The sequence below is a fragment of the Providencia sp. wls1914 genome, assembly GCF_009706645.1.
Taxonomy (GTDB): Bacteria; Pseudomonadota; Gammaproteobacteria; order Enterobacterales; family Enterobacteriaceae; genus Providencia; species Providencia zhijiangensis.
Genome location: NZ_WLUN01000015.1, coordinates 230,685 through 288,355, shown reverse-complemented (window position 1 = coordinate 288,355; position 57,671 = coordinate 230,685). Strand labels below are relative to the sequence as shown.

Here is a 57,671-nt window from a genome sequence, read left to right as displayed (position 1 = left end):
GTTTTAAGCCTAATGTAAAGGAAAACTCGATGTATTATATTCCTATTAAACCAGATCCAGAACGCTCAGCTCGCTATGCGGCTATAGTCAAAGAAATGGATGCTTCTGATGAAACAGCTAAATTCCCCGATATCGATAAAATAGTTCCCCTCCCACCTGCTGAACTCCCGGAATGGGATGGCACTTTTGAGTATAAAAAACAGGCAGAGGGGCAATAACCAAAATGAATCTTTCCTTTTTATCTCATATGCCATCTGTGGCTTGTGGCACCGTTAAATACAGTGCAGTGCTATGTAGTTTGTTGATACTCAGTGCTTGCAACCCTGCGGATAAAAAGGATGAGTTACTAGCTCAAAAAACAGAACCCGACTTAACGTTCACCTGTGTGTATGAAAAAGATACATTACCTCCCGTTGATCCTGAAGCCGACATTTGGTTTAAACAAGCCCGTGAACTTGAAAAGGTGAATAAATCTCAACGAGATTATAAGCAAATTGGTGAGCTCTACCGCAAAGCCGCCGAGCGGAATCACCCTAAAGCCATGCTTAACTTAAGCAATTTAATCAGTTATGGCAAGGTCCCCCCCATTGAAGGTAAAGGTCCAGCTCAAGAGGTGTGGGACATTATCCAAAAAATGGCAAAGTTGAACATCAGCTACGGTTATTACCAAATGGGACACTACCTCGATACGGGCTATGGAGTCGTCGCTGATCGTACTAAAGCTTTAGCCTATTTTCGCCAAGCAGCGGATTTAGGCAGTCCTGAGGCACAAAGTGTGATTGGTGACATTCTGATATCAATGCGATTATCCGATAAGGACAATCCGGCTTATCGCCCTGAAATTGGTAAAAAAATGCTCGAATGTGCGGCTAATCAAGGAAACGGAGAAGCTGCATATAATCTTGCTTTTTACTTACGAGTTGTTGATCAAAATTTTAATAGTGCTTTAAAGTATTATCAACTATCAACGAAAAATGGGTATCGACATGCAGCAGCAACTTTAACTGGTGCTTTTGATCCAAAGACAGCATTAGAACGTGTTTATTATCTCAATGTAAAGCCTGATAAAGAACGTTCATTACGTTATTATGCAATAGTCAAAGAAATGGATGCCTCTGATGAAACAGCCAAATTCCCCGATATTGATAAAATCGTTCCTCTTCCCCCTGCCGAACTCCCTGAATGGGATGGCACGTTTGAATATAAAAAACAGGCAGAGGGGCAATAATCAAGATGAATCGTTCCTTTTTATTTCATCATCAATCAGTTGTTCGTCGCATATTTAAATGCGGTGCATTGATTTGTAGCATGTTGGTGCTGAGCGCTTGCAACCCGATGGATAAAAAGGAAGCGCCACCGATTCAAAAAAACGAACCCGATTTAACGTTCACCTGTGTGTATGAAAAAGACACATTACCTCCCGTTGCTCCTGAAGCCGACATTTGGTTTAAACAAGCCCGTGAACTTGAAAAGGTGAATAAATCTCAACGAGATTATAAGCAAATTGGTGAGCTCTACCGCAAAGCCGCCGAGCGGAATCACCCTAAAGCCATGCTTAACTTAAGCAATTTAATCAGTTATGGCAAGGTCCTCCCCATTGAAGGTAAAGGCCCAGCCCAGGAGGTATGGGATATTATTCAAAAAATGGCTAAATTGAATATCAGTTACGGTTATTACCAAATGGGGCACTATCTTGATACAGGCTATGGTGTCATTGCAGACCGTACAAAAGCCTTAGCGTATTTTCGCCAAGCAGCAGATTTAGGTAATCCAGAAGCCCAATATGTCATTGGCGATATATTTGTTTCCCAGCGCTTATCGGACAGAGATAACCCAGCCTATCGACCCGAAATAGGAAAAAAGATGTTGGACTGTGCAGCTAAACAAGGTAGTGGAGAGGCTGCATATAGGCTAGCGGGTTATTTATTGAACGTAGAAGAAAATATAAGTGCTATGTTACAATATTATCAAATATCAGTTAGAAACGGTTATAGACCTGCAGCCTCAACATTAGAAAAAGCTTTCAAGCCTAATGTAAAAGAAAGTTCACCTTATTACCTACCAGTGAAGGCAGATCTTGAACGTTCTGCACGTTATTATGCAATTGTCAAAGAAATGGATGCTTCTGACGAAACAGCCAAATTCCCCGATATCGATAAAATCGTTCCACTTCCTCCTGCCGAACTCCCTGAATGGGATGGTACGTTTGAATATTCAAAACAACCGGATAATCAATAAAAGGATTTTATCATGCGCGCACTTGTTCGTTTAGGTGACAAAACCACTCATGGCGGTGAAGTGATTACTGCATCTGGCTCTGTTATGTATGGTAAACCCATCGCTTTAGTGGGCGACAAAGTGGATTGCCCAAAAAAAGGACATGGTGTTAATGCCATTTTACCCGGTTCAACGCGCATTTTAATATCCGGTCGTCAGGCGGCACTGAATGGTTTTCAAACTGAATGTGGCTGTACGCTTATTGCTAGTTTGTCATCGTCGGGCGAACAATCATGATGAGTTGGAAAACACCTTCATTAGATCACCCTCTAGCGCCTAAAGTACCCCGTTGGATGCTTTGGTTTTTGATTATGCTGATTGTAGGTGCTCTTGGATTTGGGCTGAGCCTCTATTTATCCACAAATGAAATGCTATCGCCAACTACCAGCAACACTACGCTGATGATTGTATTCGTTATTTGCCCCGCGCTGTTGGTGGGTTTTATTCGATTTTTTATCTACTCAATCGCTGCTTATCGCCATCAACTTTTTACCAATATGTTAGATGATGCTCGCAGAGAATGGCGTTATTGGGCAGGCAAGCACCTTGGGGTGTTAACGCATACTCGATTAACGCAAATCGATGAAGAGCAACAAAACGGTATTTCTTTATCTTCATTGCCACCCAATAAAGATAATGTATTGACGCTAAGCTCATTGAAATCGCTTTCGTCATGGGAAAAACAAGAAATAGTGGTGCGAAAATTACTTGCGCCCATTGCCGAGTATTACCATCAACATTCTCTCTCCCAGCCTATTACCCTATATTGGCAAACTGAAGATAATGAATCTAACTGGCAGGAACTGATTGAGCGGGAAGCTGCGCGTTTGTCATTGACGCTGGAATCCGTTGAGATATTACCCTCCGAGTCGTTCAGTCAATGGTTATTAGCATTGTATGAAAATGCCTTTGAACCCAAGCTATACGCCATTTTGGCGTTTCAGTTAGATTCGACGGCGAGTGAAGAAGCCGCGAGCCTATTGCTTGCACCTCAAGGATTTTACGAACGTTTAAGAGCACCTATCAAAGCAAAGCTCCTGCGTCCGATATCTACAGATAAAGAATCTTTCGCAAATGCACTGAAAACACAGTGTGAATTTCAGTATTCAGGGGAGCAATTGGATAGGGTTTGGCACAGTGGCGTGAAAGAAAATGATAAAGGAAAGTGCATCGAGAGCTATGCACGACAGAAAGTACCTAATTTATCAGAGCATCTTTATGATATTGATGCCCTTTTAGGGAAAGGCGCTATAGCTCGCCATGTTGTGGCGCTGTCATTGGCGTGTGAATATTCGCACCACAGTCTGATAGCTCAGCAACATGAAACGCAACTTTTATTGCAGCAAATTCAGGCTTAAAGTCTAAATAAGCGAGTCGTTATTCTGATTGAAAAGACTCTCTCGAGTCATTGACTTGCAATTGACTCGAGAGAGTGAGGGGGAGCTACTTCTGCTTTTGCTGCTCTAAGAACTTAACCCCTAAATCTGGGAAATCTGTAAAGGCACCATCAACATCAGCTTGGTTATAAATAATGTCATATAACTGCTGACCATCTTTCGCGTACTTAGGCAGTTTGTCCACACGGATAGTAAATGGATGCACCGCCATATGGTTCGCGTGAGCTTCCTTCACCATACCGTTCACTTTGATATTGGTTGGCGTAGAATCTTCGCTAATGAGCATATGATAGTCAGGACCAATACCATCTGCGTAGGTTGCAATCTCTTTCATCGCACCCGGCTTCATCATCCAATCATAGTTATAGTTCACCCATGTTCCATCTGGCTTCTGCTCTTGTGTTTCTTCCCAATCGGTATAAGCGATTAATTGGATCAGTTTTAAATCCATTCCCATTTCTGGCATCAGTTTCGTTTTGATGCGTTTTAGATCAATTGGGTCGAAAGATTGCAGATAAACGTTAGAATCTTTGTTGGTATAGCCATACTCTTTCAGGACTTCTAAGGTTTTCTTGGTGATATCCTTGCCTTCTTGTTGATGGAACCAAGGGGCTTTAATTTCAGGGTAGATACCGATATTTTTACCCGTAGATTTGTTCAAACCTTGAATAAATTCAATCTCTTCTTGGAAGGTGTGAACACGGAAATCAGATTTACCCATTGGGAAACGGTTTGGATAGCTTTGGACTTTTTTGCCGTCAACAATGTCGAAACCTTCCGTGAATTTCAGGGATTTAATTTCTGGCAGGGTAAAGTCGATGGCATAGTAGCGACCATCTTTACGTGCGCGATTTGGAAACTTATCTGCTACATCAGTGACGCGATCCAGATAGTGGTCATGAAGAACAACCAGTTCATTATCTTTGGTCATCACTAAATCTTGTTCTAGGAAATCCGCGCCTTGCGCATAAGCCATCGCTTTCGCTGGAAGGGTATGTTCAGGTAAATAACCACTTGCACCACGATGCGCAATTACCACTTTACCTGCCGTTTCGGCAGCAGCAGAGACTGACATCACTAAGACCATACTTGCGACTAATGTTTTTAATTGAAAATTCATCAGTAAATCTCCTTGGTACTCATTGTTTGTAAGAAAAAAATTTGTAAGTAAAAAGCTTGTAGGTAAACAGTTTTATAGGTAGATAAATTTATAGATAAATACTTTTACAGATATAAAATGGTGCCGATAACAAATTTTGGGTAAAAAAATGGGTTATATCCTTTTCTTGATATAACCCATCAATCTAGCTAATCAACTCAACATAAGCGGTCGCTTATTGGTTTTTAGCGAGTTCGCGTTTATGTTTACTTTCGCTCAGCATAACGATGAACAGTAAAACAACGGCCAGTGCAGAACCACCGATCATCACAGCAAAACCGCCGTTCCAACCGAAGTAGTCAACGGTATAACCGACGATAGCACTTGCGGCAACAGAACCACCAAGATAACCGAATAAACCGGTGAAGCCTGCGGCGGTACCCGCTGCTTTCTTAGGTGCAAGCTCAAGAGCGTGCAGACCGATCAGCATGACAGGGCCATAGATTAAGAAACCGATAATCAACATACATGCCATATCAACGCCTGGGTTACCCGCTGGGTTCATCCAGAAGACGATAGTTGCAATGGTCACTAAGGTCATGAAGAACACGCCTGTCGCGCCACGGTTACCACGGAAGACTTTATCCGACATCCAACCGCACAGCAGCGTTCCTGGAATACCCGCATATTCATACAGGAAGTAAGCCCATGAAGATTTATCCATTGTGAAGTGTTTAACTTCGCGCAGGTAAGTTGGTGACCAGTCCAGAACACCGTAACGTAGTAAGTATACGAACACGTTAGCGATAGCAATCATCCACAGAAGTTTGTTAGGGAATACATACTTCATGAAGATAGCTTTAGCGGTTAATTCTTCTTCATCAGAGGCTTTATAGTCTGTTGGATAGTCGTTTTTGTACTCTTCAATTGGTGGCAGACCACAAGATTGCGGGGTATCACGCATTAATGCGAAGGCAATCATTGCCACTAAAATAGCCGCGAATGCTGGCATATATAGCGCAGCTTTCCAGTCGTTAAACCATGCCATACCTAACAGGAACAGTAATGGAGGCAGACCACCGCCGACGTTATGCGCACAGTTCCAAACGGAGACGATACCGCCACGTTCTTTTTGTGACCACCAGTGAACCATGGTACGTCCGCAAGGAGGCCAACCCATACCTTGGAACCAACCACATAGGAACAGCAGCACGAACATAATCATGATGCTAGACGTTGCCCATGGCACGAAGCCCATGAATATCATGACAAGTGAAGCGAGGATCAAACCTGCCGGTAAGAAGTACCGAGGGTTAGCACGGTCGGAAAATGAGCCCATGATAAATTTGGAGAAACCATAGGCGATTGAAATCCCAGATAATGCGAAACCAAGGTCACCTTTAGAGAAACCTTGTTCAACAAGATAAGGCATTGCAAGGGCGAAGTTCTTTCTAACTAAGTAGTATGCTGCGTAACCGAAGAAAATCCCCAGGAAAATCTGCCAACGTAATTTACGATAGACGGGATCTACCTTATCCGCTGGCAGCCTCTCGATATGAGCGGCGGGTTTAAACATGCGTAACATAAAGCCTCCGATGGCATGTCAGTAGTTATATGCTCTTCATTTCACATATGTTGTGAAGTTGTTGAGCGTTTATTATGGGAGAAGTAACAAAAACGAAAACAATCGAGTTTCTTTAAGCGCTTTTATTTTCTAATTGCGCTAAATCTTAATCGTTAAAAAACATTTTATCTGTAATCTAACGCACAATTATTGATTTTGTTTATCTGGCTGCATAGTTAATGCGATTTGTGAATGGAATGGAACTAAAATTGTGAATTATTTTGTGAGGGTTATCACGCTTCCGCGCTTTGATGTACCTAATTTGTACTTTTGACTTTCGTTTTTGTTCCTTATCAAACATTGAGCGCTTTTTTGAGCTTATATTAACTATAGACTATAAAAATAGAAACTATACTTATCGAATAGTGAAGATTGATTAACGTGAGGAATGCGACATGAATGGCTCATCTGTGACTGAAACGGATGTCATCATTATCGGTGGTGGCGCAACAGGTGCAGGTGTCGCTCGTGACTGCGCTCGCCGTGGATTAAAAGCAGTTTTGCTAGAACGGCATGATATTGCGACAGGTGCAACAGGGCGTAACCATGGCTTGCTACACAGTGGTGCTCGTTATGCTGTGACAGATAGTGAATCGGCAAGAGAGTGTATAGAAGAAAACAAAATTCTTAAGCGTATTGCCCATCATTGTGTTGAAAAAACCGATGGACTCTTTATTACCCTACCTGAAGATAGCCTCGAATATCAGCAGCAATTTATCACCGCTTGCCAATCCGCTGGCATTGATGCTCAAGCGATTGATCCCGCAGAAGCTATTCGCTTAGAACCTTCAGTTAACCCGCGTTTAATTGGTGCGGTTCGCGTGCCTGATGGTACTGTTGATCCATTCCGCTTAACCGCTGCCAATATGCTCGATGCGCGCGAACATGGCGCTAAAGTGCTGACTTACCATGAAGTGATTGGCTTGATCCGCCAAGGGGATAAAGTCCGCGGCGTGACGGTTTATGACCATCAAGCTAAACGCCAATATGATATTCATGCGCAAATCGTGGTGAATGCTGGCGGAATTTGGGGACAGAAAATTGCCGAATACGCCGATCTGAAAATCAAAATGTTCCCAGCGAAAGGGGCATTACTTATTTTAGGTCACCGTCTTAACAATATGGTGATCAACCGTTGCCGTAAACCGGCAGATGCGGACATTCTGGTTCCGGGGGATACCATTTCTTTGATTGGTACTACGTCAACGCATATCGAATATGACCAAATCGATAATATGTATGTGACACCAGAAGAAGTGGATATTTTGATCCGCGAAGGTTCTATGTTGTCACCAGCATTAGCGACAACGCGCATCTTACGCGCGTATGCAGGTGTTCGCCCATTAGTGGCGAGTGATGATGACCCTTCTGGTCGTAACGTAAGCCGCGGTATCGTGTTACTCGACCACGCAAAACGCGATGGTTTAGATGGTTTCATTACCATTACGGGCGGTAAATTAATGACTTATCGCTTAATGGCAGAATGGGCGACCAATAAAGTTTGTGAAAAATTGGGTGTTACGACCCCATGTACAACTGCTGAAGAACCACTACCCGGATCTCAACACAGCGCAGAAGAAGCGTTGCGTAATGTGGTCTCTATCCCGGCACCTATTCGCGGTTCGGCGGTTTATCGTCATGGTGATAGGGCGTCTGCGATCCTCAGCGCTAATCGTTTAGATAAAAGCTTAGTGTGTGAGTGTGAAGCGGTGACGGCGGGTGAGGTTCGTTATGCAGTGGAATCTTTAACCGTCAATAACTTGCTTGATTTACGCCGTCGTACCCGTGTGGGTATGGGGACGTGCCAAGGTGAACTTTGTGCTTGCCGCGCGGCGGGATTACTCAATCGTTTTAACGTCACTACACCACATGAAACCGAGCAGCAACTGGGGCACTTCTTAAATGAGCGTTGGAAAGGGGTGAGACCGATTGCTTGGGGGGATGCTTTGCGTGAAAGCGAGTTTACCAGTTGGGTGTATCACGGATTATGTGGCATGAATGAAAGTACATTGAGCCAGCCTGCTCAGAAGGAGGCAGAGAATGAAATATGATGCAGTAGTGATGGGCGGAGGCCTTGCCGGTCTTATCTGTGGAATTCGTCTGACTCAATCAGGACTTTCTTGTGCCATCGTGAGTGCAGGGCAGAACGCACTGCATTTCTCGTCGGGCTCATTGGATTTATTAACGCATCTTCCTGATGGCACTCAAGTTGAGCAACCGCTGTCCATGTTGGAAGCGCTAAAACAACAAGCACCGAGTCATCCGTACAGTTTGATTGGGGCAGAAAAAGTCGCTGAGCTGGCTAAATTGGCACAGACTACACTACAGCAAGCAGGGCTACATCTAAAAGGTTCTTGCGAAGAAAACCATTACCGTATTACGCCGTTAGGTCATAAGCGAATGACATGGCTTAGCCCAGAGTCGGTACCAACAACTGCGCTCCATCAACCGATGGAATTAGGCAAAATTGCCGTTGTGGGCATTGAAGGTTTCCTCGATTTTCAACCGCAAATGGTGGCGGATGAGCTAGACCGTCAAGGGCTCGAAGCCGAGGCGTGCTATGTCCACTTACCGTTACTTGACCGCTTAAGAGAAAACCCAAGCGAGTTCCGCGCGATTAACGTAGCGCGCTGGTTAGATAGACCTGAAAATATGGCGCAAATTGTGGAAGAAATTGCACCGTTAGTTGCTAATGCGGATGCGGTGTTTATGCCTGCGTGTATTGGTCTTGACAGTGAAGAGCCAATGTTAGAGTTGCAGAAACGCTTAGGTAAGCCGCTATTTTTACTGCCAACATTACCGCCATCTTTATTAGGTATTCGCCTTCATGAAATGCTATTACGCCAGTTCCGCCGTCAAGGCGGGATCATGATGCCGGGTGATAAAGTCACTTCCGTCAATTTCGTGGGGTCACGTATTGAATCTGTTCAAACCCGTAATCACGGCAATATTTCATTGAAAGCTAAACATTTTGTGTTGGCGACGGGAAGTTTCTTTAATAACGGCTTGGTCGCGAAATTTGACCAAGTGTATGAACCTTTGATGAATTTGGATTTAGGCGAAATCGGCGACCGCGCCAAATGGACGAACAAAGAGTTCTTCGCATCTCAGCCATACATGGCGTTTGGTGTACAAACCGACGGAAATTTACGCGGTAAAAAACACGGTGAAACCATCGAAAACCTGTATATCGCAGGTGCGGTCTTAAGTGGGTTTGATCCACTAACTCAAGGCTGTGGTGCAGGGGTTTCACTGGTCACGGGCTTATATGCTGCGAATGAAATCGTGAATGAATTTGCTAAAGATCAAGCCATGCAGGCGGAGGTGGCACAATGAGTATTCAAGATGCAAGCTTTGAAAGCTGTATAAAATGTACTGTTTGTACCACCTACTGCCCAGTGGCAAAGGCGAACCCACTGTATCCAGGGCCAAAACAAGCGGGTCCTGATGGTGAGCGTTTACGCTTAAAAGATCCGATGATGTACGATGATGCATTGAAATTCTGTACTAACTGTAAGCGTTGTGAAGTGGCGTGCCCGTCTGATGTGAAGATTGGGGATATTATCGCCCGCGCTCGTAATACCTATAGCCAGCAGAAACCGAAACTGCGTGATGCGATTTTAAGCCATACAGATATCATGGGCTCCTTATCGACCCCATTTGCCCCTGTAGTCAATACTATTACGGGTTTAAAACCCGTTCGCCAAATTCTGGATAAAGCCCTGAAAATTGACCATCGTCGTGAGCTGCCGAAATATTCATTCGGGACTTTCCGTCGTTGGTACGGTAAACAAGCCGCAGAGCAGGCGAAGTTTGAAGAGCAAGTGGCATTCTTCCATGGCTGCTATGTGAACTATAACCATCCGCAACTGGGTAAAGATTTAATCAAAGTTTTCAATGGTATGAATATTGGTGTTCAGCTGTTAAAACGTGAAAAATGTTGTGGTGTGGCACTGATCGCAAACGGATTTATGAAGCAAGCGAAACGCCAAGCGAATGTGAATTTGGAATCACTCCAAGAGACGATTCTGGAGAAACATATTCCCGTCGTGGCGACCTCATCGACTTGTACATTTACCATTCGTGATGAGTATACCCATGTGCTGGATGTTGATACCTCTGAGATGCGCGATAACATTGAATTAGCGACCCGCTATATTTATCGTCTGCTGGAAGAAGGGCGCGAACTGAAACTGAAGCACACTCCATTAAAAGTGGCTTATCACACGCCGTGCCATATGGAAAAAATGGGTTGGACATCCTACACCCTTGAACTGATCAAGCGCGTACCGGGTGTTGAACTGATTGTCTTAGATTCACAATGCTGCGGTATCGCAGGAACTTACGGGTTCAAAAAAGAGAACTACGAAGTTTCCCAAGGTATTGGAGCAGGGCTATTTCGTCAAATTGAAGAGAGTGGCGCGGATATGGTGATCACCGACTGTGAAACCTGTAAATGGCAAATTGAAATGTCCACCAGTAAGAAATGTGAACACCCAATTTCGCTGCTAGCTCGCGCACTCGAATAATCAATGGTTGTGTTGAGCAATGTGAAAAGTCGTTAGGTATTAATCAAGTTAACCCTTTGGGAGATAAGTGATGGCTTATCTCCCTTTTTTATCTCAGTGCTGTGGGGATAATTGTTTCTTGCTGGCGGTAGCGAAGAAAGTCTTCAAAATAAAGTTCAGTAATAAACCGTAAGCTGGCAAGAAGAACAGCATACAAATTAATAACTTGAAGACGTAATCAACAAGGGCGATTTCCATCCAATTCGCTGCCATAAACGGGTCGCTGCTTTGATAAAACGCGATAAAGAAGAACGCGATGGTATCAATCAAGTTACCAAAAAACATGGCGCAGGCGGGAGCCACAAACCAACGTTTGTTTTGGCGCAGTCGGTTAAACACGCTGACATCCAATATTTGACCGAGGACATATGCCATAAAACTTGCCGCCGCGATACGCGCAACAAACAGGTTAAATGTCATGATAGCCGCAAAACCTTGCCATTCTCCTTGGAAGAACAGAGCAGAAATTACATACGAAATTAATAATGCCGGTAGCATGACCGCAGTGATAATTCGACGAGCTAATGGCGCACCATAGATGCGAACTGTTAAGTCCGTAGCAAGGAAAATAAAGGGAAAGGTAAACGCACCCCAGGTAGTATGAAACCCAAAAATATTAATGGGTAACTGCACCAAGTAGTTGCTGGATGTAATAATTAAAATATGAAATAACGATAGCCAAATTAACGCAGTGGCTTTTTGCTGCGGAGTAAACGTAAACATATTGTACCTTTTTAGTCGCAATGGGGTGAGGGAACCCATGAATAACATCCCTAAATTGGGAAGAGCGCATCATACTCTCGTTGCGCAACAAAATCAAAACTGTTCATCCACTGCGCGTGGCTTTACAATAAGCGCATTGATGACCAAGAGAATGTGGTGTTATGTCTGACTTATTTTCTAATCCAACGAAAACCCTTGATACGCTAGGGCTGCGCTGCCCAGAACCTGTGATGCTGGTACGTAAAACCGTACGCAATATGGCGGACGGTGATACTTTGTTAATTATTGCAGATGACCCTGCCACCACCCGCGATATTCCCGGTTTTTGCCGTTTTATGGAGCACGAGCTGCTGGCGATTGAAGTGGAGAATGCGCCGTATCGTTATTTATTGCGCAAAAAATCCAGCGGCTTGTAATACCTAGCCAGCGGCATTGATGATAGATAGCCTTTTTGCTTCGCAGGAGGCTATTGTTGATGGACGATTTAGTTAAGCGCTTGAATTTCACTGTCTGATAACCCAGTGAGTTTGCTAATAATGTCGATTTTTAAACCTAGTTGTAAACTTTTTAAAGCAATTTCTTGTAGGGTTTCTTCCTTTCCCTCAACTCTTCCCTCAACTTTACCTTCATTTTTTAACCGTTGTGCAATATTCATAATAGCTCCTCGATGGTTTTCGGCTTGATCGACTAACGTCTTAACGATATGGGTGTAATAAGGTGAATCCATGATGATAAATAAGTAATTCAAGATAGTGACCACATCATCTTTGTCATTATAGTGGCTGTTTAATATTTGAACGAAGTGCTCAGTGACTCTCTGGTGGTCATTTCGTAGTTTTTTGTGTTTCATTGCGAGTTCCATCACAGCGATTTTGCGGTGACTAACTATTTCGGTATCCTCAACTACGGTGATGTCCACCAACGGGAAAGGGCTGCTATATAGATCATGAGCTATTTCAGCGTGGGGCAAGCATTGTGTCCATGTACCTTCATAAGGATAGGGGGATGTTTCCCCGTGATAAAACAGAATGGGAACAACGAGCGGTAAGGTTTTATGCCCTTGCTGTAGATGTTGATTCATCGCCATAAATGCGTAGTGCATTAAACGCCAACCCATCAACTTGTCAGGTGTCGACTGATGCTCGACTAACAAATAGATATAGCTATCTCCCATTTTTGTTTGTACAGAATAGAGCACATCGGAAAACCGAGTTCTCAGTTTGCTATCAATAAAGGCTGAATTAATGAGGGTAAGCGTATCGAAATCGCACAAGCGTTTAATTTGCTCAGGTAAATGAAGCTCAAAGAAATCTCGGGCATTACCCTGCTTTGTCATAAAGCCTTTAAAGGCGGCATCATGAGGTATTGAACTTGCATTATTAGCCATATCCACGCTCAGCAAATGTTGTCGATGACCGAGATATTACCCAATATTTCTGTGTGCGGGAGAAAAGTTAGTCCTAAATTCAGGCGGTGAATGGTTAATATAACTCTTTGCTGTAATTGATGATTTTAAATTTTCCACGCATAAAAAAACGCCGTAATGATGATCATTACGGCGTTGATATATCAAACTAACAGAAGGCTATTTTTTGACTTCGGGTAGCTTAACGCGCAGTAAGCGAACCGCGTTGGCGGTGACTAATGCGGTAGCACCAGAATCTGCTAATACCGCCACCCATAAACCTGTAATACCTAATAGACTGGTGACTAAGAAAACCGCTTTTAAGCCCAAGGCGATAGTGATGTTCTCGCGGATGATCTTCCGTGTGGCTCTGGATAATGCCACGATTTCAGGTAATCCAGTCAAACGGTTATGAGTTAAAGCGGCATCCGCAGTTTCTAAAGCAACGTCAGTACCGCCACCCATTGCGACACCAATACTTGACGCTTTCATAGCTGGGGCATCATTAATACCGTCACCCACCATCATAGTGTTGTGGTCGCGATTAAGCTCCATCACGGCGGTCACTTTATCTTCTGGCAATAATCCAGCACGGAACTCCATACCCAACTGATTTGCAATGGCGCTGGCGGCACGCGGGTTATCCCCTGTTAGCATCACGGCATTAACATTCAGTGATTTCAACATCGCCATCGCATCAGCGGCATCGCTACGTAAGGTATCTTGCAGAGCGGTTAAGCCGATAACTTGTCCATCTTCTAACGTGACGACAACCGTTTTACCTTGTGCTTCTAACTCTTCCACTTTTGCTTGCCACTGGCTGCTTAATGGTGGTTCAACCCTTGATGGCGCACTAACTAACACTTGCTTACCGTTAAAAGAACCTTCGACCCCTTTACCCGCAAGTGCTTTACGCTCTAACGCTTCCTCAACAGTGATAGATAATTCTTCAGCTTTGTTGACGATAGCTTTAGCCAGTGGATGGTGAGAGCCAACTTCAACCGAGGCGGTGATACGAATTAATTCGCTTTCACCCAGACCTTCAACAGGAACAACATCGGTGACGTGCGGTTTACCTTCTGTCAGGGTGCCCGTTTTATCCAGTGCAATCGTGGTGACTGTTCCCAACTGTTCTAATGCTGCACCGCCTTTAATTAAAGCGCCACGTCGAGTCGCCGTTGCCAGTGCCGAGGTAATTGCCGCAGGGGTTGAGATAACCAACGCACAAGGGCAACCAATTAATAGCAAAGTCAGACCGCGGTAAATCCAAGTGTCCCATGCTGCGCCGAAGAACATTGGCGGGATCACTATCACCAAAGCTGAAATCAGCATGATAATTGGGGTATAGATGCGGCTGAAACGGTCGATGAATCGCTCAATCGGCGCACGACGCTCTTCGGCTTCTTCAATCAGTTGCAAGATACGGTCGATAGCATTTTGGCCTTGCTCTGATACCACTTCCATTTGTACCGCTTTGTCGACGGACAAACAGCCCGCAGCCACTTTTTCCCCAGCACTGCGTTCTACAGGAACGGATTCACCGGTTAATGCGCTTTCATCAAAACTCGCAAACCCTGTAACCAGCACCGCATCGGTCGGTAATCGACCACCAGGTGCAATTTCAATGATGTCACCAGGGCGTAACTGTGCGACAGGAACCGACGCTTTTTGTCCATCCTTGATAAGTACGGCATCTTCAGGCACTAAAGCCATGAGTGCGCTAACACCTCGGCGAGCGCGTCCCGCAGAGTAGGACTCAAGCATTTCACCCAGCATAAACAGTAAGATAACCATGGCGGCCTCTTCTGTTGCTTGGATGAAAATTGCCCCTACAGCAGCAACGGTCATCAAGGTTTCAATCGCAAATGGCGTACCAGTACGGATCAAACGTAATGATTTACGCGCGATAGGGTATAACCCAAATAACGTGGTTAGGATAAACGCAATGTTACCCAGTTGTGGGTTAACAAACTCCAATCCCCAGCTGATTGCCATGAGGATCGCTAAAATAATGACGGGTTTTGCTTCACTCAGTAAACTTGGTGGCGGTGCTGATGCTGCACTCGCGCTTCCTACATCATGGAGCTCGTAACCCGCAGCTTCGACCGTTGAACGAACGACTGCAGTGACGTCTTTGTCAGCGTCCACGACGAGTTTTTCAGTGGCAAAGAGGACTTTGGCTTGAGCGACTTCGCGAATTTGGGAAATCGCGTTTTCGATTTTAGCCGCGCAGCTTGGGCAGTCCATTCCACGTACAATCCAGCTAAAGCGCTGTTTAGCAGTTTGGGTAGGCTCTACATCATCATTTGCAGCGGATGCTGAGCTACAGCAGCTACCATGTTGATGGGACTTTTCATCGTCATCATCATGAGCATGATTTTTGTCATCGCCATGATGATGTTCATGGGATGATGCGTCATGGCTCACAGCTTTGCTAGTCTCTACAGCTGCGGATGAGCAAGTGTTTCCTGAGCAGCAAGACGTGCTGTGTGCATGGGTATCTTTATGAGAGTGTGAGTGCATAAGCGCCCCCTTTTTCTAGATGCGTTTTTAACCATGTTCTCTAATTAAGGTTAAGTCTACACTTTGGAGTAGACTCTAGAGTCAAACGAAAAAGGGGAAGCCAATTGATAAAATTTTCAAATAGCACGTTTTATCAATTGGCGGGGGATTATAAATAAATGGCGCGAACAATAAAGAACTGGCCGAGGAAGTAGAATGCTGCCACGACGGCTTTAGAGGCTTTGAATGGGAAACGGAAATGGGCAATTAACCAGATACAGTGAGATAAAAATAGCAGAGAAGCGCCCACCATAATCGAGAAATTAAATTCTCGACCTAAGCCAAAGTATTGGTCTCCAGCCACCCACATCATAATCATGCTCATAATAATAGAGGCGAAAACAACAGGCTGTTGGCTTTCCAGTTTTCCCCAAATCAGTACCAAGGTGACGGCTGCGATAGCGATAGGGACGATAAGCCAAGGCAGATACAGACCAAAGTTGAATTGCATTCCAAAGCTAATGGTGTAGACCAGATAACTTAAGAACATCAGCCCTAAAGAAGTAAGCAAGTGCTCACTAGAAAACATTCTCGAGAGGTCAGCAACTAAGGAAAGCAGTAAACCGCCTAAAATTAGGTAGGTTTGCGCATTTAAGTCGTCAGAACTCCATCCCCAGAATAATAGGAGAAGCAAAGTGATAGGGCGGAATAACCAACGTTGCCACTCAGGACCACGATAGGCTGCATCAACGTACAGCCAGCCAGAAAATAAAACAGCGAGGAATGGCCAACTAATCATACACATATCCTTAAGAGTTTCTGGAAAAGAGAAATCACCAAGAGCGATTAAATATAAATGAACTATACCGCGTCTCGCATAAATTGTATGGCGTTTATCTGCAATTTGAGCGATAGAGGGTATATACTTATGATAATTCTAAGCTAAATATATAAATTATGAATAAGCCAATTCTCTTAATTATTGTTCTCGCGATTATCGCCGTGTTAGCCACTAAGCGTTTTTTTGACCAAAAGAAACAGAATGAAATTAATGATAATTCATTGCCTGTCAGTCAGTTAGTGCTCGTTAAAGAGAAAAAGGATTACCCTTATCCAAATATGCGTTCCCGGGAACGCGATGTGGTATCTCCTGAAACTTTTCGCTATGAACTTTATTTTCAGACTCAAGCTTCAGGAGAAACGATTAAAGTGATCGTCAGCGAAGAGCAGTACCAAGGTGTTGAGTTGGGCGCTAAAGGTAAGCTAACCCTACAAGGTACGCGATTTATTCGCTTCGAACCCTCTGAATAAACGATTATTTCTTTTTAGCGGCTTCAATAGCCGCTTTTGTTTTCTTATGCATGGCAAGCATTTCAAACACGCCAAAAAAGAAAATTTTTGTCTGCTGGAGCCCTGTTAGCTTTTGATCTTTTGGTAAGCTGGCTTTCAGGAAGATAGTCTGCAATGCGTGCATGAAAATCATAAATACCATTGCAACATCCATGAAATATTTCAATGGCTTAGGAAATGGATGCACAATATTAAAGATCATAAAGCCCCAAACACAAATCATGAGCAGACGTCCGATATTAATCAGCATCTTTTTCTCCCTGCATACTTGATGAATTAACAGATTGACGAATAAACAGACGATACGCAACTTGGCCAGCGACCTTTTCACGGTGTAGCTGCCAGTTTGCGGGAATGTCAGTAAGTGGTAACTCCGCTTCTGACTCTACATAAATCCAACTTTCATCAGCTAACCACTGATTTTTTTCCAGTAGCGTGATGGTTTCTCCAAGTAGCCCTTTACGAAAAGGTGGGTCGATAAACACCACATCACAAGGCGTTCCTACTTGGCTGAGAACGGTGAGGCTGCTGTTATTAATAACGGTCGCATTATCAGCGTCTAAGCGAACTTTGTTTTCACTAAGAAGCTTGGCATTTTGTTTATCAAGTTCAATAAACGTGACGTGCTCGGCAAAGCGAGATAAGGCTTCAAAACCTAAAGCGCCGCTACCAGCGAAGCAATCAAGACAGCGAGCATCACGGATCACTGGCATGAGCCAGTTAAAGAGCGTTTCTTTGATGCGATCAGTGGTGGGACGTAAGCCCTCACTATCGCGTACAGGCAGTTTTCGCCCACGCCACTTACCACCAATGACACGAATTTGCCCCAAGGAGGCTGTTTGTGGTTTTTTTGCCATAATATGTATAGTTGCTTAGTTCATTGAGGAATGTATAAATTATTGGGGACTATTGTAGCGCTTCGGTTTCACGGTTTTAACAGAAAAATAAGAATAAATTGTCAGGATTTTTCTTTCAGATATGTGTTGCTGCGCGATGAAATGATAGACTGCATGTAATTTTATTGCGATTTAATTTTTAAACGCCATGTTTTTACCGCGAGGAGTGTAGTGGCTGATGGCTAAAGATAAGAAAAAAGGCTTTTTCTCATGGTTGGGATTTGGTCGTAAGAATGAAGAAGAAACCCAGCAATCGGATGTCGAACTGAAAAATGATGTTGTTCATGATACAGAGCAACAGGATGCCGCTACAGCAGAAGCTGAGCGTCAACATCAGGCAGAGCTTGATGCAATTAAAGCGGCTGAAGATGAAGCGGAGCGCCAATATCAAGCAGAACAAGATGCGATCACGGCTGCCGCGGAAGAAGCAGAACGCCAGCATAAAGCACAATTAGAGGCGATGCGCATTGCGGCAGAAAATGCAGAGCAAGCGCGCCAAGCGGCAGAAGAAAAGCGTATAGCAGAAGAAAAAGCGGCGAGAGAAGCGTTAGAAGCGCAGGCTTTACGCCAAGCTGAAGAAGCCGCGGAGCGCCAACATCAAATCGAGCAGGCTGCGATTAAAGCTGCCGAAGAAGAAGCGGAACGCCAGCATCAAGCTGAGTTAGCTGTTATCAAAGCCGCAGAAGAAAAAGCGGAACGTGAATACCAAGCAGCGGAAGCCGCTCGTCTAGCGCAAGAGCAAGCTGATCGCGAGCGTCAAGAGGCGGAAATCACTCGCTTGGCGGAAGAAGAAGCGGAGCGCCAACGCCAAGCTGAACTCGCTACTATCAAAGAAGCCGAAGAAAAAGCCGAACGCGAACGCCAAGAGGCGGAAGCGGCTCGCTTAGCGGAAGAAGAAGCGGAGCGTCAGCGCCAAGCTGAACTTGCTGCTATCAAAGAAGCCGAAGAAACAGCCGAACGCGAACGCCAAGAGGCAGAAGCAGCTCGCTTGGCGGAAGAAGAAGCGGAGCGTCAGCGCCAAGCTGAACTTGCTGCTATCAAAGAAGCCGAAGAAAAAGCCGAACGCGAACGCCAAGAGGCAGAAGCAGCTCGTATTGCAGAGGAAGAGGCCGAAGCGGTACGTTTAGCCGAGGAAGAAGCGCAAAAGCAAGCGGAAGAAGACGCTGCGAAAACTCAGCCAGTTGAGCAGGAAAAACCGAAAAAAGAAGGCTTTTTCAGCCGACTGAAGAAAGGCTTATTAAAAACTCGTCAAAATTTAGGTTCGGGTTTCCTTGGTCTATTCAAGGGCAAAAAAATCGATGACGACCTTTTTGAAGAGCTAGAAGAGCAGTTATTAATTGCGGATGTCGGTGTTGAAACTACCCGTAAAATCATTGATAACTTAACTCAGCACGCTTCCCGTAAAGAGCTAAAAGATGCCGAAGCGTTGTACGGCAAGCTGCGTGAAGAAATGTCTGATATTTTAGCCACCGTAGACAAACCATTAGAGATCGAAGGTAAAAAACCTTATGTTATTCTGATGGTTGGTGTTAACGGTGTGGGTAAAACTACCACGATTGGTAAATTAGCACGTCAGTATCAATCAGAAGGTAAGTCCGTCATGCTGGCGGCGGGTGATACATTCCGTGCCGCGGCAGTTGAACAACTGCAAGTGTGGGGCGATCGTAACAATATTTCAGTTGTCGCTCAGCATACTGGTGCGGATCCTGCTTCCGTGATTTTTGATGCGATTCAATCTGCTCAAGCAAAAGGTGTCGATGTGTTGATCGCCGATACCGCAGGGCGCTTACAAAATAAAGCGCACTTAATGGAAGAATTGAAGAAAATTGTCCGCGTGATGAAGAAGCTTGATGAGTCAGCCCCTCATGAAATTATGTTGACCCTCGATGCGAGCACCGGACAAAATGCGGTTAGTCAGGCTAAAATTTTCAATGACGCCGTAGGTTTAACCGGTATTACACTGACAAAACTCGATGGTACAGCAAAAGGTGGCGTAATCTTCTCAATCGCTGATCAATTCGGTATTCCAATTCGTTATATCGGGATTGGTGAAGGTATTGAAGATTTACGCCCATTTAAAGCCGATGACTTTATCGAGGCTCTATTTGCCCGAGAGGAATAATTTTCGATGATCCGCTTTGAACATGTGAGTAAAGCTTATCGCGGTGGCCGCCAAGCGCTCCAAGGGGTAGATTTCCATCTACGCCCTGGGGAAATGGCATTTTTAACGGGTCACTCAGGCGCAGGTAAAAGTACATTACTTAAACTGATTTGTGGTATTGAGCGCCCAAGTGCGGGTCATATTCTGTTTAATGGTCACGATATCAGCCGACTAAAAGACAGAGAGATCCCTTTTCTGCGCAGACAGATCGGCATGATTTTCCAAGATCACCATCTGTTATTTGACCGCACAGTTTATGACAACGTGGCGATGCCGCTGATTATTTCTGGTGCAAGTAGCGAAGATATTCGCCGACGCGTGAGCGCAGCATTGGATAAAGTCGGTTTGTTGGATAAAGCGAGAAACTTCCCCATCCAACTGTCTGGTGGTGAACAGCAGCGCGTGGGAATCGCACGCGCAGTGGTGAATAAGCCAACGATGCTTCTCGCGGATGAGCCGACAGGTAACCTTGATAATGAGTTATCTGAAGGCATTATGCGTTTATTTGAAGAGTTTAACCGCGTGGGTGTGACCGTATTAATGGCAACCCACGATATTGCGTTGATTGAACGCCGTAATTTGCGTGTATTGACCTTAAGCGAAGGTCGGATGCTTGGAGGTCAACATGGCTAAGAATGTCCGCAAAGCGAAGCCAGAACGTGCCATGCAATCAAAAAGCAAAGCACTCAAAGGTGGCTGGCGTGAGCAGTGGCGCTACTCTTGGTTAAATGCGCTGGCTGATATGCTACGTCAACCGCTGGCAACCTTTTTAACCGTGATGGTCATTGCCATTTCATTAGCGCTGCCAAGTCTGTGTTATATCGTTTGGAAGAATGTTTCTCAAGCGGCTGAACAGTGGTATCCGACGCCTCAGTTGACGGTCTATCTGGATAAGTCTCTCGATGAACAAGGGGGACAAAATGTGGTGACCCAGCTTGAAGCCCTTGATGGCGTTGCTCATGTGAATTACTTATCTCGCGATCAAGCGATATCGGAATTCCGTAGCTGGTCTGGCTTTAGTACCGCATTAGATATGCTAGAAGAGAATCCTCTACCAGCAGTGGCAATTATCACCCCGAAACTGGATTTTGAAGGTTCGAATGCCTTAGCCACACTGCGCGACCGTGTCAGTCAAGTTAACGGCATTGAAGAAGTTCGAATGGATGATAGCTGGTTCTCACGCCTAGCGGCATTAACGCGGTTGGTGGGGCAAGTGGCATCGGTGATTGGCATTTTGATGATTGTTTCATTGTTCTTAGTGATTGGTAATAGTGTGCGGCTAAATATCTTTGCCCGTCGCGATACCATCAATGTGATGAAACTGATTGGGGCTACCGATGGCTTTATCATGCGACCGTTCTTAAATGGCGGAGTTGTGTTAGGTGCCTTGGGTGCGGTGATCGCCCTCATTATGACATTCTTACTGGTGTGGCAGCTGTCCGATTTAGTCGCACAAGTAGCCAGCGTATTTGGTACGCAATTCCACATTGAAGGGCTACTGTGGGAAGAGGCTCTGTTGATTATTTTAATGTCTGCAATTGTGGGCTGGGTAGCGGCATGGCTGGCAACATTACAACATTTACGCCATTTCAGACCAGAATAATTTAGTTGTTCCCATCGGTGCTAACTTATTGGCACTGATGGGAAAAATAAATTTCTGCGAACTTCTTTTCTAATTATGTGTCAGATATTGACCTGCGGTTAACTATTCTTGTATATAATTTATTTAACGCGGCTAAGCTGATAGACTACGGTTTGTCTGTATCGACTCTCTCCCATTTCAGTACAATTCATAGAGGATCTTAATGACCAAAGACATGCAATCATTAGCGCTTGTTCCACAAGGAAGTATTGAAGCTTATATGCGAGCTGCCAATGCTTACCCGATGCTGACCGCAGAGGAAGAAAAGGAACTGGCAGAAAGGCTGCATTACGATGGTGACCTCGAAGCTGCTAAGCAACTGATTTTATCCCATTTGCGCTTTGTTATTCACATCGCGCGTAGCTATGCAGGCTATGGTTTACCACAAGCTGACTTAATTCAGGAAGGCAACATCGGCCTGATGAAGGCTGTGCGTCGCTTTAATCCTGAAGTGGGTGTGCGTTTGGTGTCTTTCGCAGTGCATTGGATCAAAGCGGAAATTCATGAATACGTTTTACGTAACTGGCGTATCGTTAAAGTCGCAACAACAAAATCCCAGCGTAAGTTATTCTTCAACTTAAGAAAGAATAAAAAACGCCTTGGTTGGTTTAACCAAGAAGAGGTGGATATGGTTGCGCAAGAGCTAGGTGTGAGCACCAAAGATGTGCTGGAAATGGAATCACGTATGGCGGCGCAAGACATGGCATTTGATATGTCTGACGACGATGATAGCGGTGATTTCGGTGGCCCTGTTGCGCCGGTGCTTTTTCTCCAAGATAAGTCTTCTGATTTTGCTAATACCATTGAAGATGATAACTGGGAAAGCCACGCGACTGACCGCTTAGCAGATGCATTAGCGTCATTAGATGAGCGCAGCCAAGATATCATTCGTGCTCGTTGGTTGGATGATGACAACAAAACGACGCTGCAAGAACTGGCCGACAAATATGGCGTTTCCGCTGAGCGTGTTCGCCAGCTTGAAAAGAATGCCATGAAAAAGCTACGTCTTGCGATGGAAGATGAAGACGACGAGATGTAATGTTTCTTGCCCGTCTACGTTATCTGCATTTATTTCCTTTGATTGGAAAATAGATGCAGATAACTTATTCCTTTCCCCTAGTAATTAACGGGAATAAAGTTCTAAAGGCAGTCCATCTGGATCCGTAAAGAAGGTAAAACGCTTCTGAGTATACGGGTCGATTCTTACCCCCTCACACACCACCTGATTTTGTGCCAAATAGGCAATCCATTCCTCGATATTATCCACCTCAAACGCTAAATGACGTAATCCAGTCGCTTCAGGGTAACTGAGTCTTTTGGGCGGATTGGCGAAACTAAACAGCTCAATCTGATAATGCTCTCCAAAAGCTAAATCTGCTTTCCATGAGTCATTCTCTGGACGGTAATATTCTGAGAGAAGCTGTAATCCAAGGATCTGGCAGTAAAAATGCTTACTCTTAGCAAAGTCGGAGCAAATAATAGCAACGTGATGAATTTTATTAAGTTTCATACTGATGGCTCGATGTTTAGCTGCCAATGATGGGTTTCTTCGGTGGGTTGAAAACCACAAGCGACAAGAAATTTCTCCAAAGCAATTTTGTTTTGCGGTTTCACGCCCTGCAAGTCAAAGATCCAATGGCGAATTTCAGGTTGTTGACGGCAAATTTCCTGTAAAAGATACGATCCAACGCCGCGGCGTCGAGTGATTTCACGGACATTAAAATCACAGATCGTACCTTGTTGTTGATAAATAACCACTTTAGCCGCCGCTAATAATCGCTCATTAAAACGCGCCCCATAAAAACGTATACCAGACTCAAGGCTTTGTTCGAGTTGTGTTCGATTCTGGTCTAGCCAGATCTTCGATAAGTCGATGTATTGTTGCTCAGTAGGATTGACCAGAGGGATGATGGTAAGTCTCATGTTGTTTTGATCCATTTCATGGTGCATGTTGCACGCTATTCTAACAGCAGAGTGATCTGTAACCGATTTTTTAATTTCAAAGAGAAAAATTTGGTATTGATGAATTTTCCGAGTTTCCCTCGGATTAAGCCAAATTTAACCGGAATATAACACTAGCATTTACAAAAAATACACGTTTTATAATTAGCTTTTTATTCTGCAATTGATGTAAATATCTGCCTCATTCATTTGCTATTTAGCATAATTATCTTGTTTAATGGTCTGAAATATATAGCCTTATTGGCCGTATTTTGAAATATCAGGCATTGAACCTGTCACCTATAATAATTGATTATAAATCAATCACAAACACTCACAATCATACACAATATTGATGGCGGGGACGCACGAATGAAGAATATTAATAAAGCATTATTAGCGGGTTGTATCGCAATGGCATTAAGTCCAGCTGGATGGGCGAAAGAGATTAAAATCGCAGTTGTCGGCGCTATGTCAGGCCCCGTTGCTCAGTATGGTGATATGGAATTTACGGGAGCTCGCCAAGCTATTGCGGATATTAATGCGAAGGGTGGAATTAACGGCGATACACTGGTTGCCGTTGAATACGACGATGCGTGTGACCCAAAACAAGCCGTTGCGGTCGCCAACAAAGTGATTAACGATGGCATCAAACATGTTATTGGCCACCTCTGCTCCTCCTCCACTCAACCGGCTTCAGATATTTATGAAGACGAAGGCGTTTTGATGATCACTCCTGCGGCGACCAATGCGGATTTAACCACCCGTGGCTACCAGTTGATCATGCGTACAACAGGTTTGGATTCTGACCAAGGCCCAACAGCGGCGAAATACATTATCGAAAAAATTAAACCGAAGCGCATTGCTGTCGTCCACGATAAGCAGCAATACGGCGAAGGTTTGGCTCGCTCAGTACGTGAAAGCTTGAACAAAGCGGGTGTGAAAGAAGTCATGTTTGAAGGTGTCACTGCGGGTGATAAAGATTTCTCTGCACTGGTCGCTAAACTGAAAAAAGAGAACGTCGATTTTGTCTATTTCGGTGGCTACTACCCAGAAATGGGGCAAATCTTACGCCAAGCGAAGCAATCTGGTCTGAACATTCGCTTTATGGGGCCTGAAGGTGTGGGTAACTCTTCACTGTCGAATATTGCGGGAGACGCCTCAGAAGGTATGTTGGTGACATTACCGAAACGTTATGACCAACTTCCAGCTAACCAATCCATCGTCGATGCGATTAAAAAGAAAAAAGAAGATCCAACAGGACCATTTGTATGGACAACTTACGCCGCAATTCAAGGCTTAACCACGGCGATGCAGCGTACAGGCAGCACAGAACCTGATGTGCTGGCGAAAGATCTGAAAGCTAACCCTGTGGATACCGTTATGGGGCAATTAAGCTGGAAGCCAAATGGTGACCTGAAAGGTTTCGAATTCGGTGTGTTTGAATGGCACAAAGACGGAACCTCTACTGCACAAGAGTAACTCTCATCTGTATTGAGAAATGATATTCAGTGATGAGCTGGAAGCTTGGTAACGGGCTTCCAGCTTCTGCTCTCCATAGAGGGACAGTAGTTTGAAAGGATAATCTTATGTCAGACCAAATTCTGTATTTTATTCAGCAATTCCTCAATGGCTTAACGTTAGGAAGCACTTACGCGCTGATCGCTATCGGCTATACCATGGTGTACGGCATCATCGGGATGATCAACTTCGCCCACGGCGAAGTGTATATGATTGGTAGCTACGTTTCGTTCATTGTCATTGCGGGCTTAATGATGCTCGGTATCGATGTGGGCTGGATCCTCATTGCGGCGGCGTTTGTGGCGGCCATTGTGGTATCAAGCTCCTATGGTTGGAGTATCGAGCGCGTTGCTTACCGTCCCGTTCGTCACTCTAAGCGCCTGATTGCGCTGATCTCGGCGATCGGGATGTCCATCTTCTTACAAAACTACGTCAGTCTGTCTCAAGGATCCCGCGATCTGGCGTTGCCAAGCCTGATTACTGGGCAGTGGGTCTTAGGTGAAAGTGATGGCTTCTCTGCCATTGTCACCAAAATGCAGCTGACTATCTGGATTGTGACCTTCCTTGCGATGCTGGCATTAACGCTGTTTATCCGCTATTCCCGTATGGGGCGTGCCTGCCGTGCGTGTGCGGAAGATTTAAAAATGGCAAGTCTGCTGGGTATCAACACTGACCGCGTGATCTCTTTGACCTTCGTGATCGGTGCGACGATGGCGGCGGTTGCAGGCGTGTTATTAGGGCAATTCTACGGCGTAATTAACCCGTATATTGGCTTTATGGCGGGAATGAAAGCTTTCACCGCAGCTGTATTAGGTGGAATTGGTAGCATCCCCGGTGCGATGCTGGGCGGCTTGATCCTCGGTGTTGCGGAAGCCATGACCTCGGCGTATTTAAGCACAGAATATAAAGATGTCGTCTCATTTGGTTTATTGATTGGTGTTCTGTTGATCATGCCAACTGGCATTCTGGGTCGCCCGGAGGTCGAAAAAGTATGAGAAAAGAAAACTGGATCAGTGCCATTATTGCCTCCGTCACCTTCTTTATTTTAGCCGTGTTTATGATGGGGCTAAAATTAGGCCTCGATGGGACTAAGCTGATAGTGGAGTCTGGGGGAGACGTTCGTTGGAATTGGATCTTCGTCGGCATCGCCATTATCTTTGTGTATCAATTAATTCGCCCTGCATTAAGCAAAGTGTGGCAAGGCGTACCCAAAAAATCGTGGGCGTTACCGGATTTTGATGGCGGCTCGCTCAGACAAAAAATTATCGGGATCGCGATTATTATTGGGGCGATTATCTGGCCATTTTTAGTCTCTCGTGGCAGCGTCGATATTGCCACATTAACCCTGATCTACGTGATGCTGGGGCTGGGCTTAAATGTCGTAGTTGGGTTATCAGGATTACTGGTGCTCGGCTATGCGGGCTTCTACGCTATCGGCGCTTACACCTTTGGCTTACTCAATCATTATTATGATTTTGGTTTCTGGGAAAGCTTACCGATTGCCGGCTTAACAGCGGCATTAGCAGGGTTCTTATTAGGTTTCCCTGTGCTGAGGTTGCGGGGTGACTATTTGGCGATCGTCACCCTTGGTTTTGGGGAGATCGTGCGTATTTTATTATTAAATAATACGGAGATCACCGGTGGCCCTAATGGGATCAGCCAGCTGCCAAAACCGACCTTCTTTGGCTTAGAGTTTAGCCGTACCGCTAAAGAGGGTTGGGACACATTCCATAACTTCTTCGGGTTAGATTACAACCCCGGAGACCGGATCATTTTCCTCTATTTTGTGGCGCTCTTGCTGGTGGTGATCACCTTGATCGTGATCAGCCGCTTGTTACGGATGCCATTAGGGCGCGCGTGGGAAGCGCTACGTGAAGATGAAATTGCGTGTCGATCATTAGGCTTAAGCCCGACGCGTATTAAATTAACCGCTTTTACGATCAGTGCAACATTTGCAGGGTTTGCAGGAGCGTTATTTGCCGCACGACAAGGGTTTATCAGCCCTGAATCCTTCACTTTCGCTGAATCAGCCTTTGTATTGGCGATTGTGGTGCTTGGTGGGATGGGATCGCAAACGTCGGTGATTTTAGCCGCGATTATCTTGGTAGTATCAAGGGAGATGATGCGCGATCTGAATGAATACAGCATGTTGCTGCTAGGGGCGTTGATGGTGCTGATGATGATCTGGCGTCCACAAGGTTTATTGCCGATGCAGCGCCGTCAAATGAAGCTGAAAAATGTGCAGGGAGGCGGATCATGATCACAGCAACACCTTTACTGCAAGTCAGTGGCTTAACCATGCGATTTGGTGGTTTGCTAGCGGTCAACAACGTGGAACTGACGTTGAACCAAGGGGAAATCGTTTCACTGATTGGCCCCAATGGTGCAGGGAAAACCACCATATTTAACTGTTTGACTGGGTTTTATAAGCCAACGAGCGGGGCGATCCTCTATCGGGATAAGCATCTTGAAGGGCTTCCGGGTCAAGCCATTGCTCGCCTAGGGGTGATCCGTACGTTCCAGCATGTTCGCTTATTCAAAGAAATGACGGTGATTGAAAACTTATTAGTGGCTCAGCACCAACATCTGAAAAGCGGTATTTTCTCAGGCTTACTGAAAACGCCTGCATTTCGCCGTGCAGAAGCCGAAGCGGTAGATAACGCGGTGCAATGGCTAGAGCGGGTCAATCTTTCTGAATTTGCTAACCGCCAAGCGGGGAATCTGGCGTATGGTCAACAGCGTCGCCTAGAAATTGCCCGCTGTATGGTGACGCGACCTGAAATTTTGATGCTGGATGAGCCAGCGGCAGGGTTAAACCCGAAGGAAACTAACGATCTAGATGAGTTAATTGCGGAGCTGAGAACCCATCATAATGTCTCTATCTTATTGATAGAACATGATATGAAACTGGTGATGGGCATTTCTGACCGAATTTATGTGGTGAACCAAGGAACACCTCTGGCGAACGGAACACCGAACGAAATTCGCCAGCATCCGGATGTGATCAAAGCCTACTTGGGAGAAGCTTACTGATGCTGGAATTTAAACAAGTTTCCACCCATTATGGGAAAATTCAGGCGCTGCATGATGTCAGCTTAAATATCCAAAAAGGGGAAATTGTCACGCTGATTGGCGCCAATGGTGCAGGAAAAACCACGTTACTCAGTACGTTATGTGGAGACCCTCGCGCATCCTCTGGTCAGGTACTTTATCGCGGCGCGGATATTACTCAGCTACCGACACCGCAAATTATGCGTAAAGACATTGCACTCGTGCCGGAAGGTCGGCGGGTATTCTCTCGTATGACCGTTGAGGAAAACTTGGCAATGGGCGGTTTTTTTGCGGATCGCAATCAATATCACGAGCGTATTGAACGGGTTTATTCGTTATTTCCAAGGTTGCATGAACGTCGTAGCCAGCGTTCAGGAACCATGTCCGGCGGTGAGCAGCAGATGCTTGCCATTGGGCGGGCGCTAATGAGCCAGCCGGAATTGTTGCTGTTGGATGAACCTTCATTGGGGCTGGCGCCAATTATCATTATGCAAATTTTTGACACCATTTTGCAGCTACGGGAAGAGGGAATGACCATCTTTTTGGTGGAGCAAAATGCTAACCAAGCACTGAAACTGGCTGATCGCGGGTATGTGTTAGAAAATGGGCATATTGTTTTGGAAGATACCGGAAAAGCCTTACTGGCGAATGAAGCGGTGCGCAGCGCCTATTTAGGCGGATAGTTTTAACATTGGCATAAGCTAGTATTGCCGTAAGTTAATAGGCATCAAGCCAAAACACCCCATATATTTATGGGGTGTTTTATTTGGTGGCGATTAATTCAGAAGGTTAAGTATGAAACGCGTGTATCGCCTGTAACGGCGTTCAGCTTAATGTGAGGCTTCTCCCATTTTTGTTATTTGCTTGTTTCTGCATAGAAAATCAAATGTATATACAAGTTTTTGTGTAGAAACAGCACTCTAGTTATTGTTGTCTAACTTTTCTCCATCTCCCTTCTCCACTGTAGCGATAAAAATTCAAATTTCAATGTATATACTTTGTGAATTAAATGTATATATATTTAATTATCAACTAAGCAAACAGGGCAAAAAGAGTTGTTCTCAATCGTTCTTTGATTTTATTTAACAAATTGATTTTAATGTTAAATTTAAAGATTCCCACGGTATGAGAATGATCTGGCAGCCACTAACTCAACAATGATAAATAACCGAAATTGTTAATTTTGCGTTAAACAAAGTGGATGGATAGGGGATAAAAGAATGTTAAACCGTACAGATTCAACACGCGTGATCCGTGCCCCGCACGGTAGCCAAAAGAGCTGCAAAAGCTGGCTGACTGAAGCAGTCTACCGCATGATCCAAAATAACTTAGATCCAGATGTCGCTGAGCATCCACAAAGCTTGGTGGTGTATGGTGGCATTGGACGTGCAGCCCGTGACTGGGAATGCTATGACAAGATTTTAGACGTCTTAAAAACCCTCGAAGACGATCAAACATTACTGGTGCAATCCGGTAAACCAGTCGGGGTTTTCCCAACCCATGTAGACGCACCACGCGTTTTAATTGCTAACTCCAACATTGTTCCTCATTGGGCGAATTGGGATCATTTCAACGAATTAGATCGCAAAGGCTTGATGATGTACGGGCAGATGACTGCCGGATCATGGATCTACATCGGTTCACAAGGGATCGTACAAGGCACTTACGAAACTTTCGTTTCACTGGCAAAACAGCATTTTAATGGTAACCCTGCGGGGCGTTGGATCCTAACTGGCGGCTTAGGCGGTATGGGGGGAGCACAACCTTTAGCGGCAACGATGGCTGGCTTTAGCATGATTGCGGTTGAGTGCGATGAAAGCCGTATCGATTTCCGTTTAAGAACCCGTTATGTAGATAAAAAAGCCACTTCCCTAGATGAAGCGTTGGGCTATATCGAAGAAGCTAAAGCGAGCGGTAAGCCAGTTTCCGTGGGCTTATTAGGCAATGCGGCGGATGTGTATAGCGAGTTAGTCAAACGCAATATCACGCCGGATTCAGTTACCGACCAAACCAGCGCCCATGACCCAGTACACGGTTATCTGCCACAAGGTTGGACATTAGCCCAGTGGCGTGACAAGCAACAAACTGCGCCAGCCGAAGTGACTAAAGCGGCGAAGAAAAGCATGGCGGTGCAGGTGGATGCCATGCTGCAAATGCAAAAACGTGGCTCGGCAGCGTTTGACTACGGTAACAATATTCGCCAGATGGCCAAAGATGAAGGTGTGAATAATGCCTTTGATTTCCCAGGATTTGTGCCTGCGTATATTCGTCCTCTGTTCTGCGAAGGGATTGGTCCATTCCGTTGGGTGGCACTGTCGGGTGACCCTGAAGATATCTACAAAACCGACCAAAAAGTCAAAGAGCTGATCCCAGATGATAAACACCTCCATAACTGGCTGGATATGGCGCGCGAGCGTATTGCATTCCAAGGTTTACCGGCACGTATTTGCTGGGTGGGGCTGAAAGACAGGGAAAGATTGGGACGCGCGTTTAACGAGATGGTGAAAAATGGGGAGCTAAAAGGCCCTATCGTCATCGGTCGTGACCATCTTGATTCTGGCTCCGTTGCCAGCCCGCATCGCGAAACGGAATCTATGAAAGATGGTTCTGATGCCGTCTCTGACTGGCCATTACTCAATGCGCTGCTGAACACCGCAGGCGGGGCAACGTGGGTGAGCTTGCATCACGGCGGCGGCGTGGGAATGGGCTTCTCTCAACATGCTGGTGTGGTGATTGTGTGTGATGGCACCGATGCCGCAGATAAACGTCTTGCTCGTGTGCTGCACAACGACCCAGCAACTGGCGTCATGCGTCATGCGGATGCCGGTTATGACATCGCCATTAATTGTGCGAAGCAGCAAGGCCTTAACTTGCCAATGGTCAAGTAATGTCGAATGCCGGCTCCATGGAGTCGGCACCTTTTAGCCTCACATAAGGAATTCACGATGAATGCGGCAATGACTCAAAAACCACACGGGCCTCTGGCTGGGATCAAAGTGATTGATTTAAGCCGTGTGCTAGCAGGGCCTTACTGCACTGGCATGATGGCAGACTTGGGCGCAGAAGTGATCAAAATCGAAGTGCCTGATCATGGTGATGATAGCCGTCATCTTGGTCCTTTTATTGACGGTGAAAGTGTTTATTACGGGCTGATCAATCGCGGAAAACGCAGCATTGAGTTAGATCTTAAAGACGATGGCGATCGTCAGATTTTATTCCAATTGATCAAAGAGAGTGATGTGGTGGTGGAGAACTTCCGCCCCGGCGTCACCAAGCGTCTTGGGATCGATTTCGATAGCGTCAAACAGATTAATCCCAACATTATCTACGCCAGCATTTCAGGATTTGGGCAAAACAGCCCCCTTGCGAGCTATCCAGCGTATGACATTGTGGCACAGGCCATGTCTGGGTTGATGAGCGTGACAGGCTCCCCAGAGTCGGGTCCTACGCGAAGTGGTGAATCCATCGGGGATGTCTGTGCGGGCGTATTTGCCTCATGGGCGATTAGCAGCGCACTGTTTGCTCGCGAACGTCACGGTGAAGGTGCACAATATCTGGATGTTGCCATGGTGGATGTGCTGCTCAGTATGCAGCTCACTGGGTTATCTAACTTATTTGCAAATGGTAAGGCGCCAAGTTTAGTGGGTAATCGTCACCCTGTTTCCACGCCATTTGATACTTACCAAGCAAAAGATGGTTTGGTGGTGATCGCGATTGCCAGTGAAAAACTGTTCCAGCGTTTCTGTGAATGTATGGGGAAACCGGAGCTATCCCAAGACCCGCGTTACTTGAATGACCCGACTCGTACGGTAAACCAAGCGGCGCTACGTGAAGAAATTGAGCGCTGGACAGGAACAAAAAGTGTCGAGGAAGTGTGTGACTTACTCCTGAATGCTGGCGTTCCTGCCTCACCGATTCACAATTTACAGCAAGCGACGCAAAGCGAGCATGCTGAAGTTCGCCAGGTGCTAACCCACTTAAATGATGGTGGTACTCCTCTGATTTCTCAGCCTGTTTTCTTTAATGGCGTGAAACCGAAGGTCACCCAAAGAGCCCCTGTTCTTGGGGAAGGCAATGAACGCTATAAATCGACAGCTACAGTCACAACGACAACGATAAAAAGCGCGGAGACGATGCAATGAGTTTTGATATTAATGAAACCGAGTACGCCATTGTAGAGGCCGTTGAAAAAGTGTGTCGCGATATCCTGCAAGCGAACGCCCAACGCTATGACGAAGAAGAAATTTTCTGTGCGGAAAGCTTAACCGCGCTGGGTGAAATGGGCTGTTGGGGAATTAACTTACCGGAGCAATATGGCGGCTTTGGGATTGGCAGTATTGCCATGAGCATGATTGTTGAAGCGGTGGCAGCGGCTTGTGCCTCGACATCCTCCGCATTGACCGCCCATTTCTTAGCAACAGATTCTATTCTGATTGGCGGAACTGAAGAGCAAAAAAATTATTGGTTACCAAAAGCGGCGAGTGGTGAATTACTGGGTGCGTTTGGGTTAACTGAGCCCGCCGCAGGTTCGAATCCCGCGGATATGCGTACCACAGCAACCCGTGAAAATGGCGGTTGGCACATTCGTGGCAACAAACACTATATTACCAATGCCAAAGAAGCGGATTTTATTGTGCTGTACGCCAAAACAGATGTTGAAGCAGGCGCTCGTGGCATTAGTGCTTTTATGATCCCGAAAGGAACAGAAGGCGTCGCGTTCTCTCACCCAGAAAAGACCATGGGACTGCGTGGTAGCACCATCTATGAATTAGCACTCAACTGTTGGCTGCCAGAATCGGCATTACTAGGCGAAGAGGGCAAGGGTTTCCATACGGCGATGGAAGTGTTGGATAAAGGTCGTGTAGAAGTGGCGGCAACGTCATTGGGGATCGCCCGTGCAGCCATGGAAAGTACATTAGGCTGGGTGAAAGAGCGTCAGATTGGTAAGAAGCCGCTGGCGGCTTATCAAGGGACGCAATGGAAGCTTGCTGATATGCACACCCAGTTGGAAGCCGCGCGTATGCTGACATGGAACGCGGCTGAGCTGCGCGATTCTGGGCAGCGCTTTAGTTTGCAATCAGCCACCGCAAAACTGTTTGCGGCGGAATGCGCCGGTTTTGTGACGGATGCCGCGCTGCAATTGCATGGGGGGTATGGTTATATTCGCGATCTACCCCTAGAGCGCTATGTACGAGATGCCCGCATTTTGCGTATCTTTGAAGGGACGTCAGAAATTCAAAAAATCATTATTTCTCGCGCCGTTCTCGACGCTTAATTTTGATGTGATCGACCCGATAGGTAAGACAGGACTTATCGGGGTTTTTCCAGCAATGAGTATCTAAGCAATAACAGGAGCACTACCCTGACAACAGGATCATGGACTTAAAAACACAACAACAATCAGGTTTAAGAATGTATTTCAATTATTAATGACGGGTAGATAAAACAATAACATACCTGCATCACGTCAAATGTCTGTGCTCACAACATAGAGAATTCATTACTGACGACTAATTGGTTCATTCTTTAAGCCAGCCTTGCTTAAAGAGGAATTACCATGACAGTTTCCAACGATATCATCGGGCAAAAGCAGTCTCGCCAAGATAATGTTCCGCTTATCGAAGCACGTTCCATTGACTATATTCCTGAATCTGAGCGACATGGGACGTTGTCGAGCCAATTCACACTGTGGTTTGGGGCTAACTTACAAATCACCGCAATCGTCACCGGTGCGCTAGCGGTTGTACTGGGGGGCGATGTCTTTTGGTCGTTGATTGGCTTGTTTATCGGCCAATTACTGGGGGGCGCGGTTATGGCGCTCCATGCGGTACAAGGGCCGAAGCTGGGTCTACCTCAAATGATCTCCAGCCGCGTGCAGTTTGGGGTTTATGGTGCGGTCATCCCGATTTTATTAGTCTGCATGATGTACGTCGGATTCTCGGCCAGTGGGACAGTATTGGCGGGGCAGGCTGTGGGGCAATTACTGAATGTCAGTGATTGGATGGGGATCGTGATTTTCGGGATTGTGATCATCGGTATCACTATCTGCGGCTACCGCATCATCCACATTCTCGGTAAAGTGGCGAGTGTCGTCGGCGTTATCGCCTTCTTCTACCTGTTCTTCCGTCTGTTCTATATGAATGACGTCTCAGTATTATTATCAAATCGTCATTTCGATTGGACAAATTTCCTATTAGCGATGTCGCTATCGGCTTCTTGGCAGATTGCATTTGGCCCTTATGTGGCGGATTACTCCCGTTATTTGCCAACCAAAACCCCAACCATTAAAGCGTTTTTAGCGGTGGGTTCAGGTACGGTGATCGGGACTCAAGCCTCGATGATCCTAGGGGTGTTTGCGGCAGCGCTTGCTGGCAATCAATTTGCGGGTCATGAAGTTTCCTACATTGTTGGCTTAGGCAGCACGGGCTTAATTGCAGCGCTGCTGTATATCAGCATTTTCTTTGGCAAAGTGACGATTACCGCGCTGAATGCTTACGGTAGCTTTATGTCGATGGCGGCGATTTGGTGTGGTTTCCGTGGAAAACACCAGATTTCCCGTGGGCAGCGTCTGTTCTTTATTATCCTCATGGTGAGCTTTTCGACGGCTTTAGGTCTGGCTGGGCAACATTCATTCTTAAAACTGTTCTCGGCTTTCTTGCTGTTCTTATTAGCGTTCTTTACACCATGGAGTGCGATTAACTTAGTGGATTACTACTGGGTGACGAAAGGTCGCTACGATGTTCCGCAATTATCCAACCCGAATGGCCGTTATGGTCGCTGGAACAAAGTGGGGATCATCACCTACGTGGTTGGCGTATTGATTCAAATGCCATTTATTGCCACCGGATTCTATACAGGCCCGTTGGTCGATAGCCTAGGCGGCGTGGATATTTCGTGGATTGTCGGTTTAGTGGCCACCAGTATCATCTACTATGTCGCGGTAAAAATTTGGCCAATGTCAGTGGCGCCAAGCCTGATATTGCCAGAAACCAAATAAGGTTTATTTCTTAGGTAACATCTTAATTTTCCAACGATAAAAATAGTCAGTGATGGCGTCCTAGCAGTGAAAATATTCACTGCTATGGGCTCCCTCAACTCAAAAATAGCAGTAACAAAGTGCGCGATAGGAGTGGTTATGAAAATTTTAGTCGCAGTAAAACGGGTCATTGACCATAACGTCAAAGTACGGGTTAAAGCCGATGGCTCTGGAGTGGAGCTGGCGAATGTCAAAATGGCGATGAACCCGTTTGATGAAATTGCGGTAGAAGAGGCGGTACGCTTGAAAGAAGCGGGCAAAGCTACCGAAGTAGTTGCAGTCTCCATTGGTGAAGCCACGGCGCAAGATACGCTGCGTAGTGCAATGGCGATTGGGGCTGACCGAGCCATTTTGATTCAAAAACCCGCAGAGATGGCGTTAGAGCCGCTGGATATTGCCCGTCTTTTACAGCAAGTGGTGAATCAGGAGCAACCGGATTTAATTTTACTCGGCAAGCAAGCCATTGATGATGATTGCAATCAAACTGGGCAGATGCTTGCAGCGCTATTGGGTTGTGCGCAAGCCACCTTTGCCTCACACATTGTGGTCGAGGGCGAAACGCTGCAAGTCACGCGTGAAATCGATGGCGGCTTAGAAACCTTATCCATGGGATTGCCTGCGATTGTGACTACCGACTTGCGTTTAAATGAACCTCGCTATGCCACATTGCCTAACATCATGAAGGCAAAGAAAAAAGCATTAGACATCATTGATATTTCCACACTGAATTTTAGCCCATTAGAGCAAGTAAAAATCGTCAACGTGATGGAACCGAAAAAGCGTTCTGGGCAGTGCACCATGTTGAATGATGCCGCCACGTTAGTGACTGAACTGCAAGCCAAAGAAGTGATTTAACAGGGAGCCTGAACATGAGCCAATTATCCGTTTTAGTCGTTGTTGAGCACGATAACCAAACCATTAAATCTTCAACCTATAACAGCATAACGGCGGCACGCGAAATCATTGCACAGGGCGGAAGCTTGCATGTGCTGGTGTCGGGAAGCCAAGTGGCTGCGGTGGCACAATCCGCGGCATCCATTCTCGGCGTCGAAAAAGTCATAACCGTCGATGCCGAACCGCTCAAAAATGCGCTGGCGGAATCCATGACGAGCGCGGTGGTTGCCGTGGCGCAGGGCTATAGCCACATTATCTTTCCTGCGACCACATTTGGTAAAAACATTGCCCCTCGCGTCGCTGCCACGCTGGGTATTTCCCAGATTTCGGATATTACCCAAGTGGTGGATGCACAAACGTTTGTCCGCCCAATTTATGCCGGAAATGCGTTGGCGACGGTGCAAAACAATGGCAATCAGGTGGTGATCACCGTACGCAGCTCAGCATTTTCAGGAGCGACTGCAACCCAGTCCCCTGCAGGAATCGAACCTGTGTCTGTTGCGCAGTTCACCCAACTTTCGGCGCTCACTAGCCAGTCATTAACCCAGATGAGCCGTGCGGAATTAAGCTCTGCCAAAGTGGTGATTTCAGGGGGGCGCGGTTTAAGTTCCGGTGAGAATTTTGCTTTGCTGGAAACCATTGCCGACAAATTAGGGGCTGCGGTGGGGGCTTCCCGTGCGGCAGTGGATGCGGGGTATGTGCCAAATGATTATCAAGTCGGACAAACGGGCAAGATCGTCGCGCCAGATCTGTATATTGCAGTTGGGATCTCCGGCGCCATTCAACATATCGCGGGCATGAAAGAGAGCAAAGTGATCGTGGCGATTAACAGCGATCCGGAAGCGCCGATTTTCCAAGTGGCAGACTACGGCATTGTGGGGGATCTGTTTGAGATCTTACCTGAATTTGATAAAGCGCTGGCGTAGGAGAGAGCAAAATGACTATCGACAATAGTGCGAATGTTTCGGCGTCTTGTGCGCGAGAATCCATGGAGTTTGATGTCCTGATTGTCGGTGGTGGGCCCGCAGGATTATCGGCGGCAATTCGCATTAAACAGCTCTCGTTACAAACCGGTCGGGAGCTTAGCGTCTGCTTAATTGATAAAGGCGCCGAAGTTGGGGCGCATATTTTATCGGGCGCAGTGATCGATCCGCGTGGACTGAATGAGTTATTACCCGACTGGCAGCAAACCGTTTCTGCCTCACTCACCGCCGTCAGTGAAGATCGTTTTTTATGGCTCAAAGAGAACAAAGCCAGCAAATTGCCATTATCTTTGTTACCTGCTTGCCTGAAAAACCACGGTAATGTGATTGGCAGCCTTGGGCAAGTCAGTGCAGCACTTGCAGTAGAATCGGAGCAACTCGGTGTCGATATTTTCCCGGGGTTTGCGGCTACCGAAATCCTTTTTGATGATGCAGGACAGGTTATTGGCGTCACCACTGGCGACATGGGGCTAGACAAACAGGGCAACCCGACAGCCATGTATCAAGCCGGTATGAACCTGTTAGCCAAAATGACTTTTTTCGCTGAAGGGTGCCGAGGGCAACTGGGTAAACAGTTAATTGCTCATTTTGATTTAGCGGCAAACCGCGGTAAACAGACTTATGGGTTGGGCCTTAAAGAGATTTGGCAAATTCCTAAAGAGCAGCATCAAGCGGGGCTCGTGGTGCATTCAATCGGCTGGCCGTTGGATAACCAAACCTATGGGGGCGGATTCGCGTACCACTATGGGGAAAACTTAGTCGCTGTGGGGCTGGTGGTAGGGCTGAATTATGAAAATCCTTATTTATCCCCATTCGATGAATTTCAGCGTTTAAAAACTCATCCTGCCTTCAGTGCTTTTTTGCAAGGAGGTGAGCGCGTGAGTTATGGGGCGCGTACCATGGTGGCGGGGGGGTTATCCGCATTACCAGAGTTAAGCTTCCCCGGCGGTGCATTAATTGGCGATGATGCAGGTTTTTTGAATGCAGCGCGCATTAAAGGTAGCCACTGCGCGGTGAAAAGCGGCATGTTAGCGGCAGAGGCTTTATTTGAATCGTTCGTCGAAGATAGCGTCGATTACGCAGAATTTACCCGCCAATTTCAGCAAAAGTTCGAACAAAGCTGGTTGTATGACGAACTTTATCGGAGCCGTAATTTCAAGCCGTATATGAAAAAAGGGTTAGTGATGGGGTCGTTGATGTTCGGTGCTGAGCAATGGTTATTAAAGGGGCGTAGCCCTTGGACGCTGAAGCTCAAACGGGATGATCACCAAGGGCTTAGGCCTGCCAGTGAATTTCAGCCTATCCATTATCCAAAACCGGATGGCAAACTGTCATTTGATAAACCCTCATCGGTGTTTTTATCCAATACAAACCATGCAGAAGAGCAGCCTTGCCACTTACGTTTAAAAGATAATGAAATTCCTATTCGCGTGAATTTATCCACTTATGCTTCACCGGAAACGCGATATTGCCCTGCGGGTGTGTATGAAATAGTGAATGATCAGGCGCAGGAAAAACTGCAAATAAATGCGCAGAACTGCCTGCATTGCAAAGCGTGTGATATCAAAGACCCTCTGCAAAATATTACGTGGACAGCACCGCAAGGGGGAGAAGGACCTATTTATCAAGGCATGTAGTTATCTTTGTTGTGAGAAAATGATTTGTTGTGATGTTGATGTGTTGATACCTGACGTAATGTCTGTGATGTGGAGATTATCGAACGGTATTTTCTTTGTTTATCAGTCGTTTTGGGGCCAGAGTGCCCCATTTTTTATGCTTGTTTTATTTGGTAACAGCTTTATTTGATGAATGTTTATTACCAAAGATTAACTTTCAATGCGGGAATGTAATTTCAATTTATAGCGGGAGCCTGCGCTGATCATATTGACGTAGCTGATCAACGTGCTGCCTGTCCATGTACGGCGGCTTAGCTGCAAACAAGGGGCATGTTCTTTGATGGATAAGGCTTGAGCGATAGGCTTAGTGGCCAAAATTGCTTCAATGGTATGCTCCATTTCACTGACAGGGAAATGGCGCTGTAAATAGCCGCTTGGAGTTTCACTATTGCCAAAATGCTGCTGAACAAATTCAGGGGCAATACTATGATTCACATAGCGTTCCTCTAGCATCAGTGGAATGTCATTTTCAAAATGCAGCATTTTGCAGTAGCCAATATCGCTGCCTTCCGTGACACCAAGTTGTAGGGCAATTTCTGCAGTGGCAGGGATGATTTTTAGCTGTAGCTGGTGGCCTGCATATTTATTCCCACTAACTGAAATTTCATCAAAAATATCAAAGGCTTTGGTGACGGGGAGTTCATGCTTTTGAGTAGCAACAAAAGTCCCTTTTCCTGCAATCCGATTTAAGATGCCTTTCTGGCTGAGTTCAGAAATCGCTTTATTTACCGTCATACGGCTAACATTAAATTGGGCACATAACTCAAGTTCAGTGGGGATCTGAGTTTCGGGTTTGAAAATCCCTAAATCAATACTCCGTAGGATGTAAGATTGAATTTGCTTGTAGGCCGGTTTTGATGTCATCGCGTTTATTCAAATTTGTCGTTAACGGTAGGGATAAAATAACGGTTTCTTGGGATGTAATGTATTCAAAATAACTCATCTGCGCCAGTCTAGCAGTAATTATTTCCTTTACTAGAGTCTGGTTGCATTTTAAGAGTAAAACAGGCATTTATCAGCTTTTAACTGATTGCCTTTGAGCCTGTAATTATCTGAATTGTTCTAGTATAGGGCAAGTTTAACTAGGGCAATATACCTTTATTTATTATCATAATGTTAAATTAACTATAACAAATAGGCATCATTGATGGGTGTTCAATATTTTCACGTTAAGCTAATTCAGTGCGATTATAAACAGGTTTCACCAGAGGGCATGGTGAGACTAATAACTTCGGATAAAGTGTTTTTTTTCAATGCTGAAGATTTTGAAAACAGTCAAATATTTTTGGAACGATTGAATAAAGACGACACGTTGATTATTTCTGCTGAACAACTGAATGATGGGAGCTATTGGCTCAATTGGGTGTATCACCCAGAACATGGCCGTTTGGAACCTGATAGAAACCTTAAATTTGACAAAGGGTTAGTAAAGCAGTACCTGCTTTCTTTTGGGCTTGCTGCACTCTTTATCCCCGCATTTTTTTGCGTGTTTAATGATGAAGAGAGCACATGGTTAATTGTTTTAGGGTCATTATTAGGCATGGCGGCTTTTGTGGGGGCTGTTCTGCTGTCTATGTGCATTTCACAAACCTTCACTATTTTTAGCCGAAAACGAAAAACCATCTTACGCGCATTAGATTTAGTGATAGCGGGCAAGTTTCAGGTAATTTCTGGCGAAAGTCTGATTCAGATTGAAGGAATTAAAAACCCGAAATCCAAACCACTCAAAATAAATTCTCGAAAGCAAAAGCCTATCCCTGAAACCGCGTTACAGGTGACAAAAGGCAAAGTGAATATTAAGAGTATCAAGACGATTGAATATTATTATCGTGGGGGAACATACACCCGCAATGAAGTAGAGCTTCAAGTGAATAAAAGCCATTTAAACCTCAAGTTAGATGGCTCAAAACCCTTCTTTAATAACCACAGCTTTTTTCTCGCTCAAGGGGATGAGGTAGAAGTCTATCACTCCAAAGTCGAAGATAGGTTTCCTGATAGCGTCGTATTTGGTCTGTATAACCACCAAGATAATTTAGCTTACACGTTGTCTGCCCGAGGTATGGCGCAAGAACGCGGACTGTATCTGGCGTTATGGGGGATCACGGGCATTATTTTGGCATTATTCTTGGCGATTTTTGGCGCGACAGCAATTAGCGATATTGTTGACAGGGGAAATCACTGGGATTATTGGGATTGGCTGTATTTGCTCGATAATGACCTGATATTTATTGGTTTTGCCAGCTCGATAACATTGGGCATCTGTTTCTTAATTGCCCTTGGTATGGCGGCTTATTATCGATTTTCGAAACGGGGTAATGGCTATTACCAAACCCAAGCTGTCTTGAGCGCATTACGACGCCAACAAGGTAAAGATACTTATGTTATGGAGGTACGCTAATGAATCCATTTCTAAGTTGGCGTTTTCTGGTGACGGGTGCCGTTTTCTTGGTGTGTATTGGATCAACATTGATACTGGTATTTGGTGGGAATGATACGCCATGGCAGTGGAAAGAGAATAGCCAAGAGAGCAATGCTTATATTGCGGATTATGATTATGCCAAAACGTATCCTGCGAAAGACGGCACGCTGATCATTGCCCAGAAAAATGGCCGCTCATCCTACTATTACAATCGGTCAGATTTGTTTTCGCCTGCACAGGAAGATAGTTATCAGGTGTTATTTGCCAATAAAGATAGCGTGCGTTTTATCACGCAATTTAGCGACAGTTTTTATAACGCGGTGTGTGAAGAGTCTCAGTGCCTTTTAATGGTGCGCGATGGGTATCGAATTGTGAATTTAGCGGATAATTCGATTAAGCCTCTAACGCCTTGGAAAGATGGGTATGGTGAATACATTTATGCGGCAATTACCGGGAAAATGTACCAAAGTGGTCAGGGGGAGCCTTATGTCTTGATCGACAACCAAAAGATCTTCACCAGCACGGATAAAGGGCTTACGTGGCAATATTTGATGGATCCACGTGAGCTTGTGAAGCGTTTTTATCCTGAAGAAATCGCGGATAATTCGACATTTTCTTATGCGGTTCATGATGGCAATGTGATTGTGTGGTACAGCTACGGTAACGAAATGGGCTCTCTTGAAGTGGTGGTGAACATCGCGCAGAAAAACGTAGTGAGCCATCGATGGTTGCCTATTCGTATTAATGAGGCGGTTCAGAATCAGAAAGGGGATATTTATTTGGCGGCTCAAGAGCCTTCCCGCCGATTATTTTCCCTTTATCAGTATCAAGATGGGAATTTTAAGCTAATCAAGGAAGCGGGTTATAACCATCTGCAAGATATGGTTATCTGGGACGATGGCTTGTTGGTGATGGAATCAGCGAGAAGCGGACAGAAATGTTTGATCCTCGATTTTGCTAGCAATCAATTGCATCGCCGCTCAGAGCTAGAATGGTATCAAAAATTATATATTCCTGAATTACGTGGGTTTATTGAATTATCAAGTAATTACAGTGATTCGCCAGCGTTAACCGCAGGCGAGAAGGTGCATTACCGTCTCGCGTATTAATTTCAAAGTATTAGTTTCAAAATTGAATAGGGGCGATATGCCCCTATTTGCCAATTTACCTCTATTTACTGGCTAACCCGCTATCTATGGGCGTTTTCGTGGCAGTAAAATCACGGCTGTTGCCGCTATCACCGCCACCACCGAGAAGGCGATAAAGTTCCAGCTGGTCGCTATCCCCAAACTGGCGATATACGCACCAAACATAGGCCCCGTCATCGCACCAATTCGTGAGAAACTTAATGCCCAGCCAGTCGCTGAAGCACGGGCTTTTGATGGGTAATAATTGGCGATGTAGCCAGTTAAAATCAGCGCTGCGGAAATACTGCCGACCCCAGCAAATGCCACAAGTAAATAGTTAATATAGATATTTTGTTTGAAAACCATGCAGCCAATGCCTATCGCGCCGAGCAAGAAGAAAAAGGCAACCGAGCCGCGAACGCCGCGTTTATCTGCAATTTTTCCTAAGAATAAGCCCCCTAATGCGGATGCTAAGCTAAATACCACAAGGAAAGTTAGGCTGGAACCTAAGTTATAGCCTTCTTTGCGCATAATCGACGGTAGCCAGGTATTTAAGCCATACACCAGCAACATGCCGCAGAATAGGGCTATCCAGAAACACGCGGTTGCGCGCAAATGTGTCCACGCAAAAACCACGGAGACTATTTCTTTCAAACGTTGAGGTTGCTGTTTTTGCTGTGCGGGTGGAGCTTGATATTCAACGTCTAATTTCTGTGCCAGAGATTGTGCTTCGGTGTGGCGCCCTTTGTGAGTTAGAAATTCAAGGGATTCAGGCAAGATACGTGCCATCGGCCAAATTAACAAAAGCGGTAATGCACCAAAGCCAATCACACTGCGCCATCCAAATTGTTCTAGCAACCACATAGCGACCAGTGCGGCGCTGAGGATCCCCAATGAGTAGCCGGAATACATAATGCCGTAGTTAAAAGAACGTTTTTCAGCAGGGGAATATTCGATGGTCAACGCGGCTGCTACGGGAATAACACCCCCGAGTCCAACGCCACCAATAAAACGCATCAGCCCAAACATCCAAGGTGTTGGGGCAAGGGCAGCGGCAAGCATCGTCAATGAAAAGAGCGTGACGCAGGCTAAAAGCATACGTCGGCGACCGTAGAGTTCACTCAGCGTACCGATAATAAATGCCCCAAAAAACATGCCGACTAAAGCGTAGCTGCTAAGAGCGCCAAGTTCTAAAGGGGTGAGATTCCACTGTTTATATTCTGCGAGAGTGGGAAGAACAGCGCCCATCACGCCAACATCATAGCCTTCAAATAAAATGCTCATCCAGCAGATAAATAACACTTTCGAGGTGGTTTTTGTGGTGCCAAAAGATTTAATCGCGACTGTCTCTGTTGTCATACATCACTCTCTTATGGGGTGCTTAGTTGGGTTGAATGCAGAGTTGCAGGTATTTTTATTATTTAAATTGTCGCTTATACACTCATCTTTTCTGCAATAAATAACAATTGAAAGTGTTAATGAAAAGTTAAAATCATGCACTAAGTGGATAGAGTTAGCAGTAAACATTAAATAGTGGTGACGACTGGGAATTTATCCACAAAATAAAACTCTAATGTGATATTGCAGTTGTGTTATTACTCAAAAAAGGCGTTATATGAACTTAAAAGCAGTGTGTCTCGTAGGGCTTGCGATCGCGGCATTACCAATGTTGGCGTCAGCAAAATCGACTTCAGCCTTAAAATCCCCAGAAAAGAATGTGTTATGCGATAAATATGTGTGCGTTAGCGCCAAAGAGGGCGTTTCTGTTGCACTAACGAAAAAATACTTAGGTGATAAACGCGCGAAAGCAATTGAGCAAGGTGGCGATTTTGATAAAACGGCGATGACGTTTGCCAATGGAATTTTTTGCGATATTAACGAGCAAAAATGCCATGTGGATCGTTACTTTGAGGCGGATGGTAAGCGAAGCGCAGTATCTAAAGAGTACACTCAAAAACTGTTTGGAAAATAATAGTTATATTTAGATTGTTAAAATCCTTACTAAAAGTAAAGCCTTTGTATAAGGCTTTACTTAATTAAAATAAATTCGATTTCAAATGACTTTTTAACGTTAGAAAATTAAGTTTAAAATTACTATCTATTATTTAATTATAAAATAACCTCAATTTATTAACCTTTATTTAATGGTTATTAAGATAAATAATATTGTGACCCTAATCATAGTGTGGAGTGGGATTTAACGCTTTTTGTGATGCAGGTACAAATAATAGACAATTGCTATTATCTTTATCTAAGAATTGTTATATACCATACTCAAGGTTGTACTAATTCCTTGCTAATGGGAGTCATAGTATGTTTCTTTTAAGTGAGTTGTTAATGTCGAGGCGCTTCTTCTATTTGAAGAAATGGTTCAATATTGATATTTCTTTGGCCTTTTTCTTTCCGCATAAATAACCTTTCTTTTTTCTCTCTCTCAAGATCTATTCGCTTATTTTTATAAGTTCGAATTTTTGTTTTTATTATTTAATGAAAAATTAAAGGTATTATCATGGCTAAAAGAATCGTTGAACCGTTCCGTATTAAAATGGTAGAAAATATCCGTATTCCATCAAGAGAAGAACGCGAAGCGGCATTAAAAGAGGCGGGTTATAACCCATTCTTATTACCGAGTAGTGCTGTTTATATTGACTTGTTAACGGACTCCGGTACTAACGCAATGAGCGACCACCAATGGGCCGCGATGATCACGGGTGATGAAGCGTACGCGGGTTCTCGTAACTATTATGATTTAAAAGATAAAGTTAAAGAGATGTTTGACTACGACTATGTGATCCCTGCTCACCAAGGTCGTGGTGCTGAGAACATGTTATTCCCTGTTTTACTGAAAGTGAAACAAGAACAAGGCGGCGCGAAAAAGCCGGTATTTATTTCTAACTTCCACTTTGATACTACCGCTGCCCACGTTGAATTAAATGGCTGTAAAGCGATTAACATTGTTACCGAAAAAGCCTATGACTCAGAAACTTATGATGATTGGAAAGGCAATTTCGATATTCAAAAATTAAAAGATAATATTGCAAAACATGGTGCTGAAAACGTGGTAGCGATTGTTTCTACCATCACCTGTAACAGTGCGGGTGGTCAGCCAGTTGCGATGGATAACTTGAAAGAAGTTTATGAAATCGCGAAACAGCATAATATCTTTGTGGTAATGGACTCCGCACGTTTCTGTGAAAACGCATATTTCATCAAAGAGCGTGATCCAAAATATAAAAATTCAACAATTAAAGAAATCATTCTGGATATGTACAAATACGCTGATGCGCTCACTATGTCAGCGAAAAAAGATCCACTGTTAAACATTGGTGGTCTGGTCTGTATTAAGAATGACGAGAAAATATTTACGTTGGCAAGACAGCGCTGCGTACCAATGGAAGGCTTCGTAACCTATGGTGGTTTAGCGGGTCGTGATATGGCGGCAATGGTACAAGGCTTAGAAGAAGGGGCTGGGGAAGATTACCTGCATTATCGTATCGGTCAGGTGAAATATCTGGGTGACCGTTTACGTGAAGGCGGTATCCCAATTCAGTATCCTACTGGTGGACACGCTGTGTTCGTGGACTGTAAAAAACTGGTTCCACAGATCCCAGGTGACCAATTCCCTGCGCAAGCTGTGATTAACGCGCTGTATTTAGAGTCAGGTGTTCGTGCTGTTGAAATTGGTTCATTCCTATTAGGTCGTGATCCTGAAACGGGCAAACAAAAACATGCTGATATGGAATTCATGCGTTTAACTATTGCACGACGTGTTTATACCAACGACCATATGGATTACATTGCAGATGCTCTGATTGGCTTGAAAGATAAATTCGCAACGCTGAAAGGTTTAGATTTCGAATATGAGCCACCAGTATTAAGACACTTCACTGCAAGATTAAAACCCATCAAATAATAGGTAGTTCTGCGGGTTCCCGTGCAATGCGGGAACCTTATCCCTTATTTTTAAGGTGACCAACATGAACAATTCGGCAGCCAAGAAAGAACCCTCCATAATGGTAGGGGGTTTTGTGCTAGGCGGAGCCATGATCGGGGCAGGTATGTTTAGCTTGCCAACCATTATGGCTGGAGCTTGGTTTATTAACTCGATAGTAATATTACTGATTGTTTGTTTCTTTATGTTTCACTCAGGGATCTATATTTTAGAATGTATATCCAAATATGGAGCCGGCACTAACTATTTTTATATTTCAAAAGAATTATTACCAAAATGGGCCTGTTATATTGCCAATGCAGCATTAATATTTGTTTTATATATATTGATATATGCTTATATTTCTGCGGCCGGATCTGTTATCAAAGAAGCGTCGGCAATATATGGATTTGATGTTAACCTAAGAGTGATATTTGTTATCTTCACTTTACTGTTAGGTGCAAGTATTTGGTGGAGTGGTATTGCGGCAAGTAGATTAACATCATTATTTTTATTTATTAAAATTGTTTTATTTATTCTCGCTTTCTCAGGGTTATTCTTAATTGTCAAAACTGACTTATTATTAACGTCTCCAGTAGGCGATAGTCAGTTATCTTTACTGCCATTTGTCTTTATTATTATTCCTTATGCCATCACTTCGTTTGGTTATCACGGTAACGTCTGTAGTTTGTATAAGTTGTATCATGAAAATGAACGTAAAGTGGTTAAAAGCTGTGTGATTGGTTGTGTACTGGCTTTAATACTCTATTTCCTTTGGATATTGGGCACCATGGGGAATTTACCTCGAACAGAATTCCTAACCATAATTAATAAAGGTGGAAACCTCGATGCGTTTATTGAGTCACTGTATGCGGTATTAAGCAGCCCACATATTGCGACATTCTTATTATGGTTTTCGATTAGTGCTGTATTTTGTTCATTCTTAGGGGTTGCGATTGGTTTATTCGACTACATTCTGGCGTCACTAAACTTTAATGATAATTCTTCAGGCAGAATGAAAGCGGCACTGTTATGTTTTATACCTCCTCTAGTTTTATGTATGTTATTCCCAAATGGTTTCTTAATTGCGATTGCTTATGCGGGGATGGCGGCGTGTATCTGGGCAATTATTTGCCCGGCAGTCATGGCATTAAAAGTGAGAGAGCGTTTCCCTAACTCGACGTTTAAAGTGTGGGGAGGCAAAGGGCTAATCTATGCAGTTATAGCCTTTGGTGTTGTTGGTATTATTTGTCAGTTGTTAGCGCAGTTTAATGTATTGCCGATATACCGTTAATTTTTCAAATTAAGATGTAGTAATCACTGCCAAAGGTACAGCGAGGGTTTGCTGTACCTTTTTTATAGAAAATTAATAACGAGCAAATACGGATTGGCTACCATCCTTTTTAAAACTCATCACTGAATAGGCTTGTTTAAATCCGCTTGGTTGCTCCATGCCTAAACTGCCCGCTGGCATACCTCCGACAGCAATACCTGCAACGTCATCAGGTAGCGTATTGATTTTCGCTAAGCTATCGAGAGGAACGTGACCAACAACCAATTTGCCATTAATTTTGGCGGTATGGCAGCTGCGTAGTGAGTTAGGTAAATTGGCTTCTTGATTGATTTTATCGATCTCTTGATAGGTGACATCGTGAATTTTCACGTCATAACCTGCTGCTTTTACTGCTTCGCCCCAAAGATGGCAGCAACCGCAACTTTCTTCTTTGTACAGGTCAACAACTTGGCTTGCTGCAACAGAGGAAAATGACGCCGCCAATAGTGCAGTGAATAACAATTTTTTCATGTCAGTATTACTCCAAAAATAAGATATTGTTATTTAAATAAAAAATAAGGGTGCGAAATTTAAGCAGGTTTGTATTTCTCTTATTCGAGTTCTTATAGAACTTCTGAACCATAAAGCTTCCCGTAGGGGGAAGCTCAAGAGCTAAAACAGATTTTTGCTTATATTTACAGAACCTGATGATGGTGTTTTCTTACAGAAACAGAGCAATACTTTGGGAGGTCAATCACAAACTGGAAGATAGGGTGATTGTATAAAAATGGAACGTTTGTGGATAAAAAACAGGCATTATGTCTCTAAAATCAATCATTAAGCTAATTTTTAATCGGATTATTTTGCACTTTTTTTGATGTCTAAAAGTCAGAAAGCAATTGAAAATAATTAAATTTTTCTCTTTTACCGCCGATAAATTAAACAAAGATCATTTTATTTTATCAAAAGAGAAATTCCATGCAGAAACTTCGAAATTATTCAATACGTGCTGTGATGCTCGTACTACTTGGCATTTTATGCCTAAACCTTGGGGGCATAAGCCTGTATAGCGGTTGGTCCTTATCGCGTATTTCTGACGGTATCCATGTTGACCGACAACTGGTGAAACAGATGACGGTACTGAGTCAGGGCAATGACCAGTATTTTCGTTTTGTCACTCGCTTAACCCGCGTGATGGAAACCAAAAATGAGGGCAAGGAAGGGGATTACGCCTTGGTCAAAGACGCACTCGTGAATATGGAGCGTTATCTTGAGGAGATGAAGTCCATTTCTCCGGGGCCGATGGATAAAGCCATTTCCGACCAAGTGATTAATAGCTGGCAAGCGCTGCTCGATGAAGGCGTGAAACCACAATTAGCCATTTCCATGGGGGATGATAAGGCGGCTTATTTGGCGCATGCCCATAATGTCACGCCAGCATTGAGCCGCACATTCGGCGCAGCTATCACACAGTTTAACCAAACTGCGGATGTGATGATTGAGCACACGCGGGAAGCGGTTGATGAGCACATGAATATGACGCGAGTAGTGATTATCATCGCGACCATTTTTGGTTTGCTAATTTTGATCTTCACTGACCGCTATTTGGCTAAGATGATGCAACGACCGCTGGAGCTGATCCGCCAATATTTCGATAAGATTGCGAAGGGGGATTTAAGTCAGCCAATCGAGCCATTTGGTCGTAACTGTGTCGGTAAACTTTTCCCATTATTAGAAGAGATGCAGAACAGTTTACGTGATGCGGTGTTGACGATCCGCAATGGTAGCGAAAGTATTTATCGCGGTGCGACAGAAATATCTAACGGCAATAGTGACCTTTCATCACGAACGGAAGAGCAAGCCGCAGCCTTGGAAGAAACCGCGGCCAGCATGGAGCAAATCACAGCAGCAGTGCAGTTGAATGTGGAAAATACCCACCAAGCCAACCAATTGGCTGCTGAAGCCTTTGTAGTTGCTAATCAAGGGGATGCGATTGTTGAGTCAGTGGTGAGCACGATGGATGAGATCTCCCAGAGTGCCAAAAAAATCTCTGACATCATCAGCATGATGAATGACATCAGTTTCCAAACCAATATTTTGGCATTAAATGCCTCCATTGAAGCGGCGCGAGCAGGGGTTCATGGTCGTGGATTTATGGTGGTTGCCGCCGAAGTTCGTAAGCTTGCGAGCCACAGTGCCGATGCAGCAATGGAAATTGAAAAGTTGATTGCAGAATCGAGCTCGTGTGTGGAGAAAGGCACGCATTTGGTGCATGAGATGGGCTCGACAATGAGTAATATTCTGCAAGGGATCAATGAAGTAACCGCGATTATGAAACAAATCACGACAGCTTCGGAGGAGCAGAGTAAAGGTATCGCACAGGTGGGTGTTGCCATCACCCAAATGGACAGTGTGACACAGCAAAATGCGTCTTTAGTTGAGCAAGTGGCAACAGCGGCAAGTTCATTAGAACATCAAACTGAAGAGTTGCAGGAATCGGTCAGTAAGTTTCAGTTAACCAGTGATGGACATACATTCACTGATTCCAAGGTTGCGATTGCATAATAGATGTTAATTACCAAGAAAACTTAGTAGGTTGAACCCAGTATGAATTTGCGTTTGTACTGGGTTTTTTTATTTATAGAGGAAGTTTTACATGGCTAAGCCAATTCTCGGCTTTCATCCCCGCTAAATGCCACTCAGATGCGGTTGTTATCGCGTAACCCAGTCGACTGTAGCTATCTTTCAAGGTAGTAACATGTATCGGAGTGGGAACAAAATTAAACAGCAGAGGGGCACTTAACTAAGTATTAGAAAGGAGGGGGATAGTGTTCAGATCGAAAGGGACAAAAAAAGCCCTTTCTAAAATCAGAAAGGGCTTCTAAAAACACTGCATTAACCGACTAGGATTAGTTCATGCCGTATTTTTTCAGTTTCTTACGCAGAGTTCCGCGGTTGATACCCATCATCAGGGCTGCACGGGTCTGGTTTCCACGGGTATATTGCATAACCATGTCCAACAAAGGCTGTTCTACCTCAGCCAATACCAGCTCATATAAATCGTTAACATCTTGATTATTTAATTGAGCAAAATAGTTCTTCAGTGCTTGCTTAACTGAGTCACGTAACGGTTTTTGAGTTACTTGATCTTGTGAATTTACAGTTGCAACGGTTAGTACGTCAGAATTTACGCGTTGTTCGAACATAGTTCTGTCAGCTCTTATCTTTTATTTACGCAAAAATTTTCAAAAAATGCTTCCAACACCTCCAGCTGTTCGCTGGCATCCTCAATGGCGTTGAAGGAGCGCCGAAACTGGTCATCAGGTGCATGTTCTTGTAAATACCAAGAAACATGTTTGCGCGCTATACGGGCTCCCTTGCCTTGACCATAAAAGTCGTGCAGTTCCCGTACATGCCCTAACATAATGCTTTTCACGTCTGCCATAGGCATCGGTGGCAATATTTCACCTGTGTCCAGATAATGTTGGATTTCCCGAAAGATCCAAGGTCTTCCCTGAGCTGCTCGTCCTACCATCAAGGCATCCGCCCCTGTGTAGTCTAAAACAGCCCTGGCTTTTAGCGGGTCAGTAATGTCGCCATTGGCAATAACCGGAATGGAAACAGTCTGCTTAACTGCCCGAATGTTGTCATATTCAGCTTCACCGTTGAACAGACAGGCTCTGGTTCTGCCATGAATGGTCAGGGCTTGAATACCACAATCTTCGGCCAATTGGGCAATCTCTATGCAGTTACGCTCTTCAGGTGACCAGCCTGTGCGGATTTTCAGTGTGACTGGCACATCCACAGCGTTTACAACGGTTTCCAGGATTGATTTTACAATCTCCGGATAACGCAGTAAGGCTGAGCCTGCAAGCTTACGATTCACTTTCTTAGCTGGGCAGCCCATATTGATATCAATGATTTGAGCGCCGCTCTCAACGTTAATTTGAGCTGCTGCGGCCATTTCATCGGGATCATTGCCAGCTATTTGAACGGAACGTACCCCGAGTTCATCGCGGTGAACCATCCTGAGTCTCGATTTATCTGTCTTCCAAACTTGTGGGTTAGAAGAAAGCATCTCCGATACCGTCATTCCAGCACCCATCGCATAACACAGAGACCTAAACGGTTTATCTGTGATACCTGCCATGGGGGCAGCAATAAGACAGTTTCTCAACTGATATTGTCCGATTCGCATAACTAAATGGGGGCCATACTGTGACTGCAAGGGCGCGTATATTACGCATTTTTTACGAGATATGAAAGGACAAACTTTGAGCAAACGGTTATTTATCACTAACTTTTTTATCTTGCTTTTTATAAAATAATAAAATTAGTGTTATTTAACAAGTTGTTAGGCGTTTTTTAACAACAGGAGCTAAAAATAACGATTACGTTGAATATCCAAGACTCACTTCTCGAGCAGAACAGATTATCACCAGCTATTGAGCAATATTTGAGCTGTAAGATAATCCATTCTGCAATTAATTTCAAAGAAATTATTCTTTGATTTTTACCGCAAACCCATTAAAAATGCTTGACACCAGTGATACGGCACCACTCATCTTTCTCTGCAACAGGGTCAATATTGAAGTCAGCACGATAAGCATCAGCAACCCCTTCAGCTTGGCTGGCTAACACGCCAGACAGACCTAAATGACCACCAGCACGCGGCAGTACACTGATCATCGGTGCAAGCTCACGCAATGGGCCTGCAAGGATGTTAGCGACAACGACATCAGCCTGAAGGTCTTGGGGTTGGTCTTTGGGTAAATAGAGCGACAGACGCTCTGAGACGCCATTACGTTCTGCATTATCGCGGCTCGCGAGGATAGCTTGTGGATCGATATCGATCCCGATCGCACGCGCTGCGCCGAGTTTTAATGCCGCGATAGCTAAGATCCCTGATCCGCAACCAAAATCGATAACGGTTTTACCTTCAAGATCCAACCCATCGAGCCATTCAAGGCATAATGAAGTCGTCGGATGGGTTCCCGTACCGAATGCTAAGCCGGGATCTAGCATCATGTTAACCGCGGTAGGATCTGGCACATCGCGCCAGCTAGGGCAGATCCATAAACGTTGACCAAAGCGCATTGGGTGGAAGTTATCCATCCATTCACGTTCCCAATCTTTATCTTCGATTTGTTCGATTTTATGAACGAAGCCAGCGCCGAGTAATGGGCTATTTTCTAACTGAGCGACCACCCATTTCATATCGGTTTCAGCGTCATACAGACCAATAACGTCGGTATCGCCCCACAGGCGAGTTTCTCCCGGAAGCGGCTCGAAAACAGGGGTATCATGGCTGTCTTGGAAGGTGACGGACACGGAGCCTGTTTCCATGAGTTCATCGCCAAGGGCTTCTGCGTCTTTTGCGTTTGAGTTTAGTCTTATTTGTATCCAAGGCATCGTTTTTTTCTCTTTTAAAATGCTCGTTATACTTCACGTTATAGCGTTGTTGGCTGCGCTCGCTAACCCTAGTCACATACTTATGTATGCTCCTAGGGATTAGCTCGTTTGCCGCCTAGCTATAACGCGAATTATTTAGAGCATTGCATTTGTTCATTTACATTAGGTAAAGCCAAAATCAATGAGTGCTAGTTACCTGTCCGTTTGGTGCCGATTGTACTGGATTTTTGCCAAAAAGATTACCGATCAAAAAGGCAATTAGGCTCAGGATCAGTGATGGCACAATGGCGTGAAAGCCCATAATTTCAATTTTGAATGAGGCGAAAATGGCGTAGCAAACACCGCCAACAATCATGCCGCTCAGAGCGCCAGTACCATTGGCTTTTTCCCAATATAATCCAAGAACCAGTGGCCACAGGAATACCGCTTCTAATCCACCAAATGCGAGTAAATTCAACCAGATAATCATTTGAGGTGGGTTCCATGCTGCAACCAGCAATAACGCGCCTAAAATCAACGTTGAGAAGCTGGAGATTCGTGCCAGTTTTTTCTCATTTTTAATTTGTTCAGGTGCCGCGTTAAGGTAGATATCTTTCACGATCGTCGCCGAAGATTGCAGTAATTGGGCGTTAATGGTGGACATAATTGCGGCCATTGGTGCTGCTAGGAAAATCCCTGCGGCAAATGGTGGAAGAACCTGAACCATCAAAGTCGGGATCACTTGGTCTGGAATGGTTAAATCCGGCAGTATGGCACGCCCTAAGGCGCCCGCGAAGTGCATACCAAACATCAAGATTGCCATCACAATGGTACCCAGAATGATACCTTTGTGGACGGCTTTGCTGTCTTTGTAAGAAATACAACGCACTGCGGTATGTGGTAACCCGATAACCCCAAAACAGACTAACACCCAGAATGAAGCCATAAATGGTCCGCTGAGGATATCGTTGGCACCTTCAGGAGAGACTAATTTCGGGTCGATGGCGTGCATTTTTTCCACGGCAGCTGGTAAACCACCTGCATGGTAGATAATGGCAACCAGCAAAATAATCGTACCCAGTAACATGACCAGCCCTTGTAAAGCATCGTTAAGGACACTGGCTCGGAAGCCTCCAATCGCGGTATACAGCGCGATTGATACGCCAAAAATCATTAATCCGTAGGTATAAGGAATGCCGGCCGCCGTTTCGAGTAGTCGCGCACCACCGATAAACTGCACCGTCATCGCCCCAAAGAAAGCGACTAATAAACTTACGCTAGCAAACCAAACGAGAAAACGACTTTGGTAACGGGCGTAGAGCATGTCGTTAAGGGTAACTGCATTGTAGCGGCGAGCTAAGATGGCAAATTTTTTGCCCAGTACGCCAAGAGAGAGCCAGATAGCCGGCAGTTGGATCATGGCGAGGAGTACCCAGCCTAACCCGTATTTGTAGGCGGCACCGGGACCACCGATGAAGGAGCTGGCGCTGATGTAGGTTGCGGTGATGGTCATGGCTAAAACAAAGCCGCCCATCGAGCGATTACCTAGAAAATACTCATTAAGAAATTCGCCTTTCGTGCGTTTTTTATAAGCGTAGAGCGAAAGGAGAAAAACGAGGAGCAGATAGCCGATTAAGGGCAGAAGAACTTCAGTCTGCATCTTTCTCCTCCAACGAGATATCTTTGAATACGAGTTTAACCATCATGATGCATAGCAAAATAAAGATGATAGGGAGAATCAGACATGACCATTCAAACCATAACGGTAATCCGGTAACACCAAGTGTGTTACTGGGTAGATAAGCACAAAGTACCCAACCTATCATGTAGGCAATAGTCAGATATAGCGCCCAACGAGCTTCCCTGTTTGATTGAAGAAAACGTTTGTCCATCCGCTTTTCCTCCTCATGTTGACAAAAATAATCGGGGATTGTACGACAATCTGAAGGGGGAGTGTGAAAAATAGCGTAATAAAACCGATAATCCTGCCATTTATAGGCAAAAAAATACCGGAAATTGGCTTTCCGGTATTTGTTTTTAATGACGAAAATGTCGATTATTCAGGGGATTATTCTTGAATACCGAGTTTTTTCTCCAAATAGTGGATGTTGGTTCCACCTTTGGCAAAGTTTTCATCATTCATGATCATCTGTTGTAATTCGATGTTGGTTTTAATCCCATCGATGATCAGTTCGTTCAGCGCGTTCTTCATACGAGCAATCGCGATTTCACGAGTTTCACCGTAAGTGATTAATTTACCGATCATTGAGTCATAGAACGGAGGAACAGAGTAGCCTGCGTAAATATGAGATTCCCAACGAACACCGAAGCCACCCGGAGAGTGGAAACGAGTGATTTTACCTGGGCTAGGCAGGAATGTGTGCGGGTCTTCTGCGTTGATACGACACTCAATCGCATGACCGTGAACATTGATCTGATCCTGAGTCACAGATAATGGTAAACCAGAAGCTACACGCAGCTGTTCTTTGATTAAGTCAACGCCGGTGATCATTTCGGTCACTGGGTGCTCAACCTGAATACGGGTGTTCATTTCGATGAAATAGAATTCGCCGTTTTCAAATAAGAACTCAAAAGTACCTGCGCCACGATAGCCGATTTCGATACAGGCTTTCGCACAGCGTTCACCGATATTACGACGAATTTCTGGGGTAATCCCCGGTGCTGGTGCTTCTTCAACCACTTTTTGGTGGCGGCGCTGCATTGAACAGTCACGTTCAGCTAAATAAACAGCATGACCTTGACCATCTGCCATCACTTGGATTTCAACGTGACGTGGGTTTTCAAGGAATTTCTCCATGTAAACCATGTCGTTGTTGAATGCGGCTTTTGCTTCTGCACGGGTCAGGTTAATGGAAGATTCTAAATCTTTCTCATTACGAACCACACGCATACCACGACCACCACCACCACCAGATGCTTTGATGATAACTGGGAAGCCGATGCGTTTAGCAATCGCTTTGTTCTTTTCAGTGTCGTTACCCAGTGGACCATCAGAACCTGGTACACATGGAACGCCTGCTTTTTTCATCGCGCTAATCGCAGAAACCTTGTCGCCCATTAGGCGGATGGTTTCAGCTTTTGGGCCGATAAAAATGAAGCCTGATTGTTCTACTTGCTCTGCAAAGTCAGCGTTTTCAGACAGGAAACCGTATCCTGGGTGAATCGCCTGTGCGCCTGAGATTTCAGCCGCTGCAATGATTGCAGGGATATTCAAGTAGCTTTTTGCCGATGCTGCTGGACCAATACAAATAGTTTCGTCTGCCAGCAACACGTGTTTTAAATCTCTATCTGCCGTGGAGTGAACCGCAACAGTTTTGATGCCGAGTTCTTTACATGCACGCAGAATACGCAGTGCAATTTCCCCACGGTTAGCGATAACAATTTTTTCCAGCATGGAAACGCCCCGTTATTCGATGACAACTAATGGCTCGTCAAATTCTATTGCATCACCGTTTTGCAACAAAATAGCTTTAACAACACCAGCTTTATCTGCTTCGATTTGGTTCATCATTTTCATCGCTTCAACGATGCAAAGAGGATCGCCAACTTTGACAGTTTGACCAACTTCAACGAATGGTTTTGCTTCTGGGCTTGGTGAGCGGTAGAAAGTACCAACCATTGGTGAGCGAACTTGGTGACCAGAAACTGCCGCAGGTGCTGCTGGAGCTGCTGCTTCTTGTGCTGGAGCAACTGCGTTAGCTAATGCAGGTTGTTGAGCAACTGGTGCTGAGTAGAACTGTTGAGGTGCAGCCATCATTTGAGATGCTGGTGATACACGACTGATACGTACTGACTCTTCACCTTCAGAAATTTCCAGTTCAGAAATGCCAGACTCTTCAACAAGCTCGATCAGCTTTTTAATTTTACGAATATCCATGGATATGATTCCGTACTCTTATATTTGGATTGAATTAATTAGTCGCACACGGTTAACCGCGGCTTGTAATGCAAAACTGTAACCATCTGCGCCAAGACCACAAATAACTCCATTAGACATATCGGAGAAATAAGAGTGATGACGAAAGGGTTCTCTCGCATAAATATTAGACAGGTGGATCTCGATAAACGGGATACAAACTGCCAATAGCGCATCTCGCAAAGCAACACTAGTATGCGTGAATGCGGCTGGGTTGATTATTATATAATCAACGTTACCTTGTGCTGCATGAATTCTATCGATAAGTTCATGCTCTGCATTTGACTGAAAATGGCTCAACTTCACGCCTAAGTTTTCTGCTTCTTGCATCAGGTTCGATACAATTTCAGTTAGAGGGCGAGGCCCGTATTTATCCGGTTCTCTAGAACCTAGCATGTTTAGGTTCGGCCCGTTCAGGAGCAAAATATGAATATCTTCTGTCATTGTGTTGCTAACTCCGACGATATGTCAATAATCTGACAACATAACGCGATGTCGACGGTTTGTCATCTTTTATCATAAAAATAAATAGATTTTCCACTGACAAGGAAGAGCATTATAATTATTTCGTTGCATATAGCAGCAAAATACTGGTCTTATCAGAGAAATTACCCGAATTTATTTTATAAATTGTGCCGTAATCCACATTGTGGCGACACAATTACGAATGTTGATGATTTAATTTTGAAGATTTACTAGGGTACGCCCAGTGACTTCGTTTTTTAAGAGTTTTTTTGCGTGCTCGACACACTCTTCTAATGAAATTTCGCAGCTAACTTGCTCATAAAACGCATTAGGTAAGAGTTGCGCTAAGCGTTCCCACACTTTTTGGCGTTTTGCCGCAGGG

At 44.8% G+C, this 57,671-nt stretch carries 43 protein-coding genes and 11 pseudogenes (2 of these 54 cut by a window edge); 32 read left to right on the top strand and 22 right to left on the bottom strand.

The features are described from left to right. The 5 genes and pseudogenes from GKR74_RS10405 to GKR74_RS10385 form a co-directional block, all read left to right on the top strand. Positions 1 to 218, top strand: partial view of an SEL1-like repeat protein gene (locus GKR74_RS10405; RefSeq protein WP_154603501.1) — the 3' portion only. Its footprint begins 751 nt before the window's first position; the window shows 218 of its 969 coding nt (coding positions 752-969); the start codon falls outside the window, past its left edge; its stop codon occupies positions 216 to 218. A gap of 5 nt (positions 219 to 223) precedes the next feature. Then, a complete protein-coding gene (locus GKR74_RS10400) occupies positions 224 to 1,228 on the top strand; it encodes an SEL1-like repeat protein (RefSeq protein WP_230089145.1) in 1,005 nt (334 codons plus the stop codon). 80 nt (positions 1,229 to 1,308) lie between these two features. After that, the gene (locus tag GKR74_RS10395) at positions 1,309 to 2,238 is read left to right on the top strand and encodes an SEL1-like repeat protein (protein WP_154603539.1); all 930 of its coding nucleotides are present in this window, start codon (positions 1,309 to 1,311) and stop codon (positions 2,236 to 2,238) included. A gap of 12 nt (positions 2,239 to 2,250) precedes the next feature. Continuing rightward, a pseudogene (locus tag GKR74_RS10390) lies at positions 2,251 to 2,538 on the top strand (PAAR domain-containing protein). Continuing rightward, the gene (locus GKR74_RS10385) at positions 2,511 to 3,635 is read left to right on the top strand and encodes a hypothetical protein (RefSeq protein WP_154603500.1); all 1,125 of its coding nucleotides are present in this window, start codon (positions 2,511 to 2,513) and stop codon (positions 3,633 to 3,635) included. The pseudogene GKR74_RS10390 and the gene GKR74_RS10385 overlap by 28 nt, the downstream one beginning before the upstream one ends. Positions 3,636 to 3,720: 85 nt before the next feature. On the opposite strand, the gene glpQ is transcribed toward GKR74_RS10385, so the two are convergent. Together glpQ and glpT are read right to left on the bottom strand one after the other, a co-directional pair. Continuing rightward, positions 3,721 to 4,794 carry a glycerophosphodiester phosphodiesterase gene (gene glpQ, locus GKR74_RS10380; protein WP_006659015.1) on the bottom strand — a complete coding sequence of 358 codons (1,074 nt, stop codon included), beginning with the start codon at positions 4,792 to 4,794 and terminating at the stop codon, positions 3,721 to 3,723. Positions 4,795 to 5,008: 214 nt separating this feature from the next. Then, positions 5,009 to 6,358: a glycerol-3-phosphate transporter gene (glpT, locus tag GKR74_RS10375; protein WP_154603499.1), complete on the bottom strand. Its 1,350-nt coding sequence runs from the start codon at positions 6,356 to 6,358 to the stop codon at positions 5,009 to 5,011. 434 nt (positions 6,359 to 6,792) lie between these two features. Here glpT and glpA point away from each other — a divergent pair. From glpA to glpC, 3 genes and pseudogenes are all read left to right on the top strand, one after another. Continuing rightward, positions 6,793 to 8,445: pseudogene (gene glpA, locus GKR74_RS10370) on the top strand (anaerobic glycerol-3-phosphate dehydrogenase subunit A); the annotation flags it as partial. Then, positions 8,438 to 9,766 (top strand): annotated as a pseudogene (gene glpB / locus GKR74_RS10365) (glycerol-3-phosphate dehydrogenase subunit GlpB). The pseudogenes glpA and glpB, both read left to right, overlap by 8 nt. Next, positions 9,730 to 10,926: an anaerobic glycerol-3-phosphate dehydrogenase subunit GlpC gene (gene glpC / locus GKR74_RS10360; RefSeq protein WP_006659019.1), complete on the top strand. Its 1,197-nt coding sequence runs from the start codon at positions 9,730 to 9,732 to the stop codon at positions 10,924 to 10,926. Before glpB ends, glpC begins: the two are co-directional and overlap by 37 nt. A 75-nt stretch (positions 10,927 to 11,001) precedes the next feature. On the opposite strand, the pseudogene GKR74_RS10355 reads toward glpC, so the two are convergent. Continuing rightward, positions 11,002 to 11,688, bottom strand: a pseudogene (locus GKR74_RS10355) (7-cyano-7-deazaguanine/7-aminomethyl-7-deazaguanine transporter). Between the two features lie 161 nt (positions 11,689 to 11,849). Between GKR74_RS10355 and tusA the strand changes: the two are divergent. Beyond that, positions 11,850 to 12,104, top strand: coding sequence for a sulfurtransferase TusA (gene tusA / locus GKR74_RS10350; RefSeq protein WP_154603496.1), 255 nt, complete (start codon positions 11,850 to 11,852; stop codon positions 12,102 to 12,104). Between the two features lie 68 nt (positions 12,105 to 12,172). Here the strand turns inward: tusA and GKR74_RS10345 are convergent, their stop codons facing one another. The 3 genes from GKR74_RS10345 to GKR74_RS10335 all read right to left on the bottom strand — a co-directional run bounded on the left by GKR74_RS10345 (position 12,173) and on the right by GKR74_RS10335 (position 16,394). Then, the gene (locus GKR74_RS10345; RefSeq protein ID WP_154603495.1) at positions 12,173 to 13,075 is read right to left on the bottom strand and encodes an Rpn family recombination-promoting nuclease/putative transposase; all 903 of its coding nucleotides are present in this window, start codon (positions 13,073 to 13,075) and stop codon (positions 12,173 to 12,175) included. A gap of 198 nt (positions 13,076 to 13,273) precedes the next feature. Next, on the bottom strand, positions 13,274 to 15,616 hold the full coding sequence (locus GKR74_RS10340; RefSeq protein WP_154603494.1) for a zinc/cadmium/mercury/lead-transporting ATPase: 2,343 nt from the start codon (positions 15,614 to 15,616) through the stop codon (positions 13,274 to 13,276). Positions 15,617 to 15,764: 148 nt separating this feature from the next. Then, a complete protein-coding gene (locus GKR74_RS10335) occupies positions 15,765 to 16,394 on the bottom strand; it encodes a lysoplasmalogenase (RefSeq protein WP_154603493.1) in 630 nt (209 codons plus the stop codon). A 158-nt stretch (positions 16,395 to 16,552) separates the two neighbouring features. Here GKR74_RS10335 and GKR74_RS10330 point away from each other — a divergent pair, with 158 nt between their 5' ends. Continuing rightward, positions 16,553 to 16,906 (top strand): DUF2500 family protein, encoded by a 354-nt coding sequence (locus GKR74_RS10330; RefSeq protein ID WP_036956001.1) that lies wholly within the window; start codon positions 16,553 to 16,555, stop codon positions 16,904 to 16,906. Positions 16,907 to 16,910: 4 nt separating this feature from the next. Here the strand turns inward: GKR74_RS10330 and GKR74_RS10325 are convergent, their stop codons facing one another. Both GKR74_RS10325 and rsmD read right to left on the bottom strand, forming a co-directional pair. Further along, entirely contained in the window at positions 16,911 to 17,195 is a 285-nt protein-coding gene (locus GKR74_RS10325) for a DUF1145 family protein (RefSeq protein WP_036956002.1), read from the bottom strand. Further along, on the bottom strand, positions 17,185 to 17,802 hold the full coding sequence (gene rsmD, locus GKR74_RS10320) for a 16S rRNA (guanine(966)-N(2))-methyltransferase (RefSeq protein ID WP_154603492.1): 618 nt from the start codon (positions 17,800 to 17,802) through the stop codon (positions 17,185 to 17,187). The genes GKR74_RS10325 and rsmD overlap by 11 nt, the downstream gene beginning before the upstream one ends. Positions 17,803 to 18,019: 217 nt before the next feature. Between rsmD and ftsY the strand changes: the two genes are divergently transcribed. The 4 genes from ftsY (at position 18,020) to rpoH (ending at position 22,683) form a co-directional block, all read left to right on the top strand. Beyond that, a complete protein-coding gene (gene ftsY, locus GKR74_RS10315) occupies positions 18,020 to 19,963 on the top strand; it encodes a signal recognition particle-docking protein FtsY (RefSeq protein WP_154603491.1) in 1,944 nt (647 codons plus the stop codon). Between the two features lie 6 nt (positions 19,964 to 19,969). Then, the gene (ftsE, locus tag GKR74_RS10310) at positions 19,970 to 20,635 is read left to right on the top strand and encodes a cell division ATP-binding protein FtsE (protein ID WP_036956008.1); all 666 of its coding nucleotides are present in this window, start codon (positions 19,970 to 19,972) and stop codon (positions 20,633 to 20,635) included. Then, on the top strand, positions 20,628 to 21,605 hold the full coding sequence (ftsX, locus tag GKR74_RS10305) for a permease-like cell division protein FtsX (RefSeq protein ID WP_132496629.1): 978 nt from the start codon (positions 20,628 to 20,630) through the stop codon (positions 21,603 to 21,605). The genes ftsE and ftsX overlap by 8 nt, the downstream gene beginning before the upstream one ends. Before the next feature lie 202 nt (positions 21,606 to 21,807). Continuing rightward, complete coding sequence (gene rpoH, locus GKR74_RS10300) at positions 21,808 to 22,683, top strand: RNA polymerase sigma factor RpoH (protein WP_108478418.1); 876 nt, start codon at positions 21,808 to 21,810, stop codon at positions 22,681 to 22,683. 84 nt (positions 22,684 to 22,767) lie between these two features. Here rpoH and gloA2 read toward each other — a convergent pair whose 3' ends face one another. Continuing rightward, entirely contained in the window at positions 22,768 to 23,154 is a 387-nt protein-coding gene (gloA2, locus tag GKR74_RS10295) for an SMU1112c/YaeR family gloxylase I-like metalloprotein (RefSeq protein ID WP_154603490.1), read from the bottom strand. 32 nt (positions 23,155 to 23,186) lie between these two features. Beyond that, a pseudogene (panM, locus tag GKR74_RS10290) lies at positions 23,187 to 23,567 on the bottom strand (aspartate 1-decarboxylase autocleavage activator PanM); the annotation flags it as partial. Between the two features lie 390 nt (positions 23,568 to 23,957). On the opposite strand from panM, the gene GKR74_RS10285 reads away from it, so the two are divergent. The 12 genes and pseudogenes from GKR74_RS10285 to GKR74_RS10230 all read left to right on the top strand — a co-directional run bounded on the left by GKR74_RS10285 (position 23,958) and on the right by GKR74_RS10230 (position 38,707). Next, positions 23,958 to 25,067: a branched-chain amino acid ABC transporter substrate-binding protein gene (locus GKR74_RS10285; RefSeq protein WP_132496626.1), complete on the top strand. Its 1,110-nt coding sequence runs from the start codon at positions 23,958 to 23,960 to the stop codon at positions 25,065 to 25,067. Between the two features lie 107 nt (positions 25,068 to 25,174). Then, positions 25,175 to 26,155: pseudogene (livH, locus tag GKR74_RS10280) on the top strand (high-affinity branched-chain amino acid ABC transporter permease LivH). Further along, positions 26,098 to 27,402: pseudogene (locus GKR74_RS10275) on the top strand (high-affinity branched-chain amino acid ABC transporter permease LivM). Before livH ends, GKR74_RS10275 begins: the two co-directional pseudogenes overlap by 58 nt. After that, positions 27,363 to 28,133: pseudogene (gene livG, locus GKR74_RS10270) on the top strand (high-affinity branched-chain amino acid ABC transporter ATP-binding protein LivG); the annotation flags it as partial. The pseudogenes GKR74_RS10275 and livG, both read left to right, overlap by 40 nt. Before the next feature lie 5 nt (positions 28,134 to 28,138). Then, positions 28,139 to 28,840, top strand: a complete 702-nt coding sequence (gene livF, locus GKR74_RS10265; protein ID WP_154603486.1) for a high-affinity branched-chain amino acid ABC transporter ATP-binding protein LivF — start codon at positions 28,139 to 28,141, stop codon at positions 28,838 to 28,840. Between the two features lie 537 nt (positions 28,841 to 29,377). Beyond that, complete coding sequence (gene hutU, locus GKR74_RS10260; protein WP_154599763.1) at positions 29,378 to 31,045, top strand: urocanate hydratase; 1,668 nt, start codon at positions 29,378 to 29,380, stop codon at positions 31,043 to 31,045. Positions 31,046 to 31,102: 57 nt separating this feature from the next. After that, positions 31,103 to 32,335 (top strand): annotated as a pseudogene (locus GKR74_RS10255) (CaiB/BaiF CoA transferase family protein). After that, on the top strand, positions 32,296 to 33,432 hold the full coding sequence (locus tag GKR74_RS10250) for an acyl-CoA dehydrogenase family protein (RefSeq protein ID WP_154603484.1): 1,137 nt from the start codon (positions 32,296 to 32,298) through the stop codon (positions 33,430 to 33,432). The pseudogene GKR74_RS10255 and the gene GKR74_RS10250 overlap by 40 nt, the downstream one beginning before the upstream one ends. A 282-nt stretch (positions 33,433 to 33,714) precedes the next feature. Next, positions 33,715 to 35,154 (top strand): purine-cytosine permease family protein, encoded by a 1,440-nt coding sequence (locus tag GKR74_RS10245; RefSeq protein WP_154603483.1) that lies wholly within the window; start codon positions 33,715 to 33,717, stop codon positions 35,152 to 35,154. A 138-nt stretch (positions 35,155 to 35,292) separates the two neighbouring features. Then, positions 35,293 to 36,048 (top strand): electron transfer flavoprotein subunit beta/FixA family protein, encoded by a 756-nt coding sequence (locus GKR74_RS10240; protein ID WP_154603482.1) that lies wholly within the window; start codon positions 35,293 to 35,295, stop codon positions 36,046 to 36,048. 14 nt (positions 36,049 to 36,062) lie between these two features. Further along, positions 36,063 to 37,013, top strand: coding sequence for an electron transfer flavoprotein subunit alpha/FixB family protein (locus GKR74_RS10235; protein ID WP_154603481.1), 951 nt, complete (start codon positions 36,063 to 36,065; stop codon positions 37,011 to 37,013). A gap of 11 nt (positions 37,014 to 37,024) precedes the next feature. Continuing rightward, entirely contained in the window at positions 37,025 to 38,707 is a 1,683-nt protein-coding gene (locus GKR74_RS10230; RefSeq protein WP_154603480.1) for an electron transfer flavoprotein-ubiquinone oxidoreductase, read from the top strand. A 189-nt stretch (positions 38,708 to 38,896) separates the two neighbouring features. Here GKR74_RS10230 and GKR74_RS10225 read toward each other — a convergent pair whose 3' ends face one another. Continuing rightward, the gene (locus GKR74_RS10225; RefSeq protein ID WP_154603479.1) at positions 38,897 to 39,610 is read right to left on the bottom strand and encodes a UTRA domain-containing protein; all 714 of its coding nucleotides are present in this window, start codon (positions 39,608 to 39,610) and stop codon (positions 38,897 to 38,899) included. A gap of 430 nt (positions 39,611 to 40,040) precedes the next feature. Here GKR74_RS10225 and GKR74_RS10220 point away from each other — a divergent pair, with 430 nt between their 5' ends. Both GKR74_RS10220 and GKR74_RS10215 read left to right on the top strand, forming a co-directional pair. Next, a complete protein-coding gene (locus GKR74_RS10220; RefSeq protein WP_230089143.1) occupies positions 40,041 to 41,144 on the top strand; it encodes a hypothetical protein in 1,104 nt (367 codons plus the stop codon). After that, a complete protein-coding gene (locus GKR74_RS10215) occupies positions 41,144 to 42,274 on the top strand; it encodes a hypothetical protein (protein WP_154603477.1) in 1,131 nt (376 codons plus the stop codon). The genes GKR74_RS10220 and GKR74_RS10215 overlap by 1 nt, the downstream gene beginning before the upstream one ends. 84 nt (positions 42,275 to 42,358) lie before the next feature. On the opposite strand, the gene GKR74_RS10210 is transcribed toward GKR74_RS10215, so the two are convergent. After that, positions 42,359 to 43,651: an MFS transporter gene (locus tag GKR74_RS10210; RefSeq protein WP_154603476.1), complete on the bottom strand. Its 1,293-nt coding sequence runs from the start codon at positions 43,649 to 43,651 to the stop codon at positions 42,359 to 42,361. Between the two features lie 256 nt (positions 43,652 to 43,907). On the opposite strand from GKR74_RS10210, the gene GKR74_RS10205 reads away from it, so the two are divergent. The 3 genes from GKR74_RS10205 (at position 43,908) to GKR74_RS10195 (ending at position 47,517) form a co-directional block, all read left to right on the top strand. Continuing rightward, positions 43,908 to 44,264: a YcgJ family protein gene (locus tag GKR74_RS10205; RefSeq protein WP_154603475.1), complete on the top strand. Its 357-nt coding sequence runs from the start codon at positions 43,908 to 43,910 to the stop codon at positions 44,262 to 44,264. A gap of 537 nt (positions 44,265 to 44,801) precedes the next feature. After that, positions 44,802 to 46,205 carry a tryptophanase gene (locus tag GKR74_RS10200; protein ID WP_036956054.1) on the top strand — a complete coding sequence of 468 codons (1,404 nt, stop codon included), beginning with the start codon at positions 44,802 to 44,804 and terminating at the stop codon, positions 46,203 to 46,205. A gap of 64 nt (positions 46,206 to 46,269) precedes the next feature. Continuing rightward, entirely contained in the window at positions 46,270 to 47,517 is a 1,248-nt protein-coding gene (locus tag GKR74_RS10195; protein WP_154603474.1) for an aromatic amino acid transporter, read from the top strand. A 72-nt stretch (positions 47,518 to 47,589) separates the two neighbouring features. On the opposite strand, the gene GKR74_RS10190 is transcribed toward GKR74_RS10195, so the two are convergent. Next, complete coding sequence (locus GKR74_RS10190; RefSeq protein ID WP_132496611.1) at positions 47,590 to 48,027, bottom strand: DUF411 domain-containing protein; 438 nt, start codon at positions 48,025 to 48,027, stop codon at positions 47,590 to 47,592. Between the two features lie 447 nt (positions 48,028 to 48,474). Between GKR74_RS10190 and GKR74_RS10185 the strand changes: the two genes are divergently transcribed. Further along, entirely contained in the window at positions 48,475 to 50,061 is a 1,587-nt protein-coding gene (locus GKR74_RS10185) for a methyl-accepting chemotaxis protein (RefSeq protein WP_154603473.1), read from the top strand. Between the two features lie 344 nt (positions 50,062 to 50,405). Here GKR74_RS10185 and fis read toward each other — a convergent pair whose 3' ends face one another. The 9 genes and pseudogenes from fis to acuI form a co-directional block, all read right to left on the bottom strand. Then, the gene (gene fis / locus GKR74_RS10180) at positions 50,406 to 50,702 is read right to left on the bottom strand and encodes a DNA-binding transcriptional regulator Fis (RefSeq protein ID WP_004258438.1); all 297 of its coding nucleotides are present in this window, start codon (positions 50,700 to 50,702) and stop codon (positions 50,406 to 50,408) included. A gap of 14 nt (positions 50,703 to 50,716) precedes the next feature. Then, positions 50,717 to 51,694, bottom strand: coding sequence for a tRNA dihydrouridine synthase DusB (gene dusB / locus GKR74_RS10175; protein WP_036956067.1), 978 nt, complete (start codon positions 51,692 to 51,694; stop codon positions 50,717 to 50,719). A 329-nt stretch (positions 51,695 to 52,023) separates the two neighbouring features. Beyond that, positions 52,024 to 52,908 (bottom strand): 50S ribosomal protein L11 methyltransferase, encoded by an 885-nt coding sequence (prmA, locus tag GKR74_RS10170; protein WP_154603472.1) that lies wholly within the window; start codon positions 52,906 to 52,908, stop codon positions 52,024 to 52,026. Positions 52,909 to 53,065: 157 nt separating this feature from the next. Beyond that, positions 53,066 to 54,547: pseudogene (panF, locus tag GKR74_RS10165) on the bottom strand (sodium/pantothenate symporter). Next, positions 54,540 to 54,779, bottom strand: a pseudogene (locus GKR74_RS10160) (DUF997 family protein); the annotation flags it as partial. The pseudogenes GKR74_RS10160 and panF, both read right to left, overlap by 8 nt. Before the next feature lie 176 nt (positions 54,780 to 54,955). Beyond that, positions 54,956 to 56,302: an acetyl-CoA carboxylase biotin carboxylase subunit gene (accC, locus tag GKR74_RS10155; protein ID WP_036956076.1), complete on the bottom strand. Its 1,347-nt coding sequence runs from the start codon at positions 56,300 to 56,302 to the stop codon at positions 54,956 to 54,958. Between the two features lie 12 nt (positions 56,303 to 56,314). Continuing rightward, positions 56,315 to 56,785, bottom strand: a complete 471-nt coding sequence (gene accB / locus GKR74_RS10150) for an acetyl-CoA carboxylase biotin carboxyl carrier protein (protein WP_006659070.1) — start codon at positions 56,783 to 56,785, stop codon at positions 56,315 to 56,317. A gap of 18 nt (positions 56,786 to 56,803) precedes the next feature. Next, positions 56,804 to 57,268, bottom strand: a complete 465-nt coding sequence (aroQ, locus tag GKR74_RS10145; protein WP_154603470.1) for a type II 3-dehydroquinate dehydratase — start codon at positions 57,266 to 57,268, stop codon at positions 56,804 to 56,806. 234 nt (positions 57,269 to 57,502) lie between these two features. Further along, on the bottom strand, positions 57,503 to 57,671 hold the 3' end of the coding sequence (gene acuI / locus GKR74_RS10140) for an acrylyl-CoA reductase (NADPH) (protein ID WP_154603469.1). The gene runs 812 nt beyond the window's last position; 169 of the gene's 981 nt are visible here — the last part of the coding sequence; the start codon falls outside the window, past its right edge; the stop codon is at positions 57,503 to 57,505.

Coding starts and splice junctions, on each gene's coding strand:
- GKR74_RS10400 (WP_230089145.1), top strand. CDS start 224: ATGAATCTTTCCTTTTTATCTCATATGCCATCTGTGGCTTGTGGCACC.
- GKR74_RS10395 (WP_154603539.1), top strand. CDS start 1,309: ATGTTGGTGCTGAGCGCTTGCAACCCGATGGATAAAAAGGAAGCGCCA.
- GKR74_RS10385 (WP_154603500.1), top strand. CDS start 2,511: ATGATGAGTTGGAAAACACCTTCATTAGATCACCCTCTAGCGCCTAAA.
- glpQ (WP_006659015.1), bottom strand. CDS start 4,794: ATGAATTTTCAATTAAAAACATTAGTCGCAAGTATGGTCTTAGTGATG.
- glpT (WP_154603499.1), bottom strand. CDS start 6,358: ATGTTACGCATGTTTAAACCCGCCGCTCATATCGAGAGGCTGCCAGCG.
- glpC (WP_006659019.1), top strand. CDS start 9,730: ATGAGTATTCAAGATGCAAGCTTTGAAAGCTGTATAAAATGTACTGTT.
- tusA (WP_154603496.1), top strand. CDS start 11,850: ATGTCTGACTTATTTTCTAATCCAACGAAAACCCTTGATACGCTAGGG.
- GKR74_RS10345 (WP_154603495.1), bottom strand. CDS start 13,075: ATGGCTAATAATGCAAGTTCAATACCTCATGATGCCGCCTTTAAAGGC.
- GKR74_RS10340 (WP_154603494.1), bottom strand. CDS start 15,616: ATGCACTCACACTCTCATAAAGATACCCATGCACACAGCACGTCTTGC.
- GKR74_RS10335 (WP_154603493.1), bottom strand. CDS start 16,394: ATGATTAGTTGGCCATTCCTCGCTGTTTTATTTTCTGGCTGGCTGTAC.
- GKR74_RS10330 (WP_036956001.1), top strand. CDS start 16,553: ATGAATAAGCCAATTCTCTTAATTATTGTTCTCGCGATTATCGCCGTG.
- GKR74_RS10325 (WP_036956002.1), bottom strand. CDS start 17,195: ATGCTGATTAATATCGGACGTCTGCTCATGATTTGTGTTTGGGGCTTT.
- rsmD (WP_154603492.1), bottom strand. CDS start 17,802: ATGGCAAAAAAACCACAAACAGCCTCCTTGGGGCAAATTCGTGTCATT.
- ftsY (WP_154603491.1), top strand. CDS start 18,020: ATGGCTAAAGATAAGAAAAAAGGCTTTTTCTCATGGTTGGGATTTGGT.
- ftsE (WP_036956008.1), top strand. CDS start 19,970: ATGATCCGCTTTGAACATGTGAGTAAAGCTTATCGCGGTGGCCGCCAA.
- ftsX (WP_132496629.1), top strand. CDS start 20,628: ATGGCTAAGAATGTCCGCAAAGCGAAGCCAGAACGTGCCATGCAATCA.
- rpoH (WP_108478418.1), top strand. CDS start 21,808: ATGACCAAAGACATGCAATCATTAGCGCTTGTTCCACAAGGAAGTATT.
- gloA2 (WP_154603490.1), bottom strand. CDS start 23,154: ATGAAACTTAATAAAATTCATCACGTTGCTATTATTTGCTCCGACTTT.
- GKR74_RS10285 (WP_132496626.1), top strand. CDS start 23,958: ATGAAGAATATTAATAAAGCATTATTAGCGGGTTGTATCGCAATGGCA.
- livF (WP_154603486.1), top strand. CDS start 28,139: ATGCTGGAATTTAAACAAGTTTCCACCCATTATGGGAAAATTCAGGCG.
- hutU (WP_154599763.1), top strand. CDS start 29,378: ATGTTAAACCGTACAGATTCAACACGCGTGATCCGTGCCCCGCACGGT.
- GKR74_RS10250 (WP_154603484.1), top strand. CDS start 32,296: ATGAGTTTTGATATTAATGAAACCGAGTACGCCATTGTAGAGGCCGTT.
- GKR74_RS10245 (WP_154603483.1), top strand. CDS start 33,715: ATGACAGTTTCCAACGATATCATCGGGCAAAAGCAGTCTCGCCAAGAT.
- GKR74_RS10240 (WP_154603482.1), top strand. CDS start 35,293: ATGAAAATTTTAGTCGCAGTAAAACGGGTCATTGACCATAACGTCAAA.
- GKR74_RS10235 (WP_154603481.1), top strand. CDS start 36,063: ATGAGCCAATTATCCGTTTTAGTCGTTGTTGAGCACGATAACCAAACC.
- GKR74_RS10230 (WP_154603480.1), top strand. CDS start 37,025: ATGACTATCGACAATAGTGCGAATGTTTCGGCGTCTTGTGCGCGAGAA.
- GKR74_RS10225 (WP_154603479.1), bottom strand. CDS start 39,610: ATGACATCAAAACCGGCCTACAAGCAAATTCAATCTTACATCCTACGG.
- GKR74_RS10215 (WP_154603477.1), top strand. CDS start 41,144: ATGAATCCATTTCTAAGTTGGCGTTTTCTGGTGACGGGTGCCGTTTTC.
- GKR74_RS10210 (WP_154603476.1), bottom strand. CDS start 43,651: ATGACAACAGAGACAGTCGCGATTAAATCTTTTGGCACCACAAAAACC.
- GKR74_RS10205 (WP_154603475.1), top strand. CDS start 43,908: ATGAACTTAAAAGCAGTGTGTCTCGTAGGGCTTGCGATCGCGGCATTA.
- GKR74_RS10200 (WP_036956054.1), top strand. CDS start 44,802: ATGGCTAAAAGAATCGTTGAACCGTTCCGTATTAAAATGGTAGAAAAT.
- GKR74_RS10195 (WP_154603474.1), top strand. CDS start 46,270: ATGAACAATTCGGCAGCCAAGAAAGAACCCTCCATAATGGTAGGGGGT.
- GKR74_RS10190 (WP_132496611.1), bottom strand. CDS start 48,027: ATGAAAAAATTGTTATTCACTGCACTATTGGCGGCGTCATTTTCCTCT.
- GKR74_RS10185 (WP_154603473.1), top strand. CDS start 48,475: ATGCAGAAACTTCGAAATTATTCAATACGTGCTGTGATGCTCGTACTA.
- fis (WP_004258438.1), bottom strand. CDS start 50,702: ATGTTCGAACAACGCGTAAATTCTGACGTACTAACCGTTGCAACTGTA.
- dusB (WP_036956067.1), bottom strand. CDS start 51,694: ATGCGAATCGGACAATATCAGTTGAGAAACTGTCTTATTGCTGCCCCC.
- prmA (WP_154603472.1), bottom strand. CDS start 52,908: ATGCCTTGGATACAAATAAGACTAAACTCAAACGCAAAAGACGCAGAA.
- accC (WP_036956076.1), bottom strand. CDS start 56,302: ATGCTGGAAAAAATTGTTATCGCTAACCGTGGGGAAATTGCACTGCGT.
- accB (WP_006659070.1), bottom strand. CDS start 56,785: ATGGATATTCGTAAAATTAAAAAGCTGATCGAGCTTGTTGAAGAGTCT.
- aroQ (WP_154603470.1), bottom strand. CDS start 57,268: ATGACAGAAGATATTCATATTTTGCTCCTGAACGGGCCGAACCTAAAC.